This window comes from Microcoleus sp. AT8-A3, from assembly GCF_036705675.1.
Lineage (GTDB): Bacteria > Cyanobacteriota > Cyanobacteriia > Cyanobacteriales > Microcoleaceae > Microcoleus.
This window is the reverse complement of the sequence record NZ_JAUBVD010000009.1, coordinates 54,247-111,917: the sequence shown is the minus strand read 5'-3', so window position 1 is coordinate 111,917 and position 57,671 is coordinate 54,247. Positions and strand designations below refer to the sequence as shown.

At 45.6% G+C, this 57,671-nt stretch carries 47 protein-coding genes (1 of these 47 running past the window's edge); 26 read left to right on the top strand and 21 right to left on the bottom strand.

Annotation, left to right across the window (positions count from 1 at the left end; all coding sequences use genetic code 11):
- Nucleotides 1-5,290, bottom strand: partial view of an AAA family ATPase gene (locus tag QUB51_RS07800; protein WP_333056089.1) — the 5' portion only. The gene continues 641 nt to the left of window position 1, outside the view; only the first 5,290 of its 5,931 coding nucleotides appear in the window; its start codon is at nucleotides 5,288-5,290; its stop codon lies beyond the left edge, outside the window.
- A gap of 500 nt (nucleotides 5,291-5,790) precedes the next feature.
- Here QUB51_RS07800 and QUB51_RS07795 point away from each other — a divergent pair, with 500 nt between their 5' ends.
- The 3 genes from QUB51_RS07795 (at nucleotide 5,791) to QUB51_RS07785 (ending at nucleotide 8,768) form a co-directional block, all read left to right on the top strand.
- Nucleotides 5,791-6,537 (top strand): hypothetical protein, encoded by a 747-nt coding sequence (locus QUB51_RS07795; protein WP_333056090.1) that lies wholly within the window; start codon nucleotides 5,791-5,793, stop codon nucleotides 6,535-6,537.
- A gap of 84 nt (nucleotides 6,538-6,621) precedes the next feature.
- Complete coding sequence (locus QUB51_RS07790; RefSeq protein ID WP_333056091.1) at nucleotides 6,622-6,813, top strand: hypothetical protein; 192 nt, start codon at nucleotides 6,622-6,624, stop codon at nucleotides 6,811-6,813.
- A 251-nt stretch (nucleotides 6,814-7,064) separates the two neighbouring features.
- Nucleotides 7,065-8,768, top strand: a complete 1,704-nt coding sequence (locus tag QUB51_RS07785; protein WP_333056092.1) for an NAD(P)/FAD-dependent oxidoreductase — start codon at nucleotides 7,065-7,067, stop codon at nucleotides 8,766-8,768.
- A gap of 572 nt (nucleotides 8,769-9,340) precedes the next feature.
- Here QUB51_RS07785 and QUB51_RS07780 read toward each other — a convergent pair.
- The 4 genes from QUB51_RS07780 to QUB51_RS07765 form a co-directional block, all read right to left on the bottom strand.
- Nucleotides 9,341-9,895 carry an NYN domain-containing protein gene (locus QUB51_RS07780; protein WP_006635267.1) on the bottom strand — a complete coding sequence of 185 codons (555 nt, stop codon included), beginning with the start codon at nucleotides 9,893-9,895 and terminating at the stop codon, nucleotides 9,341-9,343.
- 180 nt (nucleotides 9,896-10,075) lie between these two features.
- Nucleotides 10,076-10,936 carry a glutamate racemase gene (murI, locus tag QUB51_RS07775; protein WP_333260508.1) on the bottom strand — a complete coding sequence of 287 codons (861 nt, stop codon included), beginning with the start codon at nucleotides 10,934-10,936 and terminating at the stop codon, nucleotides 10,076-10,078.
- A 112-nt stretch (nucleotides 10,937-11,048) separates the two neighbouring features.
- On the bottom strand, nucleotides 11,049-12,842 hold the full coding sequence (locus QUB51_RS07770) for an N-acetylmuramoyl-L-alanine amidase (protein WP_333056094.1): 1,794 nt from the start codon (nucleotides 12,840-12,842) through the stop codon (nucleotides 11,049-11,051).
- 618 nt (nucleotides 12,843-13,460) lie between these two features.
- A complete protein-coding gene (locus tag QUB51_RS07765; RefSeq protein WP_333056095.1) occupies nucleotides 13,461-13,790 on the bottom strand; it encodes a hypothetical protein in 330 nt (109 codons plus the stop codon).
- Between the two features lie 49 nt (nucleotides 13,791-13,839).
- Here QUB51_RS07765 and QUB51_RS07760 point away from each other — a divergent pair, with 49 nt between their 5' ends.
- Nucleotides 13,840-14,043, top strand: coding sequence for a hypothetical protein (locus QUB51_RS07760; protein WP_333056096.1), 204 nt, complete (start codon nucleotides 13,840-13,842; stop codon nucleotides 14,041-14,043).
- Nucleotides 14,044-14,074: 31 nt separating this feature from the next.
- On the opposite strand, the gene iscB is transcribed toward QUB51_RS07760, so the two are convergent.
- Together iscB and QUB51_RS07750 are read right to left on the bottom strand one after the other, a co-directional pair.
- Nucleotides 14,075-15,352 (bottom strand): RNA-guided endonuclease IscB, encoded by a 1,278-nt coding sequence (iscB, locus tag QUB51_RS07755; RefSeq protein ID WP_333056097.1) that lies wholly within the window; start codon nucleotides 15,350-15,352, stop codon nucleotides 14,075-14,077.
- Nucleotides 15,353-15,607: 255 nt separating this feature from the next.
- On the bottom strand, nucleotides 15,608-16,630 hold the full coding sequence (locus tag QUB51_RS07750) for an alpha/beta fold hydrolase (RefSeq protein ID WP_333260504.1): 1,023 nt from the start codon (nucleotides 16,628-16,630) through the stop codon (nucleotides 15,608-15,610).
- Between the two features lie 417 nt (nucleotides 16,631-17,047).
- Between QUB51_RS07750 and infC the strand changes: the two genes are divergently transcribed.
- The 3 genes from infC (at nucleotide 17,048) to QUB51_RS07735 (ending at nucleotide 21,337) form a co-directional block, all read left to right on the top strand.
- The gene (gene infC / locus QUB51_RS07745) at nucleotides 17,048-17,584 is read left to right on the top strand and encodes a translation initiation factor IF-3 (protein ID WP_006635262.1); all 537 of its coding nucleotides are present in this window, start codon (nucleotides 17,048-17,050) and stop codon (nucleotides 17,582-17,584) included.
- A gap of 107 nt (nucleotides 17,585-17,691) precedes the next feature.
- Entirely contained in the window at nucleotides 17,692-20,739 is a 3,048-nt protein-coding gene (locus tag QUB51_RS07740) for a HEAT repeat domain-containing protein (RefSeq protein WP_333209509.1), read from the top strand.
- A 121-nt stretch (nucleotides 20,740-20,860) separates the two neighbouring features.
- Nucleotides 20,861-21,337, top strand: a complete 477-nt coding sequence (locus tag QUB51_RS07735; RefSeq protein WP_190660410.1) for a Crp/Fnr family transcriptional regulator — start codon at nucleotides 20,861-20,863, stop codon at nucleotides 21,335-21,337.
- 248 nt (nucleotides 21,338-21,585) lie between these two features.
- On the opposite strand, the gene QUB51_RS07730 is transcribed toward QUB51_RS07735, so the two are convergent.
- A complete protein-coding gene (locus tag QUB51_RS07730; protein ID WP_333056101.1) occupies nucleotides 21,586-21,999 on the bottom strand; it encodes a peptide chain release factor 1 in 414 nt (137 codons plus the stop codon).
- A gap of 165 nt (nucleotides 22,000-22,164) precedes the next feature.
- Between QUB51_RS07730 and QUB51_RS07725 the strand changes: the two genes are divergently transcribed.
- Entirely contained in the window at nucleotides 22,165-22,371 is a 207-nt protein-coding gene (locus QUB51_RS07725) for a hypothetical protein (protein WP_333056102.1), read from the top strand.
- Between the two features lie 238 nt (nucleotides 22,372-22,609).
- Nucleotides 22,610-23,029 (top strand): DUF6335 family protein, encoded by a 420-nt coding sequence (locus QUB51_RS07720; RefSeq protein WP_333056103.1) that lies wholly within the window; start codon nucleotides 22,610-22,612, stop codon nucleotides 23,027-23,029.
- A gap of 93 nt (nucleotides 23,030-23,122) precedes the next feature.
- On the opposite strand, the gene QUB51_RS07715 is transcribed toward QUB51_RS07720, so the two are convergent.
- The 3 genes from QUB51_RS07715 to QUB51_RS07705 form a co-directional block, all read right to left on the bottom strand.
- Nucleotides 23,123-23,803, bottom strand: coding sequence for a response regulator transcription factor (locus tag QUB51_RS07715; RefSeq protein ID WP_333056104.1), 681 nt, complete (start codon nucleotides 23,801-23,803; stop codon nucleotides 23,123-23,125).
- Nucleotides 23,800-25,254 (bottom strand): HAMP domain-containing sensor histidine kinase, encoded by a 1,455-nt coding sequence (locus tag QUB51_RS07710; RefSeq protein ID WP_333260501.1) that lies wholly within the window; start codon nucleotides 25,252-25,254, stop codon nucleotides 23,800-23,802. Before QUB51_RS07710 ends, QUB51_RS07715 begins: the two co-directional genes overlap by 4 nt.
- A 203-nt stretch (nucleotides 25,255-25,457) precedes the next feature.
- Nucleotides 25,458-26,069: a cupin gene (locus QUB51_RS07705; protein ID WP_333056107.1), complete on the bottom strand. Its 612-nt coding sequence runs from the start codon at nucleotides 26,067-26,069 to the stop codon at nucleotides 25,458-25,460.
- 407 nt (nucleotides 26,070-26,476) lie between these two features.
- On the opposite strand from QUB51_RS07705, the gene QUB51_RS07700 reads away from it, so the two are divergent.
- Both QUB51_RS07700 and QUB51_RS07695 read left to right on the top strand, forming a co-directional pair.
- Nucleotides 26,477-27,124 (top strand): YHS domain-containing (seleno)protein, encoded by a 648-nt coding sequence (locus tag QUB51_RS07700; RefSeq protein WP_333232092.1) that lies wholly within the window; start codon nucleotides 26,477-26,479, stop codon nucleotides 27,122-27,124.
- Between the two features lie 355 nt (nucleotides 27,125-27,479).
- Nucleotides 27,480-28,181, top strand: coding sequence for a DUF4079 domain-containing protein (locus QUB51_RS07695; RefSeq protein ID WP_333260498.1), 702 nt, complete (start codon nucleotides 27,480-27,482; stop codon nucleotides 28,179-28,181).
- 198 nt (nucleotides 28,182-28,379) lie between these two features.
- On the opposite strand, the gene QUB51_RS07690 is transcribed toward QUB51_RS07695, so the two are convergent.
- From QUB51_RS07690 to QUB51_RS07680, 3 genes are all read right to left on the bottom strand, one after another.
- Nucleotides 28,380-29,258 (bottom strand): sugar ABC transporter permease, encoded by an 879-nt coding sequence (locus QUB51_RS07690; protein ID WP_333260495.1) that lies wholly within the window; start codon nucleotides 29,256-29,258, stop codon nucleotides 28,380-28,382.
- 132 nt (nucleotides 29,259-29,390) lie between these two features.
- A complete protein-coding gene (locus QUB51_RS07685; protein ID WP_333057409.1) occupies nucleotides 29,391-30,854 on the bottom strand; it encodes a CIA30 family protein in 1,464 nt (487 codons plus the stop codon).
- Between the two features lie 123 nt (nucleotides 30,855-30,977).
- Nucleotides 30,978-33,500 carry an ATP-binding protein gene (locus QUB51_RS07680; protein WP_333260492.1) on the bottom strand — a complete coding sequence of 841 codons (2,523 nt, stop codon included), beginning with the start codon at nucleotides 33,498-33,500 and terminating at the stop codon, nucleotides 30,978-30,980.
- Nucleotides 33,501-34,000: 500 nt separating this feature from the next.
- On the opposite strand from QUB51_RS07680, the gene QUB51_RS07675 reads away from it, so the two are divergent.
- Nucleotides 34,001-34,375, top strand: a complete 375-nt coding sequence (locus QUB51_RS07675) for a hypothetical protein (RefSeq protein WP_333057411.1) — start codon at nucleotides 34,001-34,003, stop codon at nucleotides 34,373-34,375.
- A gap of 111 nt (nucleotides 34,376-34,486) precedes the next feature.
- Here the strand turns inward: QUB51_RS07675 and QUB51_RS07670 are convergent, their stop codons facing one another.
- Both QUB51_RS07670 and QUB51_RS07665 read right to left on the bottom strand, forming a co-directional pair.
- A complete protein-coding gene (locus QUB51_RS07670; RefSeq protein ID WP_333260488.1) occupies nucleotides 34,487-35,344 on the bottom strand; it encodes an Hpt domain-containing protein in 858 nt (285 codons plus the stop codon).
- A 163-nt stretch (nucleotides 35,345-35,507) separates the two neighbouring features.
- A complete protein-coding gene (locus QUB51_RS07665; protein WP_333260485.1) occupies nucleotides 35,508-36,434 on the bottom strand; it encodes a DMT family transporter in 927 nt (308 codons plus the stop codon).
- 501 nt (nucleotides 36,435-36,935) lie between these two features.
- Between QUB51_RS07665 and QUB51_RS07660 the strand changes: the two genes are divergently transcribed.
- Entirely contained in the window at nucleotides 36,936-37,739 is an 804-nt protein-coding gene (locus tag QUB51_RS07660) for an SDR family oxidoreductase (RefSeq protein ID WP_333057414.1), read from the top strand.
- Between the two features lie 112 nt (nucleotides 37,740-37,851).
- Here the strand turns inward: QUB51_RS07660 and QUB51_RS07655 are convergent, their stop codons facing one another.
- The gene (locus QUB51_RS07655; protein WP_333057415.1) at nucleotides 37,852-38,034 is read right to left on the bottom strand and encodes a hypothetical protein; all 183 of its coding nucleotides are present in this window, start codon (nucleotides 38,032-38,034) and stop codon (nucleotides 37,852-37,854) included.
- A gap of 15 nt (nucleotides 38,035-38,049) precedes the next feature.
- On the opposite strand from QUB51_RS07655, the gene QUB51_RS07650 reads away from it, so the two are divergent.
- On the top strand, nucleotides 38,050-39,057 hold the full coding sequence (locus tag QUB51_RS07650; protein WP_333057417.1) for an NAD(P)-dependent alcohol dehydrogenase: 1,008 nt from the start codon (nucleotides 38,050-38,052) through the stop codon (nucleotides 39,055-39,057).
- 61 nt (nucleotides 39,058-39,118) lie between these two features.
- On the opposite strand, the gene QUB51_RS07645 is transcribed toward QUB51_RS07650, so the two are convergent.
- Entirely contained in the window at nucleotides 39,119-39,928 is an 810-nt protein-coding gene (locus tag QUB51_RS07645) for a calcium-binding protein (protein WP_333057419.1), read from the bottom strand.
- A gap of 198 nt (nucleotides 39,929-40,126) precedes the next feature.
- On the opposite strand from QUB51_RS07645, the gene QUB51_RS07640 reads away from it, so the two are divergent.
- On the top strand, nucleotides 40,127-41,107 hold the full coding sequence (locus tag QUB51_RS07640; protein WP_333057420.1) for an ATP-binding cassette domain-containing protein: 981 nt from the start codon (nucleotides 40,127-40,129) through the stop codon (nucleotides 41,105-41,107).
- Here the strand turns inward: QUB51_RS07640 and QUB51_RS07635 are convergent.
- Nucleotides 41,049-41,360 (bottom strand): hypothetical protein, encoded by a 312-nt coding sequence (locus tag QUB51_RS07635; RefSeq protein WP_333232104.1) that lies wholly within the window; start codon nucleotides 41,358-41,360, stop codon nucleotides 41,049-41,051. The two genes, QUB51_RS07640 and QUB51_RS07635, sit on opposite strands and share 59 nt — an antisense overlap.
- Nucleotides 41,361-41,402: 42 nt before the next feature.
- Here QUB51_RS07635 and QUB51_RS07630 point away from each other — a divergent pair, with 42 nt between their 5' ends.
- From QUB51_RS07630 to QUB51_RS07595, 8 genes are all read left to right on the top strand, one after another.
- Nucleotides 41,403-42,191: an ABC-2 family transporter protein gene (locus QUB51_RS07630; protein ID WP_333057421.1), complete on the top strand. Its 789-nt coding sequence runs from the start codon at nucleotides 41,403-41,405 to the stop codon at nucleotides 42,189-42,191.
- A gap of 339 nt (nucleotides 42,192-42,530) precedes the next feature.
- Entirely contained in the window at nucleotides 42,531-45,095 is a 2,565-nt protein-coding gene (gene nirB / locus QUB51_RS07625) for a nitrite reductase large subunit NirB (protein ID WP_333260480.1), read from the top strand.
- Between the two features lie 261 nt (nucleotides 45,096-45,356).
- Nucleotides 45,357-45,716: a nitrite reductase small subunit NirD gene (gene nirD, locus QUB51_RS07620; protein ID WP_333057424.1), complete on the top strand. Its 360-nt coding sequence runs from the start codon at nucleotides 45,357-45,359 to the stop codon at nucleotides 45,714-45,716.
- A gap of 217 nt (nucleotides 45,717-45,933) precedes the next feature.
- Nucleotides 45,934-48,027: a HEAT repeat domain-containing protein gene (locus tag QUB51_RS07615; RefSeq protein ID WP_333260476.1), complete on the top strand. Its 2,094-nt coding sequence runs from the start codon at nucleotides 45,934-45,936 to the stop codon at nucleotides 48,025-48,027.
- Between the two features lie 33 nt (nucleotides 48,028-48,060).
- Nucleotides 48,061-49,305: a hypothetical protein gene (locus QUB51_RS07610; RefSeq protein ID WP_333260473.1), complete on the top strand. Its 1,245-nt coding sequence runs from the start codon at nucleotides 48,061-48,063 to the stop codon at nucleotides 49,303-49,305.
- 785 nt (nucleotides 49,306-50,090) lie between these two features.
- Entirely contained in the window at nucleotides 50,091-50,621 is a 531-nt protein-coding gene (locus tag QUB51_RS07605; RefSeq protein ID WP_333260470.1) for a peptidoglycan-binding protein, read from the top strand.
- Nucleotides 50,622-50,979: 358 nt separating this feature from the next.
- Nucleotides 50,980-52,062: a patatin-like phospholipase family protein gene (locus QUB51_RS07600; protein ID WP_333260467.1), complete on the top strand. Its 1,083-nt coding sequence runs from the start codon at nucleotides 50,980-50,982 to the stop codon at nucleotides 52,060-52,062.
- 52 nt (nucleotides 52,063-52,114) lie between these two features.
- Nucleotides 52,115-52,306 (top strand): hypothetical protein, encoded by a 192-nt coding sequence (locus QUB51_RS07595; RefSeq protein ID WP_333278521.1) that lies wholly within the window; start codon nucleotides 52,115-52,117, stop codon nucleotides 52,304-52,306.
- A gap of 17 nt (nucleotides 52,307-52,323) precedes the next feature.
- On the opposite strand, the gene QUB51_RS07590 is transcribed toward QUB51_RS07595, so the two are convergent.
- Together QUB51_RS07590 and QUB51_RS07585 are read right to left on the bottom strand one after the other, a co-directional pair.
- Nucleotides 52,324-54,024: a pentapeptide repeat-containing protein gene (locus QUB51_RS07590; RefSeq protein WP_333057429.1), complete on the bottom strand. Its 1,701-nt coding sequence runs from the start codon at nucleotides 54,022-54,024 to the stop codon at nucleotides 52,324-52,326.
- Nucleotides 54,025-54,595: 571 nt separating this feature from the next.
- Nucleotides 54,596-55,012, bottom strand: a complete 417-nt coding sequence (locus QUB51_RS07585) for a hypothetical protein (protein WP_333057452.1) — start codon at nucleotides 55,010-55,012, stop codon at nucleotides 54,596-54,598.
- 255 nt (nucleotides 55,013-55,267) lie between these two features.
- On the opposite strand from QUB51_RS07585, the gene QUB51_RS07580 reads away from it, so the two are divergent.
- The 3 genes from QUB51_RS07580 to QUB51_RS07570 all read left to right on the top strand — a co-directional run.
- Nucleotides 55,268-57,037 carry a S8 family peptidase gene (locus QUB51_RS07580; RefSeq protein WP_333232134.1) on the top strand — a complete coding sequence of 590 codons (1,770 nt, stop codon included), beginning with the start codon at nucleotides 55,268-55,270 and terminating at the stop codon, nucleotides 57,035-57,037.
- Nucleotides 57,034-57,255: a hypothetical protein gene (locus QUB51_RS07575; RefSeq protein WP_333057430.1), complete on the top strand. Its 222-nt coding sequence runs from the start codon at nucleotides 57,034-57,036 to the stop codon at nucleotides 57,253-57,255. The genes QUB51_RS07580 and QUB51_RS07575 overlap by 4 nt, the downstream gene beginning before the upstream one ends.
- A 187-nt stretch (nucleotides 57,256-57,442) precedes the next feature.
- A partial coding sequence (locus QUB51_RS07570; RefSeq protein ID WP_333260464.1) for a hypothetical protein occupies nucleotides 57,443-57,671 on the top strand: 229 nt, incomplete at its 3' end.

Below are 57,671 nucleotides of genomic sequence, written 5' to 3'. Positions count from 1 at the left end.
CAATATCTTCTGTTCTAGCAACAATCTCAGGATTAGCATTCGGGTAAGACTCCTGGTACAGCTCAATCAATCCCAGCAGCTCCGAGCTATAATCGCTAGCATGGAGAACATTGCCATAAATGAAATTAATCGGATTATTAATTTCGTGAGCAACCCCCGCCACCAACTGTCCCAAAGAAGACATTTTTTCAGTTTGAATTAGTTGAGTCTGCGTCGAGCGTAATTGGGACAAAGTAACTTCTAATTGTGTCGCTTTTTCTCTCAATTGCCCCTCAGACAGTCGCAAAGCATCCTCCGCTAACTTGCGATCCGTAATGTCCTGTATCGTCCCAAATAACTTAATCACCTTACCGCCATCAAAAATAGCTTGCGCCTTAAGATAAATATATCTGACAGCTCCATCAGCGCGCAAAATTCTCATCTCATAATCGCAAGGATTTCCTAATAGACTAATCTGCTCTACTGCCTCTAACCACAACTTTAGGTCATCTGGATGAATTTGCTTCCTCTGTTCTAAAATAGTCGGTTCTGGTAGTTTAGGGTCAAGGCCAAAAATTCGGAATACTTCCTCCGACCAAGTTAATTTATCCCCCTCCAAATCAAATTCCCAGTTGCCTAGGTGCGCCAGTTTTTGAGCTTCTTGCAGCTTAGCTTCTTTAGTCTTTAATTCCTGCGTGCGCTCTTCCACTCTCACCTCCAGCGTCCGGGAATAATCCTCCAACTGTTCCTTAGCCTCCGACAAATTAGCAACAAGTACCGCATTTTCTAGAGAGATGGCAGCTTGGGAAGAAAGTATTTTCAAAACTTCCAACCTAGTTGGAGAAAACGCTTCAGTAGCTAAATTATTTTCCAGATAAAGGAGACCTACGAGTTTGCTTTGATTCAGAATAGGAGTACAAAGCGCAGATTTCACTTGCTGCCTTTTAATATAGGGATCGTCTGTAAATAGACCTTCTCTAGCAGCCTGACTTAAAACTACATCTAAGTGCGTTTTTTCAACATAATTAATCACGGTTATTGGCAAAACATCTGCAGGAGATACTCTAGGGCATTGTTCAACTGCAACATCGGAAGACTCCACCGATGCCGCTGCTTGAATCAGCAATTTGCCTGCCTTGGGCATCAACAGAAAACCTTTTTGTGCCCCAGCATTCTCGATCGCCATTTTCATTAATTTTTCTAACAACTTGTCTAACACAATTTCACTAGCTAGTGCTTGAGATGCTTTAACAACAGTTGTCAAATCCAATAAACTGCTGTGACTGCTGCTCGTGCTATAATTAGTGCTAGTAATAGTTCGATCTCCGCTGGCTCTTCCTGCCGATACAGGGGGTAAAGAAATCGGATATTCTGACTCCAAATGTTTGACCTTGGCGGTTGCTCCCCAATGAATATAGCCGTAGTAAGCATCTATTAGATAACTCTGAGCCACTTTGTTTCGACCGCGAGCCAGATAAAATTCTGCCGCGCGTTCGTTGGCTAGCGCTTCTTCGTGGATGTATTCATTTTCCGAAGCTCCTTTCACTGCTCGATCGTAATACAGAGCAGCTTTTTCATATTGTCCCAATACTCGCGCTTTCTCTGCCTCTACCAAGTCATATTTATGCTGATAATTCCTCGGAGATTTCACAGCCCAATGCTTCATTTTTTTCTGAAGCGAAGCAACTTTTTTTAAGTATTTTTTCTGTTCAAATTTTGAAGCTGTGGGATACAAAGCTAAGAGTGCTAGGGAATAGTAAAAATTGTGGAGGGGAACATACATCATGCCCATCACAGCCTCAGAATAATTTGATGCCATAATGGCATTTTCAGCAGATATTGCATAATCTTTAAATAGGTAATTTAGCCATAACTTAGACAAATGTACTAGAAATATTACCAGATTATTTTGACCATCTCTTAATCTTGGTAGCATAGTTTCTTCATTAAAATTGTCGCCAGTCAATAGGCAAGGATTGGCTGTTTTACCTTGTAAGTTTAAGACAACTTGTGATCCAACTCTGGCTTGATAAATCATAAATTCATTCTTATAATTCACCAACATTTGAATATAGTGACTCTGCTTAGTCTCCACCGACTCCAGAGGTTCCCCACTCAAAAATATATAATTGCTGTAAAAACTAGCACAATAACAAGCATTGTTGACATCTCCCGTTTCCAGTCCACTCTGAATACCCTCAAGTAAACCGCTAAGACTTTCCGTGACGTGTTCAGACCAGTGACGGATAAAACCATTAAAAATTAGTGAAATTTGAGAGTTGTACAAGTTGGTGTGGAATCGTTCTAAAAGTGCCTGAGCCATTTGACCGTATCGGTATCCAGAATCCATATCGCCTAACACCCCACACTGGAGCGAAGCATAGTTTGAATACCCAACACTAGATAGTGGCGTATTCCCGTACTTAAGAGAAAGAGTAACAATTTTAAAAGCGATCAGTGGGAACATATCGGGTAATGCTATAAAAGCAGCCGGAACCATATTCGTTAAAATCCGTATAGCCGCAATTTTATTAGGGTCAGTCATTGGTGGCAGTTGTAATAAATCCTCAATCTGCTTATTTCTTAAAGCTAGTTTTGTGCGAAATAGCTCCATTAAAATATTGAGTCTTTGTGGATTTTTAGGTATGTACACTCCCAGCATTTTCAAAGCTTCTAGAGCTATATCTATCGAAGCTTGGGCTTGATTTTGATTGAAGTGAAAAATAACTTTTAGCTCATAAACGGGGAGTTTGTCTAGCAATTTTTTGGCGCGGGACATAATAACATTTGATAGGTAAAATGAGCGCTCAAAATCGGTATTTATATAGGAAGCTTCCAGTGCTTCGGAATGGATTTCCATGATTAAATCGTAGTGACTCTGCCAAACCCCATCGGGTAGAAGTTCTAGACCTGCATTAAAATATTTTAGCGCTGCTTGATAGGCGGCACAAGCCTTAGCTTTCTTACCTGCTATGAGATTCAATTTAGCTAGTTCAATTCGCTGTTCCTGATTTGTGATGAATTCCACCCCGATATTGAGTTGGTTGACAATATCAAAGATATTTTCTGCTATCTCCGATGCCGTAGGGGCGGTGCCCCCGTGCCGGCCGTGCAATAGCATGAAGCCGATTTTTAAGTGAGTTTGTTTTTTCTCGGAGTCAGGGATGAGAGAATAGGCGGCTTGCTGTACGCGATCGTGCAAAAACCTGTAATCAATTGAGCGTTGCATAATTGCGGGATGATTTTGATTGTTTTGTGGGATGGGCGTCCCGCCCCTTCGGTGTGTTTTCACGATTTCCTCATCAAACATCGGAATTTTGTAAGCATCGCTCATTGGCAGAATTAAACCAGCTTGAAGTGCATCCCATAAATCTGCCGCCGTTTCCGAGCCTGATTTTTCCCGAACAATTGCCAAATTTTCTAAATTAAAATGGTTGCCCATACAAGCAGCTAATTTTAATACTTGCTGCGTCTCCCCCGGCAGTTGTTGCAGATTCCGAGCAACTAATTCAACGACACTGTAATCTGCAATACCAGCGACTTCAATTTCCGTGATGTCCCACTGCCATGCACCAATAGTGAAATCAAAAACTAATAGTTGTTCAGAGTGAATAGTTGAAATAAGTTGAGTCAGAAAAAATGGATTTCCGCCAGTTTTATTAAAAATTAACTCCGTCAAAGACTTTAAGTTTTCAGTTTGATTACCCAAAGTATCGCATACTAGCTCATTGACGCTGCTCAAATCTAAACATGGGAGGATAATTTGATGCACTGCAGCACCAGTCTGTTGAATATTTTCGACAGTTTGAACTAACGGATGAGTCGAATTCACTTCGTTATCTCGATAGGCTCCTATCAGTAAAAAATATCGGCTATCCAGGTCAGTAACTAATTCCTGAATCAATTTTAAGGAAGCTAAATCTGCCCACTGCAAATCATCCAAAAATAGAACTAATGGATGTTCGGATCGGGCAAACATATTCATGAATTCTTTGAACAATCGATTAAAGCGATTTTGAGATTCTGTCGGCCCCAATTTGGGAACAGAAGGCTGCGAACCAATGATTATTTCGACTGAAGGAACAACATCAATAATAATTGCACCGTTATTACCCAGCCGTGACAAAAGCTTTTCTTTCCAAATTACCAAATCTTCTGAGCTTTTTGTGAATAACTGCTGCATCAATGACTCAAACGCTTGAGTTATTGCAGCATAAGGAATATCCCGCTTAAATTGGTCAAATTTCCCAGCAATAAAATAACCCCGCTGCCTGACAATTGGTTTGTGGATTTCACTGACAACTGATGTTTTACCGATGCCTGAGTAACCGCTTACCAACACCATCTCTGTATTCCCAAAGCTGACTCGCTCGAATGATGCCATCAAATCAGCGACTTCTTGTGTGCGACCGTAGAGTTTTTGGGGAATCAAAAATTGACCAGATTTGTCAAGTGTCCCTGGAATGAAATTTTCAATTTTGCCAGTAGTTTGTAGCTGAGTTAGACAATTTTCCAGGTCTGCTTTTACTCCAAAGGCACTTTGATATCTGTCTTCGGCATTTTTAGCTAGTAGTTTCATGACAAGGGATGAAATTATCTGCGGGACTTGATTGTTTAGTTGATGGGGAGGAACTGGCGTCACCGCAATGTGGCTGTGAATTAATTCTAAGGGGTCGGTTGAATTAAAAGGCAACTCTCCTGTTAGCATTTCATAAAAGGTGATGCCTAGAGAGTACAAGTCAGTCCGGTAGTCGAGGTCTCGGTTCATCCGACCAGTTTGCTCTGGGGATATATAGCCTAGAGTGCCTTCTAGCACCATAGTATTGCTATTTTGGTGGACTTCTCTCGATAGGCGCGTCGCCATGCTAAAGTCGGTAATTTTTACTTGTTTGAAATCTGGTGTTATGATAATATTTGAGGGTTTTATATCTTTATGAATAATCTGATTTTGATGCACTTCTCCGAGAGTTTGAGCCACTTGAATAGCTAGTGGCAAAAATTTCTGAAGTTTAATGCTTTTACCCGCTTGATGGTGCTTGAGAGATTGACCGCCACAATCTTCTAAGATCAGAGCGAAACTGTTGTTATATTTTTCTAAGCTATGGGGTTTGACAATCCCTTCGAGTTTGAGATTCGAGCTAATTTTGTATTCATGTCTCAAACGGGTAATTTCTTCTATTGTAGGGTACTCGGTATTGAGTGTTTTAATAATGACTGACGCTCGATCAGATTCCCTGACAGCGCGATAAATGATGGACTTCACACCAAGTTGAACAACTTCTGTGATTTTGTAACCGGGAAGTGTATTCATGGCTTTTATTCTGTGACGAAATTTTTAGTAAACATTGCGCTTGATATCGATCGAATCTCTGGCGAACTATACCTAAGTATTTTTTGTAAATTTGGTAACTGGGGATACCTTACAACCTAAGTAATTACTCAGGGATTTTTTAGATAGCGAGATGCCTAAACTTTGAAAGTGTCTGGACGGGCGGACAGCCAAACATCTGGTTTGAACTCCGACTTAATCATGTACGGTCTGACACCTCACCCAGTTAATTGCCATATTGTAACAAATTCTGTGATGCCGATCGCACACATGACAGACAAATTTTTATATACTCAAGGTTTTGCTCAACGTTTGAGTCCGCTAACCAACAACGAAGGGGACGCCCGGAGGACGAAAACGCAGGTTTAGGCGATCGAGAACATAATTAAACGTGATGTCAAACACAACAATTATTGATTTAAATCACATTTGCGTCGTGATTAAGTTACTAGCCTATAGATTCATTAATCAGGTGCATCACAATGGAAGAAGTCCTAGAATTGATTGAAAAGAAGAAGCAAGAATTTGCTAAAGCAGAGCTATTTGAGTTTATGCGAGACAAAAGCATAGACCCAAGACAACGCCTAGCTTTCGCTCCCTGCATTGCTCACTTTGCAATGAGTTTTGGTGAATTGAACCAGTCTATTTTCCGAGAAGAACCAACCAACGATCCTCTTCAGGCAATGATCAACAATCATACTTACGAAGACGATCATCACTGGTTGTGGTTTTTGGCCGACATGGAAACACTGGGTATTAATAACAAATCCTTGAAGTTCAGCGATGCTTTGAATTTTGTCTGGAGCGAACAACTAAAAGCTTCACGGTTGGTAACATATCAAATTTTTCGATACGCTTTTGGAGCCAGTCCAATCACTAAGCTAGCAATCCTGGAAGTGGTAGAAGCATCGGGTAACGTGTTCTTGTCAGCGACAGCATCAATTGCCGAAGAACTCCAATCAATTACTAAAAAGGAGCTTATCTATTTTGGCTATTTTCATTTGGATGTGGAAACAGGTCATACTACAGGGACGCCGGATGTTGAGCAATCGATCAAAAACATACCACTGACTATTGAGAGCCGTCAAGAGATTTTTGAGATAGTTGAAAATTTGTTTGAAATTTTCACGAAACAGATCGATCAACTTCTGGTTTATGCAAAAACCCATAGTTTTGACCAACCTTTTACCGAACCCCGCGAGATTTTGCAACCTTTAAAAGCTGCGTAGCTTACGAGATGTAAACTTTGGTACTTTTAGAACCAGATCGATCTTAGAATTAGACAAAGTCTATTACTTACAAGGAGACCTATCATGTCACAACTTAACAGCACTTCTTCTACGATAATGAATGAACTAGAACCGAATTTGATCCACACTTGGACTGAGAATCTGGATATTGCTCACACTTGGACTGAGAATCTGGATATTGCTCACACTTGGACTGAGAATTTGGAGATTTCTCACACTTCTCCCATAGCTGAAGATGAGAAAGTAGTGGGATAAAATCTGTTGGAAACTGAAAGGTTGCACTAATGTTAATTGGGGCTTTTTCGTGGGTGGGGGCGGGTTTACTTAACCTGTTTGTACCATTTAACGCGGTTGGTGAACCCGCCCCTACAAGTTCTTGGGAATGGTGGAACATCTCAAATAAAACCTGTTGAAAATAACTATTTAGCCTCGCTCATTTGGAGGCTGAATAGTTAGAAATTTTTCTCGTAAATACCCAAATTCAGCATCTACTATCTCTCTGTGATATGAGCCATTACGACGTTGTAATTGTGGGCGGCGGCCCCGCTGGGAGCACTGCTGGCACTCTGATCAAGAAATACAATCCCAATCTGAGCGTGCTAATCCTAGAGAAAGAAAAATTCCCTCGCGATCACGTTGGGGAAAGTCAATTGCCTCAAATTAGTGATGTGCTTCAAGAAATGGGATGTTGGGACAAAGTAGAAGCAGCCGACTTCCCAATTAAAATCGGTGCTACCTATCGCTGGGGAACAGATCCAAATCCTTGGGATTTTAATTTTATCAAGCCTGAACAGTTTAAAGATGAACAGCGTCCTGCTAAATTTGAGGGACAGAGACGGCAAACTGCTTTCCAAGTCGATCGAGCAAAATATGACGAAATTTTGCTGCGTCACGCGGAAGAAATGGGATGTTTAGTAAGAGAAGAAACCCCCGTTGTTAAAGTAGATACAGAGGGCGATCGCATTACCACCCTGCACCTGCGGCAAGAACAAATAACTGCCCGCTACTACATCGACGCCTCCGGCCACATCGGCGTGCTGCGGCGAGTTTTAGGAATTGAAACACACTGCCCGACGCGGTTGCAAAATATCGCTATCTGGGACTACTGGACAAACGCTGAATGGGCCGATAAAATTGGCGTTGGTGGCACCCGCGTACAGGTAATGAGTTTGAGTCACGGGTGGATTTGGTTTATTCCCTTGGGCCCCACTCGCACCAGTATCGGCTTTATTTGCCCTGCGGAACATTACAAGCAGATGAAACAGCGGCCAGAGGAGATATATTCTCAAGCACTCAACAGCGAACCCCGCATCAGCAAGTTAATCGCTAATGCTACCAGTACCGGAAAGATTGAAACTACAAAAGATTGGTCATTTTTGGCTGATAGAACAGTAGGAGAAAACTGGTTTTTGGTCGGAGAAGCTGCTGGTTTTGCCGATCCAATTTTAGCTGCTGGCATGACTTTAGCTCACACAGGTGCCCGTGAAGTCGCTTACACAATTTTGGAACTAGAGCAGCAGAAGCACGAGGCTAACTGGCTGAAAACTCAATACGATCACAATCAGCGCAGCCGAGTTAAAAAGCACATTCGGTTCGCGGATTACTGGTACGCTGCTAACGGTCAGTTCACTGATTTACAAGAGCATTCTAGGGAAATCGCGCGGGATTCTGGGTTGAATTTAAGCCCGGAAAAAGCTTTTCAGTGGTTGGCTCAAGGCGGATTCACGAATGATATTTTGGGTCAAGCTGTGATTGCTGGATTTGATTTGGGTTCTATGAAACAGGTGATGCAACGCTTCTCGCAGCAGGAGGTTCCGTGGCTACTTTCGGCATACAATGTGTTTCAGTTAGATTTATTGGATGCGGAAGTCGAGTTTGTAGCTGTTTATGATGCTGGTCAAATTAGCAAGATCAAGTGTTATGTGAAGAACGGTCAGCGCTTGCCTGTTACAGGTTTATATGGTTTGCTGATTGACATTTTGGGCCGCACTCAGTACATTGAACAAATTTATCGGCAGTTGGTACTGCTGTTTAAGGAACGTTTTTCTGTGCAACACGCACGAGTAGCTCTTCATCAAGCCCTTGGTTGTTTGGAGGTGATGGTGAGTTCTGGTATTGTCAAGGCGATATTAAACCCGGAGTTGTCTAAGTTGAATATTTCCATACCTATGGAAGGTGAGTTAATTCACACTCACAGGGATGTGAATTAAGGCGCTACCAGAAAGCTTGACCCCAAACCATCTCAAGTCTTAAAAACAAAAAGTCTGAAGCTGGAAAATTCCAACTTCAGACTTTTACTAACTCCCCGGGTAGGATTTGAACCTACGACCAATCGGTTACACTTATCCCAACGTTTCCGAAGGGGGCGGACTATTTCATCATCCCTACAAATCATGTTTGTGATTTGTCGTCGGATGTCGGGCGCTATGAGATTTATTGGTTAGGCTCCTCATCTCTAGTCTCTGCACCTTTCCGGCTACTTGCGATCGTAACCGCTGCCTTTCGCCAGACTTGGCTCAAGATTGCCGCCACCCGAAGTGCTGCGGTTTCCTTGAATTCACCCGATTTTTCAGTATCCGTTACCGGATAGAGCTGCTATGTCACTAGGGCTTTTGGTTGATACCAAAGGCTTGCATTCATTACAGCCGACCGCTCTGCCACTGAGCTACCGAGGATTGGGGGTTTTTGTTACCCACATTTACTAACAATAGCTGAACTTCCTCGATTTGGCAAGGCCTTTGAGAAACTTTTTTTTTGTCAGACAGGGAGCGGGTTTCAGCAGCTAATGCAGCCCCATTCTCAACTTGGCGAGGCGCTGCTGGGATTCTGGATCGAGGGAACTGGCGAGAAAGCGACTGGAATTTTGTTTGCGGGATTTGTGTCGGCGCTCGCTGCGGCGGGCGGTGGATTCTACGTCAGCCGCTAGTTGTTCGGCGGACATCCATTCGGCACCGTAGCCGACTACGGTCAATTGCTGCGCTCGGTCTGAGGTGGCGACAATCATGCGGCCTTTGCCTTTGACCGATCGCAACTCGTAGCGCAAACTAGCACAAGATTTTTCAATATAAGTATCTGCTGTCTGACCGAAGTCAGTGTAGTGCACTGATAAATTTTTAGTAATAATTTCTTTAACGCCGGGAGTATCTCGATAGTGGGCGTCAAACACCAGCCTGGCCTCAAAATCTTGAACGGCGCTGTAGTTAACTAAAACCTCAATCAACTCGCGGCGAGCTGTTTCGAGTTCGTCGCGATCGCGCTTCTCTCGGAGTCGAGGCCAAAGTCCAATTATGTTATAGCCGTCTACAAGTAAAACTGCTTGTGATACATAGGGTGACATGGTTCAAGGCTGAAGAGCTCCAGCACGTATAGGACATTATTTGCATTGTTCATCAAAGCTTTTGTTCAATAATATTACCTATTGATGTGTAATTGCTAGGTTACATCGCAATAATTAAACCCCCCAGAGCCAGCTTTACCTGAGTTTTGGGGGGTTAGATTCATCTATAAATTTTCCGGATTATTCGGCAGATTCCAGTGGGACGGGCGATGGCTTACGCCCCGCTTCGCTACGTACAACTGTCGGCAGGGATATTTTCTCAACAGCAGGAGTACAACCGAGCCACTGCACCGACAACTGGGCAAACTGCTGCGGGGGGCCGCTCACGCAAAAACGAGTCGGCAGCGCAGTACCAGCATTCCGCAGCCCCAAAAGCTCCAATTCTCTGGCTGCTGCAGCCACCACCCGTACCGCAGGATCGATCGAAGTCACCCCAGCAGGCAAAAGCGATCGCAGCACCGGAGCCAACAGCGGATAATGAGTGCAGCCGTAAATCAGCGTATCGATGCGCTGCTGAATCAAAGGAGCCAAATATTCCCTAGCCACCTCACAAGTATAAGGATCGTGAATCCGGTTTTGCTCCACCAGCGGCACAAAAGCCGGACAGCTAACCTGCCACACCAGGCAAGAATCGTCCATCTCCAAAATCGCATTTCGATAAGCATTGCTAGCAGCAGTAGCAGGAGTTGCGATGACTCCGATCCGCTTGCCTTGCTGCACCGCAGCCTGCGCCCCCGGCAGAATTACTCCCAGCACCGGGATATCAAACTCAGCCTGCACCATCTCCATCGCCAAAGCAGAACTGGTGTTGCAGGCCATAATGACCATTTTCACATCCTGTTCCACCAACCAGGCCATAATTTCGCGGACAAACTCCACAATTTCTGACGGCGTGCGAGTGCCGTAAGGCAGCCTCGCCGTATCTCCAAAATAAAGTATCGATTCGTTGGGCAATTGTTGGTACAACTGGGTCAAAACAGTCAAACCGCCCACGCCGCTGTCAAAAATACCGATTCTTTGTTGTCCAGAGTCTGTTGTCATTTGTCAATAGTTAGTTGTCAGTTGGCAGTTGGCAGTTGTTAGTTGGCAGTTGGCAGTTGGCATTAGTCAACAGTTAACCGTCAACCGTCAACCGTCAACCGTCAACAGCCCATTATCTTTGTTGAAGATAAAGCAAAATGCCGCGAGCGATCGAAGCCGCCATTTGACTGCGGTAAGCTGGGTCAGAAAGCCTAGCAGCATCTTCAGCACCCGTCACAAAACCTACCTCCAGCAAAACAGAAGGCATAGAAGTCTTCCTCAAAACATAAAATCGCGCCTGCCGCACTCGGCGGTCATTCGCCCCCGTCCCCTCCAAAATACTGGCGTGAATCACCCTGGCCAAATCTTGGCCGTTATTGAAATAATAAGTCTCAATCCCATTGATATCCGGCCGACTCATATTAATCGCATTAGCGTGAATGCTGACAAACAAAGTAGCATTCACCCGTTCCGCCAAAGAAACTCTGGGATCCAGGTCGATTTCCCTGTCGTCAGTCCGAGTCATCACCGCCTGCACCCCTTGCTGTTCCAGCAGCCTCGCCACCTGAAGCGAGATATCCAAAACAATCTCCTTTTCCAGAATGCCCTGAATCCCGACTGCCCCCGGATCGCGGCCACCGTGACCGGGATCGATTACTATTACGGCGCGGCGGTTAGAAGCTTGGGGCAAATCATCGGTTCCGAAAGTCCTTCTCGGCAAAGGCTGCAAATTGGGAGTGCGAGTCAAAGGCTGCGCGCTAGCATTCGACGATCGCAACTGCAAAGACAGCAACTGCGGACTCGGCCTCGTCACCCTGCCTACCTCTACCCCCGATCGCGGCTGCACCCAAATCACCACAGTCTCCGCATCTTCTTGGCTGGCACTAAACGATACAGGACTGTTGGCATCGAGCTGAGGAATTTCCCCCGCCAGGGAACTAGAGGCGATCCTGATCCAGTAAGCTCTCGACCCCTGAGCCCACCCGCTGCTATAGGAGACTTGGCGGTCAGTTCTCACCACCAGTTGGGTGCCGTTACTGGCTAAATCAATTGACTGAACTCTCGCTAAATTTCCTTGAGCTTGTCTAGCCGGAGGGTCTACAGTCAGGCGGCGGGGAACCGAGGGCTGTCGTACTACACTTCCAGGCAATAGCACAACCCCGCCCAAATTGCTCACAGACGCCCGCCACTGAGTATTAGGACTCTTCATCCGCAAAGTCACGCGGGTAACGGGCGGGTCTGTTGGCAGTTGCCGGACTTCAATCTTGTCAACCCCGTGCTGACCGTTCGTTTGAGGCTGTTGGCTGCTTAGGGCCGGAGCTAAAGTAGCTCCTTCAATATCGAGGGTAGCGATGTCCCCAGCGCGACTTTGTTCAAAATTAATTTGGGGGCGACGGCCCTGGGTGCGGACTAAAAAACCGTCCGCCGTCACCTGAACGTTTTGAACTACAGTCGCCTGGGCTGACTCGGCTTGGGATGCTGAAGGTTCAACCGATAACCTTTCTCCCCCTGGCTCTGAAATCGGATTTTGAGTTTCTGCCCGCACCGGCGTTGGCAAATCCACTGTCCATTCGCTCGAAGAAATACCCCGGAATTTTACTTGCTGAGGGTCTATGGTAAACCCGTCTCTGATCTCGACGACAATTCTGGTCGTATCGTTGTCAAACTGCCCTACCCGCACCGATTCGATCGCTCCTGAGAGCGGTCTGCTGACCGAGGGACGACCCAGACTCGTTCCCGGCAAGTCGATTACCAACCGCATCGGGTTGAAGATCAGTTGAGCCTTGGGTTGTACTCCCCCGTCTGTTGTAATGTAAAGCCGGTTCTCTGAAGCATCAAACCGCCAAGATTGCAGTCTAGCTGCTTCGGCGGCTCCGGCGAGCAAAAATACACTTAAGAAACTCGGTAGTAGCCAGTGGAATTTCACGACAGTTTTTTCCTCGTTTGCGTTACTGCCAAAAGCTGGAAGGGCGCTGCTTGCCCTCAGAGGCTTTCAGCAGTTAGCCGCCAGCAGACCGGGGGCACGGGGGCCGTCAGTTGTTGGCTAAATTGACTTTTTTATGCGTTAACAGGCTCCAAAATGCCAGATACCGGCATTTTTGAACTTTCCCGTATACTTGGGGGCGATCGGTTATAAGCAGACTGAAAGATTGTGGACACAAGGGAAGGTATTTATTTTTAGGAGCAAGAGACAAGGTGTTTCTTGAAGTTAGAAGGTACAAGTTAGAAGGTAGAATTTTACCTTTCTTCCAGGGAGGGGTTTCATAGCTCTTTAATGTTGGCGAATATCGTTACGGCTAGGGTTATAATCCGCTTTACACTTGCGTTTTGTTCTAACTTTTCCTAAACTACCTCAATAACTTAACAACTTACCTCGACAACAATCCGGATTTCCAAGATTTAGGTAACTTTTCAATACCGGCAAATGTTAGTCCCAGACAAACTAACATTTTTTTTGGAAAAAGCTTTTTTGCTAACTTTTTTGCTAACACATTGACAGTTAAATACAACTACATATCGCCCCTACTCTTTTTTTTCTGATTTTTTAAATCAGGGATTTTCGGTGCTGCTTGAAACTTAGTGGGGCGATCGCGATCGCGCCCGCCAATTTAACACTATGATAGCTAGTCCATGTTTTCAGCAGTAACGGGAGAGTTTTGTGTGTTACTTGGGCCGGCAATGCTTTGTACTTTAGACTCTTTTTGAGTGTTCGATCGACAGCCAGAGCATTGGTTGGTTGACCTGAGAAAAAGTTTTGACCGTAGATATAGTAGTTATCGCAGTTGTAAAGTTTGTTGGACAGCAAAGACAATCGATCGGCTTCTGGGTAAAACCTGTGATTTGGTTTAATGACTTGCCTTTCGACTAACTGCATAACTTGGATCTGTACTACCAGTTAGAGAAGATACACTATCTTGGTGATTGTGTCAATCTCTGAGCTTCTCAAAGAAGCAACCATCAATAACAGTAGATACATGACATCACAGAAAGACGGAGACTTACTTTGCTCCATGAGTCGTCCACCTAAAATGCGACAAGGGGGCGGACGCTATAACCGAGGCGGATATATCGAGCTCCGCGAGTACCGCCAACGGATTAGCGTCTGGGAAATTGTCGCCAATAAATAAGTTGCCCGACAGGGCATCCTTGTTTTTAGGACTAATATTCATAGCCATCAGCCTTATGAATAGTTGTCAGATGTTTTGGATGCACGTCAAAACATTTGTCTCTTGCGGTTAGCTTAAAACTTGGTCTAAACCGAATTGCAATTCTGCCTGTGTAGCTTCCTGCATATTTTCCAGTGAGGACGTTAGCTTTCACCAAGTCCCCAGTTTGAAAACCCATGAATAACTTTTGCGCCGGTGCATGACGAATGGGGAACCCAAATCTGTCGGTTCCGCAGCGCTGTCTTCTTCCGTGTCCCTTAGCCTTAATTAGCAAAGGTTTCACGCTATTTAGCAGTAGTCTTTCGGGAGTTGATTCCCCGACACAAGCTGCATCAGTCCAATGCTGTTTTTCTATTCCCCTGGTTTGGCGGTTGAATTTTGTTCGTCCCCCTGAACCCAATTCCACGGGCAGTCCGGTTAACTGTAGTCTTCTGTATAGCTCCCAACGAGTAGCATTGACGGCTGCTGCATCCAGTAGAGGTGTCTTGGCTTGGGCTAGTATCCGCTGAAGGATTTCAAGTTTTTTCTTGAGAAATTCTTCAACGGGTTTACTTCCCTTGGCTTGGTTGCAGGAATGGCAACTAAGACACAGATTGCTGACCCGATTACTTCCTCCCTTAGACTTGGCGAGAATATGCTCAACCTCGAAAGGAACATTTGTCGCACCGCAATAAGCGCACTTCCTATTCCATTTTTGCAGTAAATATTCCTTAATTTCAAAACCGAATAATTCGCCCCTTTGATATTCGATTCCAGAAATTTCAGGATTCTGGAACTGTTGTAAATCGAAACGCACCAATTCTTGAGAAATGGCGGTAACGGGACAGACCTTTCTGATTCGCCTAACCCAGGTTTCAATATTGGCAACACGGCTATCAAGAGATGGTGGCAACCATCCTGTTTTACGGGTTCTGTTTAAAAAACGGGGTTGGCGGTAACGGGTCTTTCTGTTGCGACGCCATCTTCTGAGCGAGCTGCGAGATTCGAGAGCCTCTTTAATTTGTTGCCCTCGGTGAGCAATTTCTAATGCGTTCGTGACGCGACCAGTTTGCTCTTGAACCACGGCAATACCCGTAGTTTTGCTACCTGGGTCAATTTTGATTCGGTGACAGTGAGTTACCGAATCTTCGAGAATCCTATCCTGTAAAACAATGGTAAACGGATAGCGTTTAAAAACCTTAGCCCTCCCTTTTTTCAATAGTTCTCTTGCCCGTGCCCGGTGGCATGGGTCAAGAGGTTTCAAGTTTTTATCTAGGACAAATGTACGCATTACTGCATCACTCAATTTCTTGGTTAAGTTTGCCTCGACGATGTTAAGACTCGGTACTATCTGAGCAACACTGGCTTTCCCTTAATCACCTGTTTAATTGCTCGGTTGTAGAGCTTGAAACTGGCACGCATTTCAAGGTACGAAGTTTAACGCTTGGTCTTAACGCCTGCTAGTCAAGAACTAGCCGTCTGGTCAACAGGCTTTTTCAAGCCCACACCAGACCCTTCGGGTTGGTGTGCGGTAGTTGACGTCTAATCAACAGTGCTGCAATTCGCTCTCGCCCATAGGTGCAAAATTCCGGCTCATCCAGTTCAAAATGGCTTGATTTACTTGTTCCGGGCATTCATCCTGGGGACAGTGGCCCGCATTGTCTAATTCAACTAGCTCTAAATAATTGGGGTTGCATTCGACAAATTGGTGGGGTCGGGCGAACCGAGGGGGAATCATCCGGTCTTGTTTGCCCCAAATTAACAGCATGGGGATTGTTAAATTTCGCATCACAATCTTGACACTGGGGCAAAATTGTGTACTCCCTACAGCTTTAAATAAAGCGCAGAAGGCGCGGGCTGCTCCCCGATCGCCCGCTGGCCCTGCTAGAATTTCAACTAATTCGTCGGTGACAGCTTCGGGGTTGGAGTAGGCAAAGCCAACCCAGCGGCGGACAAAGGAAGGCTTGCGGGCCAAATAAAACAGAGGCCTGAGTACGATCGGAGAAACAAACAAACTTTCAACCGTTTCGATCGCCGGAAGCAGCCATCCAGGCACCGCCTCGGCTCGCACAGAGGGGTCTGGGAGGCTAATCATCACCGTGCCGGCCACCATGTCCGGGTGAGCCGCCGCTACGGCCAGACAAATTAGTGAGCCGATCGAGTTTCCTGCCAATATTACTGGCTCTCTGATAAAAGTTAGCCAAAAATCATAAACTTGATCGACCCACAAAGAGACAGAGTAGTCGATCGGAGCTTTTTGGGAAGCGCCAAACCCTAACAAATCCAAGGCGTAAACCGTTTGGTTTTCGGCGAGTTGGGCGAGATTTTGTCGCCAGTGTCCGATCGAAGCTCCAAACCCGTGCAGTAAAATAATCGGCGTTCCCGATGCGCGCGGGGCCATTGGTTTGGCCCCAGAATCTTGAAATTCCAGCGCGCCTTGATTTCGTACCCTATCGGGCCGCAAATAAGTGTAGCGAGTTTGCCAGCCCCGCCACATCCAGTCTCGTTGAGTTCCCACCCGTTGGTGCCACAGCAGAGAATTTGTCAATTTTGCCTCAGCTCGCAACATAAATTTACACTTGGTTATACCTATTCTACAAGGCAAATCAGGCGACTTGGGGGAGTTGCCAGACCGGGGGAGATGGGCTAGCAAAAGCGGTTGTACCTCATCCTTCAACTTTTACCCTGAATTTTTGACGGTTTTGTCATCGATCGGGCCTGGGAGCGGGCGATCGTGTGTGAAGTTAAAATAAAACTAGGCAGAAACTCAGCCAGACTGAGTAGAATAGCAAGTATTGTAAGAATTCATTTACGATCGTCCAAATATTCCCCAAGGCTTTAGCGGAGGGGGCACAGGGCGCGGTAGTACGTCCGGTAAGGGTAACACCTTATAAAACAGTTCGATCGTCAATCGTGAAAAATTGACCGCTCAAACCTGTAACTATCAAGAAGCTTCGCTATTAAACTACTGCTTGTAAAACCATTCATGCCTGTGATTGAAAGAAGACAAAATCGCAACCTACCCCAGATCAACGAAAATATTCGATACCCCAAAATCCGGGTAATCGATACCGACGGCGCGCAACTAGGGATATTGACACCTGCAGAAGCGCTGCGCCTCGCCGAAGAAAAAGAACTCGATCTCGTACTTGTCAGCGACAAAGCTGACCCGCCCGTATGCCGGGTAATGGACTATGGGAAGTACAAATTCGAGCAGGAAAAGAAAGCGCGAGAAGCAAAGCGGAAGCAGCACACTGCCGATGTTAAAGAAGTGAAGATGCGCTACAAAATTGAAGAACACGACTACCAAGTGCGCCTCAAACTAGCAGACCGCTTTATCAAATCTGGGGACAAAGTAAAAGCCACGATCATGTTCAGAGGTCGGGAAATCCAACACAGCAACCTAGCAGAGGACTTGCTTAAGCGCATGGCCACAGATTTGCAGGAAATCGCAGAAGTGCAGCAAGCCCCCAAAAAAGAAGGACGCAGTATGATGATGCTGCTGTCGCCAAAGAAAGTATAAATAGATAGTCATTAGTGAGCAGTCATCAGTCATAAACTGGTGACTGATAGCTGATGACTTCGGAAGTTAGTCAGGAATAAGCTACCACACAGGGAAATCAACGCTGCATGGAAAATTTTCAAATCAGCGGTTCGGCGGGAGTAAGACAAGGAGTGCTGCGATCGCTCAACCTGCGATCGGAAGAAGTAGAGCGAACCGTACTGATGTTCCTCGTCTACACTCTAACCTCCGTCGGGCTGATCTGGCTGGAACTCAGCACAGTAGGTCTTTTTCTAGATGAATTTGGTGCAGACAAAATGCCCTGGATTTATATAGCCAGCGCGTTTATAGGTTCTGGCTTGGGATTTGTCTACTCGTGGCTGCAAAAAATCCTGCCGCTAAGGCGCACCGTAGTGGTTGTTCTGGCAATGATGTCGATACCGCTATTTTTATTTCGATTCGGGATCGGCTACGAAAATACTAAGATAGCTGGCGTCAGCATCGCTTTTATTACTATTTTTTTGATGTGGCTGTGGGTAGAAGCTTGCTATGTCCTCAACGACCTTAATACTTCTATCACTTCCAACCAACTGTTTAATATTAGAGAAATCAAGCGCACCTATCCGCTAGTCAGTAGCGGCTATCTAGTAGCTGGAGTAGTCAGCGGATTTTCTCTGCCTGTTTTGCTGTACGTAGTCGGACTCAAAAACGTTACCCTCATATCGGGGTTGATGGTGGCGATCGGCTCGGTGTTGCTGTACTACCTCACGGAAAAATACAGCCAAGCATTCCCGGAAACGGCTCACTGGACGGATGATGATGATGAAGACGACGACCAAGAAGAATTTACCGCCCGCAAAGTTACAGGCCCACTTCAAAAATACGCCGTACCTCTAGTCAGTTTTTTCATCCTCGCAGAAGTCGTCTACGTGCTGGTAGATTTCCAATTCTACAGCCAGCTAGAATACCAAAACCCGGGGGACGGAGCTAGCTGGATCGCTAGCTTCCTGGGCATTTATGAAGGCATACAAGGCCTGTTTCAAGTGGCGACTCAATGGTTCGCTTCGAGCCGGTTGGTGGAAAGAATCGGTGTATTCGTGACGGCGATGATTTTGCCGGCGGGTATCGCTATACTCGGGGTGCTGACCCTAGGAGCATCGCTCGGCCAGCTAGTATCTGTGTTCATCGGGCTAATATTGCTGAGATTTTTAGACGAACTGCTGCACTACACCCTGTTGGAAACCGTTAGCCCGGTTTTATTTCAACCGATTCCCGACAATATTCGATCGGGCATTCAAACTCTGGTCAACGGTGTGGGCGAACCTTTGTCCTGCGGAGCTACAGGAGTAGGCATCCTGATTATGCTGTGGGTGACAGGCAAGATACTCCCCCAGCAAGACGAAAATGTATTTCACGACCAGCAAAGCTTGATATTTATTGGCGTGATCGTCATATTGGCACTGTTGTGGGTGTTTGTCGTATGGTTGATCCGCTCTCAATACGTGGGTTTGTTGGTCAAAAGTGCGGAGCGGGGGCGCTTGGGCGTCACAGACGTTGACCTCAAAGCTCTCAAGCGCGCAGTGGTGGAAACTCTACAAAAGCCGGGGGGCGAAGATGAAAAGCGCTCTTGCATAGAACTCCTGACGCAAATTGACCCCAAAAATGTCGGAGAAGTTCTGGCTCCCCTCCTCGATTCGCTGTCCCCTGGTTTGCAGCGCCAGAGCTTGGAAACGATGCTGCAACACCCGAACCCCGCCTATTTAGAATCAGTCCGCGCACTCTCGCAGCAATCCTTGCCGCCGGAGGTTCTGGCCTTGGCTTTGCGCTACATCTGGCTGACGGAAGCTGAACCGAATATTGAGAGCTTGCGGCCTTACTTGCAGCCGACGGTCGATCCGGTGGTGCGGGGGACTGCTGCTGCTTTAATTATGAGAAGGGGCGATCGCCTGCAAAAGGCAGAGGCTACTAATACGCTGCGCCAAATGCTGACGCACAAACAAGAGCGGGAACGTGTTATGGGGACGCGGGCTCTGGGAGAAGCTGATTATTTGCAAGGACTGCGGCTGCATATCCCCAATCTGTTGCAAGATGAATCTCTGCGAGTGCGCTGCGCTCTGTTAGACGTGATTTCGTCTACTCATTCGGAAGAATATTATCCTTCGCTGTTGCGCGGACTTGGTTACAAATCGACTAGGGAAGCGGCTTTGCAGGCTATAGTCAAACTTCACAACGATGCCATTCCTTTGCTCGTTTATTTGGCTGAGGATATCCACAAGTCGGATTTGGTCAGGTTGCAAGCTTGGACGGCTCTGGGTCAAATTGGGACAAATGAGGCGATCGACATTTTGGTGAGCAATTTGATGACGGCTTGGGGAACGACGAGGCGCAATATCCTCCGCATCCTGTTGAAAATGCCTTCGGAAGCGGGGATAGAAGGGGTTCTAGACCGCATCGGCCGTAGCGGCTTGGAAACTCTTATCGAACAGGAGTTAATGTTTATCGGTCAAATTTATGCAGCTCTAGTAGATTTTTCTGGGGTAACAACCTACGGCAATTTCTCGGATCGGGAAGCCAACAGCACCGGAGCACCTGGGAACGATACGGCTCAATTGTTGCAGCGGGCTCTGGCGGGATTGGAAGCTGATGCTAGGGAGCGGTGTTTTTTGCTGATGAAGTTTCTTTATCCGCTGGACACGGTACAAGCCGCTGCTTTCAACATCGCTTCTGGCCAACCTTCTTTGGTTGCGAGGGGATTGGAAATTCTCGATAATACTGTGGATATAGCTAGGAAGCGATCGCTCATCAATTTGTTAGACCAACACTCGGAAAGAGAAAAATTGAGCAACCTCTCGGAATTGATGGTTTACAAACCTCTAGCGCCTAGCGATCGTTTGCGCCGCTTGCTAGAATTGCGCCACTTCCTTTCCGATTGGGCCTTGGCCTGCTGCTTTCACTTGGCGAGACAAGCGCGCTGGAGTCTTACGGCTCAACAAACTCTTGTCTGTCTGCAGCACCCGACGGGTTTTGTCCGCGAAGCAGTGTTAGCCTATTTGAAAATAGCCTCGCCGCGGGCTTTGGTCGAATTGTTGCCCAGGCTGCAAAATGACCCCGATAATTTGGTATCCGCTCAAGTTGAAGAAATGATGGCAGAGTTGGGTGCTGGGGGGAAAAGGTAAAGAAGGAAGAAGGAAGAGGGATGAGGGAACAAAAAGAAACTATGCCCAATGCCCAATGCCCAATGCCCAATGCCTCTTCCTCTTCCTTTGTTTAAGTTTAAATTAATCATTGCATCTCATTATGTTAACAAGCGTCGAACGCCTATTGTTTGTGAGGGAGGTTCCGATTTTTAAGGAACTGCGGGATGATTTTCTCGTGCGTCTAGCATCGGTAATGGATGAACTTTCATTTCCTTCTAAGCACAGGATTTTTACGGAAGGACAAGAAGGTCGATCTCTCTATATTTTGGTATCGGGAACGGTGCGGGTGCATATAGGCGATCGGGATTTGGCACAGTTGAAAGCGGGGGCTTGTTTCGGGGAAATGTCGCTGTTTGATGCAGAACCTCGATCAGCTTCTATTTCTACTCTCGAACAATCCGAGTGTTTGATGCTGACTCAAATGCAGCTATACGATGCGATTGATGAAACGCCGGGAATTGCGGTGAATATTATTCGCTTGCTGTCGCGCCGGATTCGGGAGTTGAATCAAAAGTTGAATGCTAAAGAAGCGATGATGCCTCCTACAGAGACTGTGAGAGTTCCTGAAATGCGATGAAATTGGGGAATTGAGAATTGTGTTTTTAGTCGATCGGTAATTCTGCACAATTTATCTTCTGTAAGGTGCCAATAGCGCACAATTTTTCTGGCTAGTGTCCGCTATTTGCACCTCATACTATATTTACAAAAAAAATGTAACTATAGACAACCCCCAAACCCGAATATTCATCAGTCATAGCCAATCTAAAATCTAAAAACTAAAATCTAAAAACTAAAATCTAAAAACTAAAATCTAAAATGGCATGACTATCGCCAATAAGGTCGGCCCTTCCAAAAAACTCCCACCGTAACTCCGATGAGTGCAGCTTCCGATAAACTTGCTAATAAAGGAGGGATGGGTAGGAATGACTTTAACACCAAACCCAAGAGCACGCAGAAAACTAAAACCCACAAACTAATTCGGTTGAGCAAAAATTGTTGTTGCCAATACTCTAAAAAGTACACTGCTAAAGCTCCCATTCCCAGTGCAGCAACGAAAGGTATCAATGTCCCGAGGGAGGAGCCGTAAAGAAGCGTCACGACGTTGCGGATTGGCCGCGATTGCGTGAAACCCCAGGCTAAAAATAGCTCCACTCCAATCACGATTGAGTTGACGAGGGCGGAAATTTGCAGCATTTCTCGCCAAGGTAAAAGTTTTAAGCGCCGCAGAAAATTGTTCACGATCGGCAGATTAGGTAGGTTGCTTTGATTTTATAACAGTTTTGCCCTGGCGATCGACCTTTGATGACAATTTGTGAAGTAAAATAAAGATATAGAGCAGTCTCTTGACAAATTCACCCAGAGTACCTGCCTATTAATTGTTGGAACCGCGAAAGGAAAAAAGTTATGGTGGAGAACACTGTCGATTGTGCTGTAGCTTGCGTCAATGGCTGCATTCTGGGCGACAAGTGCCCGAAGCGGGAATACGCAGAAGCAACGTCCAACTTTATTGAAAATACTTCTCTGGATAAAATGCTAGAAATAGCAGAGGAAGCGGTGAGAAGGAAACGGACGGAACCCCCCAAATGGGTAATTCCTGATTTTCCCGAATAGAATTAACATCCCCATTAAAAAGCGATCGCCCTTATCAAACGGGCGATCGCTTTTTGTATTCCCAATGAAATAGCTGCTCAGAATCAATATATTTCCTGGGATAGAAGCTAAAAGCTTAAATAGCAATTACAATGTCATTTAATGATAGCCATTGGCAATTACTAAAAATAATTCAGCTCAAGCGAAATTCGGACATTTTTAATTTAATTGAGTTCAAAAACAAACAGGAGCAAGTCTCGTGGCACAGCAAAAGGAACGCAACGCAAAAACAACAAGAGATGGTGATAATTTGGGCGAATTGCCTCAAGAAATTACCGAATCTTACGGTACAGGCGTCATCGATCAACCGGGAGTGAGCCAAGACGACATAACAACTCTGCAGGACAGCAGTTCGGAATACTCTTCCACTTCCCAAATCGGCGGCGAGGACGGCGATCCGGCTGCGGAACAAGAAAGTGCCACGGGCGAGCAATCTGTGGGCGGAACCGCGCCTACTCCAGACCTGGATATGGTTGATGAACTCGGAGCCGCTGCGGGCATAGAGATGCCGGATGGGGCTATTTTGCACACAACAGATATGCTGGAACATCGAGATGAAAGCCGGTGGGAATTAGACCCGAGTTCTGCGGAAGATTATCAGGAACGACCGGATTTCTAGGTCGATTTTTTACAAAAAAATAGATAGTATAATAGGAGCGGGTTCACCAGTATCCATACTTCATATCCGAAGTATTTGTAAATCCGCCCCTCCTCACTTTTGCTCTCGCAACACATATCCAACTCCCCGAACCGTATGCAGCAGGCGTTTTGAGTTACTTGCTTCTAATTTAATCCGTAACGCACGGATATACACTTCAATAATGTTTGACTCTCCCATAAAATCGTAACCCCAAACTTTTTCTAAAATTCGGTCACGGGTAATGACTTGACGGGAATTTTGCAGCATAAATTCTAACAAATCAAACTCTTTGGCAGTGAGTTCAATTAGTTGACTGCCTCGATAAACTTCACGGGTTAAACCGTTCAATATTAGGTCTTCAAATTGTAAATTATCCGGGTCATTTGCTTGAGATCGGCGCAGACGTGCTTTAACTCTCGCGAGGAGTTCTTCCATACTGAAAGGCTTAGTAACATAATCATCGGCTCCAGCATTTAATCCCGTCACGCGATCGGGTACTTCATCTTTTGCTGTCAGCATAATTATTGGTACTTGAACACCAGTCGATCGCAACCTTAAACAGATGTCTAATCCAGAGATGCCGGGAAGCATCCAATCTAAAATTAATAAATCCGCTTGAGCATCACGAGCGATCGTTAATCCATCCAATCCGTTTGGGGCGACAGTGACGTGATATCCTTCAAGACTAAGTTCAGATTCGATGAACTTTGCCAGTTTAGGGTCATCTTCAACAAGGAGTATGCGATCGCTCATAGCTGCGGATTCCAGACAGGTAAGGTGATAGTAAAAATACTACCTTCTCCCGGTTTAGATCGGAGCGTAATACGTCCTTCCATGCCTTCGATCAGGCTTTTGGCGATCGCCAATCCCAGCCCTGTACCGTCTCTAGAGCGCGTCATTGACTCATCCACCCGGTAAAATCGCTCAAAAATCCGGTTTTGATGGGGGAGAGAAATACCAATTCCGCGATCGCCCACATGAATCATCACCTGCTGTTCCCTCTTTTCTAATACTAACTCAACTGGTTGTTCGGGAGCAGAATACTTGATTGCATTATCGACTAAGTTAATTAACACCTGTTGTAAACGATCCTGATCCGCACAGGCTACAACATCCTCATCATTTGACACGAAAATAATTTTTCGATTGCTAACTTTTTGACTCATCTGGGCAACCTCAGCCACCAGAGTATTCAGCATCACCGGATTCAAACGAAAGTGCAAGTTGCCACTATCAGCCCTTGCCAAATCCAGCAAATCTTCTAACATCCGAATCGTGCGTTCAGTTTCCCCAACGGCTGTTTCCAGTGCTTGTTGCTGATAGTCACTTAAGTTAGTGCTGCGTCGCAGCAAACTTTGTAAATAACCAACTACAACCGTCAGAGGAGTGCGTAATTCGTGGGAAACATTACCGACAAATTGGCGTTGTTGCTCCCAGGAACCAGATAAGCGAAACAACATCTCATTAAAGGTTTGTGCTAGTCCTAAAATCTCATCAGGAGCCTGATGCAGTTGGAGTTTTGCCGCCTGCAAATTATCAGCAGACAAAGTGCTAGCTACCTGACTCATATGTTCCAAAGGATGGAGAGCATGACGAATGCGACTGGCGATGGCCAACATTAACACTAAGATTACCACAACACTGACAACAATTAGACTGCGAATCCCATCATTTAATTGACGTTGCTCATCAGTGATATCTTGAGAGAAATATACCGTACCCAGTAACTCATTTTTAATCCTCAGAGTTCTGCTACAGATCACCAAGTAGCGATCGCCTACCTGAACAAAAGTCGGCTCAGCAGGTACTTCCGTCAACGAGATCATCTTTGTAATCTTAGAAGATTGCAGATCCATATCAGGTGAATTCACCAAAAGCATCCCATCATTTCGCTTCACCCACACCATGATTCCTCCTGTGGAAGCTTTATGCACGCTTCGGGTTAAGCCAATTTCTAGTGAACCCATTTCACTATAAAGCTCAACCTGTTCTGGAAAGCGTATTCCAATGTATTCCAGGGTTTTTTTATGGGCACCGACTAGATTTTGCGACCTTTGCCAGCCGGCCCAAAATGCCACACTGCTAAGTCCTAAAATCGAGAGTACCAGCAATTCCAGCGTCAGGCGAAACTGAAGCGAAGAGGTGGAAATTCGCTTGCCCGTGAGATGGTTGATAGCGGCTCTAACTTGGCTAATTAGCTTCATTATATCGTCAGGTAGCGAGGAGACTTAAGCATTAAAATTAGGAAAAATTCCAACTAGATTGTTCCTGGACGCACTGTACAGTCAGAAACCGGGTTTTTTTACGAAAATCCTTCGTTATAGCCAGGAGATTCGCTAAAAAACCCGGTTTCTTTGGTATGAGTGCGTCCAGGACTATCGATCAAAAAATTCATCAAGCTGCTATCTTAAAAGTTTTCCGCAGTGCCTTTAATCTGGTTAAACTCAAATCGCCGATCGTAATCTGTTACACCATAAAGATTAAAACTAATGGTTGGTTGATCTCCCAGTGCTTCCACATGATGAATCGCATCTGGCATTAAGCACAAAACGTCACCAGGGGCAAGCAAAATATCGCCCACTGTTGTGATTTTATCGGGAAACTTGCGAGTTGGCGATCGCTGCCAAAAAGTATTTTTCTCCTGTCCATCAAGTAGCGCCACCAGTCCCCAACTGGCATGATTGTGAATCGGAGAAACAGCACCCGGAGCCCAAGCCACCAACTGCACCGTCAGAGGAAAAAATGGTTCATCATACAGTGTTTGTACGGCCCAGCCTGTCTCAGAGTCAGGCTCAAGGAGAGCAATTTGAAACCAGGAAGAACTATCTAACAACCTGCGGACAAGGGGACAAATTGCCTGGAGTCGTAAATAATCATCACTAATTTGCTCTAATACATCTTCCAAGTCAGTTAAAAAGCGGTAAAGTCGGTAGGGATGAGTCAAATCTTCAATTTGACTTGTAGCCTCAAAAATACTGCACTGTCCATCATCAGTCACTAACCAGTCTTTTCCTGTCATAATTTCTCAACTCGCGATTAAATTACTGCACTACTAAGTTTCTCATCAGCAATCTTGGGTTGAGAAACCAGATATCTAGCAAGAAACCCGGTTGCTAAGCCAAGAGTGTATCAAGGACTCTTAAGGATAGTCAGGGTTAATCTCCACTCTATAAGAAATTCCGGGTAACTAGATGATGCGTTCCTAATTTCCCGATGAATTTTTGCTGAATAAAGGGACGTATAAAGTATTCAGAGTTTTATCTCTCATCCATCTCTTCCTCATCTAGCACTCATTTTCTTGAGCATTAATGTAAATAACCTCAAAGCTTGAGGACAACAACAAGCCAGCATAATTCCCAGAGAGCAAGAACTCTCAAGCAAACATCTGGCGTGGAATTACTAACAATTTATCTGGAAATTAGACACATGAAAGTAAAATACATTACTACGATCGCCATTGCCGCCATTCTCGGTTTGGTAACAACTAATGTTAGCTACGGCAACTTCAAGGCATCAACAAACTCAAACTCTACAACGGTTTCATCCAAGGTTGCACAATCCAATCCTTGTGCGGGTAAAGCCAATCCTTGTGCTGGTAAAGCCAATCCTTGTGCGGGTAAAGCCAATCCTTGTGCGGGTAAAGCCAATCCTTGTGCGGGCAAAAGCAGCACAGCAACCGTTCATCCTGAATTTTACACCGAAAAAGGTGTGGCTCTTGATGGTCAGGATGTTGTAGCCTATTTCACCCAAAGCAAATTAGTTATGGGAGTTAGCCAATTTAAACATAATTGGGGTGGAACAACTTGGATGTTTGCTAATGCAGCAAACCGTGATATGTTTGCTAAAAATCCTGAAAAGTATGCTCCTCAATACGGTGGATATTGCGCCCAGGGAACCAGTGAAGGGCATCTTGTTGTCACTCAGCCTGACGCCTGGAAAATCGTTAATGGGAAGCTTTATCTCAACTACGACAAGAAAGTACAAGCACAGTGGATGGGGGATATTCCTGGTCACATTGCTTCAGGAAACAAAAATTGGCCTGCTATTCTGAATAACAAAGAACTGTTCCGCTAAGGAATGAGAATTAAATAACTTCCACAAGTTTGTGGGATGGGCGTCCCGTCCGTCCGTTTTGGACGGGCGGGACGCCCATCCCACTTTCAAGAGTGGAAGTTATTTAGTTCTCATTCCTTAACAAGCTGTACCTCACACAATTGACAACTGCTATATTTTCTGAGCGAGCAAAATATTGGGTGACTTATCCTTCATAAAGCGTGTTGGTAGTCAGGACTTCAGTTGTATCTATGCCGATGAACAATTACTATTAGTCCTGACTACCAAATTCCTGTGCTTAGATCGCCGGATATGATATTATGTATCGCAAAAACCGGGTTAATGAAGCCAACTCTCCTCAAGAAAAAGGTGATCTATGGAATTTAAAGATTTTCTGGGTTTGCTGCATCCTATTTTAGCTGTAGCGATTGTTTTTCCTATGCTTGGTGTTGTTCTCAATATGGCGTGGCAAACTATGCAGCGTCGCAAGCAAATTGCGATCGACACCAAGAGCAAAATTCCACCTGTAGTCGGTTCAGAACACGTCAAAGCAGGTCGAATTCTGTCAGGTTCTGTGGTAGGAGTGACGTTGGTGGGTCTAGCCTACCCGATTTTTGAGCATATTTTGAGCAAGGATGTTTGGAGCAAAAACTCGTTTCAGGTCATTTTCATTGTGCTGATGTTTGTTGCAACTGTCGCCTCTTTGGTGATGCTATATCGAGCTACACCCGCTTTATGGCGCGGCATATTTGCGACCCTAACAGGTACTGGTTTGGTGATTCTTGGCACTCAAGATGGCGTTTATCGGCGAACCAATGAATGGTACTGGTCTCACTACTACATTGGCATCGCCGCTGCGCTAATTATGGTTTTCTCCCTTGCCATCATTCAAGACATTTACAAAGACCGGTCAAATCGCTGGCGCACTATCCATGTGATATTAAACTCGATCGCCGTGCTGCTCTTTCTGGGACAGGGAATGACCGGAACCAGGGATTTATTAGAAATTCCTCTTAACTGGCAGAAACCCTATATTTATACCTGTGATTTCACCAATAAGACCTGCCCAAAACCGTGAGCGATCGCATTACTTTGAGATTCAAGTCTAAAATTAGTATAAATTAGAAGGGCGGGACACCCCACAAGAAATTTCATGTATTGTGAAACAGGCATCTTGCCTGTTTTTAAGATGTGATGTATTGTGGAACAGGCATCTTGCCTGTTCTTGAGATCAGAATGTTGCAATATCTCACTCACTACCAATCAGTCACCAATCTTAATCATTGCGAGTCAAACCCTGAAGACTAACTTGCAAAATCGACAAACCCAAAATTAGCAAAAACAAAACCAGCCCGATCGTACAAGCATAGCCAATTTCCAAATCCTTAAAAGCCCGTTCGTAAAGATAATAAACAACAGTCTTAGAATTATTGCGAGGGCCGCCCTGAGTCATAATATAAACTTCTTCAAAAACCTTAGTAGCAGAAATCGCCGAAATTACCGCAACCAAAACTAAATACGGCTTCATCAGCGGCACAGTAATATCCCAGTGCTTTCCCAAACCATCAGAACCATCAATAGCAGCCGCCTCATAAAGTTCTGCCGGAATAGCTTGCAGCCCTGCCAAATAAATTACCATGTAATAGCCCAATCCTTTCCAGATAGTAACTGCCATGACGCTAAAGATTGCTAACTTCGGATTAGCCAGCCAAGAAACAGGAGGTAAACCCAACAATTCCCCCAACTGATTCAGCAGTCCAGTCTCAGCAAACAGCCACTTCCAAGCAATCCCGGCGACAACCATTGAAATCACCGCCGGCGTGTAGTATGCGGCTCGAAACCAGTTCATCCCCTTAAGTTTTTGGTTGCACAAAATCGCCATTCCCAACGGTAGAACAACCAATACAGGCACAACGCAGGTGAGATACAGCAGCGTATTCGTCAAAGTTTGCCAAAATGTGCGATCGCCCCACAACCTCTCAAAATTCTTTAAACCCACCCACTGCGGCATTTGAGTTAAATCATATTCGTAGTTGGTAAAACTCAAATAAAAAGCTTGTACCGCAGGCCACAAAACAGTCAAACTCAAAATAAATAAAGCAGGTAGCAAAAACAAATAAGGAGTCAGGTTTCGTCGCAAAAAAGTCAAAGGCATAAATTAGTTATTAGTTATTAGTTATTACTCGTTCCCAGGCCGAGCCTGGGAACCAGTTATCTCTTAGTCTGCGGAGGCAGACTTCGTTTGTGTAGACGCGGTTTCAACCGCCGAGTAATAAGGGATTAACACTTATTTAACTCCAGAAAACAAACCCTGCCAGTCTCCGGGAGAACTGCCATTTTCCCCCTCTTTCACCTCAAAAGTAACGTTGCAAGCTTGCGGTTGTTCCAAAGCCTCCACGCACAATTCTGCAATATCTTCCCGACTGACTTTGCCCCTAATATTGTCTCCTTGCTCAAATATTAAAGCTTTGCCTCCCGCTTCTTCTGTCAAAGCGCAAGGTCTGACAACAGTATAAGGTATGCCGCTCGATCGCACGCAATCCTCCCCTTTCAACTTCCAAGTCAAAATCCCCCCCAACATATCATTCATCCTGACAGCAGGCGGTTCTTCTTCCAAGTTAATTCCCGGTCGGCCAGGGCGGGTAACTCCTGCCGAACTCACCATCACAAATCGCGGCAAAGTCTGTCCCCCATCAGCTTTAATAGATTCTAACTCCAGTTGAAAAATACCCGGTGTAAATTTCGGGTTGAGCGCGCCATCATATTCAAACTTGCTCAACATTAACTGAAAAGAAAAAATAGTGCTGGCATCAAATTTAGAGCCATCTTTGACAGTTTTGGCGCGGAATACTGGGATTAACTCATCAAAGGGAACAGTGATAGTAATCCAGATATTGTAAACAGTATCAAACGAATAGCAATAGCCAATTCCATCCCATTTAGCTTCGCTGCGAACAATCAATTTGTAGCGCTTGCCGTCTCCTTTGACACGTAGTTGGAGACCGCTAAATCCTGCGAGATTGAGGGGAGGATCGAAGTTGCGGGTACGCACCGAAGCAAAGCCGCCCGAGTTGGCAGTAGAAACATTGCCTGTGAAGATAGCTGTATTGTCTGTAAGTACGATCGAACTTTCGCTAGTGCCGCCCATCACGATATCGTCTAGCGCACCCCAAGTTTCTTTTAAATCTTGGCTGGGTTTTGTGAAGTCAAAAATTATTTTTTCGCCTGCTTTAATTAGCTGGCGGCGAACAGCTTGCACCAAATTATTGAGGCCTTTGTATTCGACTATTTCGGGAACATCCACAACTTCCGGCATATAAAATTTGATGCCTTGATAATATTTTTCCCGCGTTGGAGTGTCTCCTTCTACTGGTTGAACTTTGGTGCCAGTACAGCAGATAACTGCTTCTATGCCCTCGGTTACTAGCGGTGTTAGGGTTTCTGGGAGAGTGATATCTCCTTCGACTAATTCGACATTTTTGCCGAGAATTTCTGTTGCTCTTTTAGCATCTCTGACGAGGGCTCGCACTCTATATCCCCGCTGTTGCAGCCGCTTGACAACTCGCTTCCCGACGCCGCCGGTAGCACCGGCTACCAGTATCAGTTTGGGTTGGTCTTTTTTAGTTTTGCTGCTGCTTCCAAAGAGTTGTTGCAGCCAGCTAATGCTGCCAATGAAGGGAATGACGCCGAAATAAGCCAAGGTTTTGAGAAACCGGCCGGCATCCCATTGGGCGGTTTTTTTTTCAGTCATACTAGCTTCCTCTGAATTGGCTCAAATCTACTTAGCTGCTTTTGTATTTTAATCTAATTTTCGATTTTTGAATTGGGGCGATTTCCTAGCCTTTGGGATAGATTCGCTAGCGCGGACTTTTTTTCACTTGACAATGGGTGTGGGGTGAGTTTGGCTCAAGGGAATCTCAATAATCAACTCGGTACCCTCTCCGGGGGCAGAAATGCAAGTCAATTTGCCACCGTGTTGTTCTAGCACAATTTCGTGGCTAATCGCCAAACCTATCCCCGCACCTTTGCCCACCTGTTTTGTGGTAAAAAACGGCTCAAAAATTTTCTGGCGCACTTTTTCTTCCATGCCCCAACCGTTGTCCTCGATCCGAACTGCTACGGCTTTTTTCCCCGGACAAAGTTCAGTCACAATCCGAATTTGTCCGTACTTAACTGGCTCTTCTTTGTCCCCGCCGTGCGACGATAAGTTATTGTTGACAAAGGCATCTTCGAGAGCATCAATGGCATTTGCCAGTACATTCATAAATACTTGGTTGATTTGAACTGGGTAACACTCAACAAAAGGCAGAGAACCATATTCTTTGATGAGATGAATTGCGGGGCGATCGGGCTTCGGTTTTAGTCGATTACTCAAAATCAACAAAGCGCTATCCAATCCGTCGTGAATGTCAACTGGTTTAATCTCTGCTTCGTCAATTCTAGAGAAGTTTCGCAGCGACTGAACTATCTCGCGGATGCGGTTAGCTCCTACTTTCATTGAACCCAGCAATTTCGGTAAGTCTTCAACTATGAACTCTAATTCTACTGCTTCTATTTGTGCTTCAATTTCTGGCGAAGGCGACGGATAGTGCTGGTTGTAAAGCTGCAATAAATTGATCATTTTTTGACTGTATTCATTAGCATAGCTAAGATTGCCGTAGATGAAGTTAATCGGGTTAGTGACTTCATAAGCTACTGCCGCCACCAACTGTCCCAAGCTTGACATTCTTTCGCTTTGCACCAATTGAGTCTGCGCCCGCTTCAGCTCGGACATCGCTGTTTTTAAATGAGCAGTTTTTTCCCGTTCTCTGGCGACTGATGCTTCTAGTGCTGTATTTAATTTTTCGAGTTTATCGACTTGACACAGCACTATATTAATCATTGCTTTTTTCAGTTCCAATGCAGCTTCTATTTCGCATTGTTTCCAAGGCAACGATTTGTACCTCACATTTTCTTTCCACAGCTCGAAGGATTTCCGAGGAGACAGTCGAGGGTTGCCATCTTCATCGGTTTCCACTGGTTTGTTGGGGTTGCCCGCCCAATTTACGGTCTTAATTACTTCCGGGCGAAACCACAAAACGTATATTTTCTGAGTCGGAGATATTGCTATGGCCAAACACCCGCTGGCTGTGTCTTTAAATTCCTCAGCTTCTGGATAGCATTTGGTGAGCGAGTCCGTATAAAAAATTTCTTGTTTGAGGTTATTTTGCACCCAATTAGTTAAGTATTTGAGCGCTTCTCCTTGAGGTGTTTGCCCTACTTGATAGCACTTGTCTCCAAATACTATTGCGGCTCCCTGGGCGTTGACTGCTTCTAGCAAATTCTGCTGACATTTAACTAACACTTCTGACAAGTTGTCGGACGTGGATATGTCTTCAAAAATCTTGGTTTGAATGGATTTTAAGTGTAGTTTGTAGTCGTAGTCTTCGTTTCCTTCTTTTGATTGCAGTTCTAAGGACATTACTTGCCCGATAAATTCGCAGGCGGCGCGCAATTCATAGTTGAGGTATTTTGGTGTATAGTTGTGGCAAGCAATCAATCCCCACAGTTTTTTGTCTTTGATTAACGAGATTGACATCGAAGCTGCAACGCCCATATTTTGCAGGTATTCTATGTGAATGGGAGAAACGCTTCTCAATACGCTGAAACTCAGGTCTCGCGGCTGGGTCGTGAGAGCATTATTTCCTGAAACAAGGGGGACTGGTTGATAATTAATATCTGGGATTAACCTCAGCCAATTTAACGCATACAGTTGTCGGGCTTGTTTGGGAATATCTGAACTTGGGTAGTTTAATCCTAAGAAAGGACTCAGCATTTCTGCTTTGTCTTCAGCGATTACAGCGCCGTTGCCTTCGTGGTCAAATTGATAGACCATAACTCTATCAAAACCCGATATTTTTCTGACTTCTTCTACAGTTATTTGAGATAATTCTTTGAGATTTTTGGCGCTTTGAATTTTGCTGATAGTAGATCTCACTGAATGATAAAAACTAAAAACTGAAAGATTTTCTGGGCTGGTGGCCAATTCCAACTCGACCATCAATACTTCTTCTACTCGGTGGAGGATGCAGTCAAATTCTAAATATTTACCTTTGTTTATGACAGAGAGTTTAATGGGATTAACGGTTTTTAAGTTTTCATTACACAAACAAAGCTTGAGTTTTTTGAGTTGAACTCTATTGAAGAATAAGCTCAAATTTCGACCGATCGCACTTTCGGGCTCTACTCCTAACAAATCTTGCGTATTTTCACTGACTTGCAGTATTTCTAGTTCAGGTTCTCGTACAACAAGTAGCACCCCGTGTGGCTGAATCAGCCCCGATATGTGAATCTGTTCTCTGTCGCAGTTTGTCAAGTCAACTTCTTCGAGTGCGGGAATTGTGATTTGTAGATCCATTTTCTTTGTCTTCCGCTGTAAAATGTCGAGAGGGTTCTAATGATTTGAGATTTGAGAGCCAAGTGGCTTTTCTATGATAATCTCATATTGTTCGATCGCATAACTGATCGATCCCTGGACGGACACTGAGAATCAATCAAGAATCAATCATCCGATCATCAGCGAATCAAAAAAGATTTAGTCGAAAATCAGCCGGCAGTATTTGTTGCTGTGAGACCAGCCTCAGCTTTCTATAAATTTTACCGACTTGGCTCCTATATACTATCGCTTCCCGATGTTAATTATCATAGCAATTGTTGCGATTCTTCAAGTATGTTTAATAATTTTCCAAAACTTTAATATTTGTGGTAAAATTTTCCCTGCAAGAAAAGGGGGAGAGAAATGCGTCTCCAGAGCGGCCTACTTACTGAAATATTAAGTTAAGGTAAGGGTGACAAGATATGAAAGTCAAGTCACGCTAAGCTCTTTAAGTATACCCAACAGGCCAGACATTTAGACTGATGCTCGACTTCAATACAGTTACTGAATTTTCTCATACCTACTGCATAGCTATCTGTGCCTTTTTAGTTCCGGCAAACTTGCTGACTACTTTGCAGACAGCGATTTTGACAGGACTAAACCGACCTCGAATGCAAATTTGGGCGTCTGTGGTTGTCGCCAGCCTTTGGGCTACAGCAATGATATTTCACGTTTTTACCTGGTTCGCGATCGGGGTAGTAATGCCTCCGACATACATCTTGCTAGTTATGGCAATCACTTGTCTGACAATCAATGTCTGGGCGATCGCTCATCCTGCAAGCATGATGCAATTAATTCGAGTTGCGGTATCAGTTGTTAGGGGATATTTCCGAAGGAAGAAGGATGTAGTTGTCTAAAAACTTAAAAAAAATGGCAGGGGGTAATGTGAAAAAAATCAGGGAAAATATGGGTTTCCGAAGATTTTTTCGAGAGGCAAATCGTGCTTCCGAGGGCTGAGTTTTCAGCGGTTATTCCGGTTCGCGATCGCGACAATCATCTGTTTCCGGGCCGCGGGGATGGATCGTGCAGTTGAGCAGGTAGCCCCCGTCGCTTCTGCCGTAATAGTAGCGGCATCCGATGCAAATTGCGGGAGGTTCGATCGCACTTTGGTAAAGCGGATAATCTCCAGTCGCCAGCAGCGAAAAGTCGCGCTGCGTCTGAACATTCCCGATAATAGCGCCGGAGAGTTCGACAGCTTGGCGGATGTTTTCGATCCTGGTGTAAGGCGGCAGGTAAATGTCAATACAAAGGCGTATCCCCTGGCTATCCTGATCGTGGCGGGTAATAGTGCCTCCGAGCAAACCGACGCGCGAAGCAATAGTCGAGGAAAATTCGCTCAGGGAGGTGCAGTAACCGGAGAAAACGTGAATATGTTCGTCCGTAGTAGCTCTCACCGTCAGGCGAGTGGGAATTCGCAATCTCAGGTAAGCGTCGAGTTCGTCAAAAACTGGTTCGGCGATGGATAGCATTTGGTTTGCGTCTTCGTGCTTGAGCCCAAAACCCTTAGAAACCTTGGACACGAGGGCGGCTAAAATATCAAAAACTTCGGTTAAGAGCGATTGTAGCCTGCTATCAATGGCGATCGGACATTCTCTCAGCAGCTTTAAATAATCCTCCAACCGATGAGCCATGCGCTGAATGCTGCTAAATCCGAGCATAGCTGCTCCCGCTTTAATCGAGTGCGAGGCTCGGATGAGCTGGTGTATTCTTTGGGGATCTGCCAGGGTGTTTTGGATATCTTGCAAGCCTGGTTCGATAATTTGGATCTGTTCTGTGGCTTCTTCGATAAAGTAGCCGATGATCCGCTGTAGTTGTTCTGGCAGCATAATTTTATTCTCCTAAAGGCAACCGAGTATTATTAGTCATTAGTCAGACATTTGATAGTTTGGAACTGATATTTAACTGACGAGTTATTTTTGTTTTTAAGCCCTGATTTGTTTTATTCTGACTCACGGCAACTGTAGTGGCAATGTCGAAAACTTTTAACTCTTAAGTGTTGACAGTAATTTTTTTGGCTCCGACGGTAGCGGTTGCTACACCCAACAACAGCACCGCAGCACCTGCGAGTACCGCCGGCGCCGGCATTTCCCCAAACAGCAAATAACCCAACCAACTCGCCGCCACCGGTTCAAACAAGATGGCAAGAGTTACCAGAGTTGGGGAAATCTGCATTACAGCCCAGTTCAAAATGGTGTGGCCGACTAACTGAGGCAAAGCTGCCGTTAACAAAATATAAAAATATACAATGTCGGGGTAATTAGTATAAGTAGTGCCGAAGGCGAAGGGGAGAGGCAGCAGGACGATCGCAGCAATAGTATAGGCGATCGCGATATAGCCACCAATTCCCAGTCCCCGGCGCTGAGCTTCCCGCCCCAGCAGCAAATACAAGCTGACAGCCCAGGAACCAGCCAGAGCAAGGAAATCGCCCAGCAGTTGGCTGCTGCCAGCATTAGCTGCGCCCGCACTTCCAAGGGCGATCGCCATTCCCCCAGTCAGGGCTATAGTAATACCAGCGATCGACATTTTGCTGAGTTTTTCGCCGAACCAGAAACGCGACAAAAGCGCTACCCAGACAGGATTAGTGGTGACAAGGGCTGTCGAGGCGGCGATCGAAGTATAAGAAAGTGAGGTAATCCAGAGGGCAAAATGCAGGGCGAGACACAAACCCGCAGCCGCAGCATAGCGCCGAGCTCCCGGTTGCAGGGTGTTCCACTGAATTTTTCGCCAAGCCGGAAGCAGAATTAAAGCAGATAAAGTCAGACGAGAGGCCGCGAGCACCAGACTGAAACCCAAACCGCCCGCCCCTGCTGAAAAGTTAGCCAGCCGAATTAAGATTGATGAAGTTGAGACGGCTAAAACGCCGATAATTAACACTAGGGCGATCGACCAATTAGGCGTTTGTTTCGGAAGATTCATTTTTTAGGCATTGGGCATTGGCTAAACAGGGCATTGGGAAAATTTACAAAGCAATTTTCGCACAAATTATGAATAATTTCTCTTCTCTTCTTCTCCTCTCCTCTTCTCTCTTCCTTCGCGTCTTAGCGCTAACGCGCCGCATCGCTAACGCGCCTTCGCGGTTCGTTAAAAAAGCCCGATCGCCAAATGAAAAATTGCTATACTCAAGAAATATTAACCTAGAGCGCGCCTAAAATTACCTGACCTCTGTTATAGTTTCAATATCGCAGTATGGGCAGGGCGGGTTTATGAGATTGTAGATTATGGGCAATTATTGTTGGCGAACCCGCCCCTACAAAAATTAACATCACACAAGTCCGAATCATCTCGTTTCCGGTTGCATCGGTATTGTTCAAATGTCCAAACAGTTAACTGTTAACAGTCAACAGTCAACAGCTAACAGTCAACAGTCAACTGTCATTCCGGTTGAACCGGAATTGATATTACAATTTATAACTATCTATGGCTCCTACAGTTTTGATTACAGGCGCTTCTCAAGGAAGCGGCAAAGCAACAGCAATTTTATTTGCAAGTAAAGGTTACGATGTAGTTATGGTAGCTCGCCAGCCAGAGAGATTGGCAGCAGCAGCGGCTCAAGTGCAGCGAGAAGGCACTTCCGCTGTTGCTATTCCGGGGGATGTTGGCGACATTCATCAAGTGCGGGCGATCGTCCAAAAAGCCCTAGATACCTGCGGCAACATCGATGTTTTAGTTAACAATGCTGGCATTTGTCTCACGGGGGCGATCGAGCACACTACCTCCGAAGACTGGCAGCAATTAATGAATACCAATTTTTGGGGATGCGTTAACACAATTCAAGAAATGTTGCCACATTTTTTGGAACGAAAAACCGGGACAATCGTCAATGTTGGTTCAATTGGTGGCAAAATGCCTTTGCCTCAAATGACTGCTTATTGTGCCAGCAAATATGCAGTAACAGGTTTAACAGAAACTTTGCGATTGGAATTAGCGCCTCAAGGTATTCACGTTTGCGCCGTGCATCCGGGCCTGATTAACAGCGATTTTTTAGAAAGAGCTCAATTTCGCGATCGAGACGAACCCGCAGTCGAATCGCGCCGCCAGCAAATGAGCAAAATGCTGAAATCTGAGTGGGCAACTCAGCCAGAAGATATTGCTAAAGCTATCTGGGATGCTTTGAAAAATCAGCGTGCAGAAGTTACCGTCGGCCCTGCTTTTTTGGCATCGGAAGCTTATCGGTTATTTCCCGGTTTGATGCAGTGGGCAATGGGAAATGGCAAGCTGTGAGACTAATTGGTAATTGCTATAGCAATCCTAAATGATTTGTGTAATTCTTGTAGGGGCAACCCCCCCGTGGTTGCCCCGATGCAGGCTGGGGTAGGCACTATTAGCACTACCCCTAAATATTTTTACAACTGATGCGAGGATTGCTATAATTGGTAATTGCTAATTGGTAAGGTGCGCCACAAGCACCCGACAAATTATTAGTAACGCGCATCATTTCTAGGGGTATGTTCACCTGAATATATACAACTAAAGAAAGAGACTGTGAAAGTCGATCGAGCACTATAATGGCAAACAAACCAGGAAATACACCATGCAAATCAAAGCACTTGCAGTTACAAAAACAGGCGGATTGCTTGAAGAATACAAATTCGATGTCGAACCTCCAAAAGTACATGAATGTATTATCAAAGTTTTAGCCTGCGGCATTTGTCACTCTGACTTGCACATGATTGACAATGACTGGGGTCAATCAAAATATCCCCTCGTTCCGGGCCACGAAGTTATCGGAGAAGTGGCAGAAATAGGGCCGCAAGTGACTCATTTAAAAGTGGGCGATCGCGTTGGTGTCGGCTGGCAAAGGTCGTCTTGTTTGCAGTGCCACGACTGCTTGCGCGGTAACGAAAATCTCTGCGATGAAAACCAGGGATTAATTGTTACAGGGCCGGGCGGTTTTGCCGATTATTTGATGGTAGATTCCCGCTTTGCTTTTCCTATTCCCAAAGGCATCGATTCCAACGTAGCGGGGCCGCTGTTGTGCGGCGGAATTACGGTTTACGCCGGTTTGCGAAATGCGGGGATGAGTTCTGGGCAAGAAATTGGCATTCTTGGCATCGGCGGTTTGGGACACATGGCGGTGCAATTTGCCAAAAAATTAGGCAACCGAGTTACAGTTTTTACTACTTCCCAAGATAAGGCAGAATTTGCACATAAAATGGGGGCGGACGAAGCTATTGTAGTAGGAAAAGGCGAAGTTCCTCAAGCCCCCAGCAGCAAATTAGATATTTTGTTGAGCACTGTTCCTGCTTCTTTAGATTGGGTTCCGTACATTGATTTTCTCGATTCTAACGGTGCGCTTGCTTTTGTGGGAGTTCCCGACGAACCTTTGAGCATTCCGTTATTTTCGCTGCTGGTAAAGCAACGCCGAATTGTGAGTTCTCTCATCGGCGGTCGCGCTATGATTAATGAAATGCTGGCAATTGCAGAGAAGTTTGAGATTGAGCCAATTGTTGAAGTTTTTGCGATCGCACAAGCGAATGAAGCAATGCAGAAAGTCCGGGACAATCAAGTGCGCTATCGCGCAGTTTTGACGATGAGTTAGATAATGGGTAATGGGTAAGGTGCGCCCGGTCGCACCCTACTAGAGATATATAAGCAACGAATTAAAGCAAAGAATTAGCATTAATAAAACGATCGTTTAAATCGGCTGGGGTCACATTCAAAACAGTACCCAACAACGCATTAGTAAAACCAAATCTAATATTAGTAGCTTCCACACGGCCGTTGCCATCGGGATCGAGACTTCGCTGGGAAATGCCACCCTTGGCTAACAAACTCGTTCCCCCCGCTATAGTTGCAGGATTGATCAGCAGCAGTCTCGGATCGTTCAAGCTATAGCTTACCTCTTCCAATGATATATTGCTGCTGGTAAATGCCACACTAATGCCAATCGAATCGCTAGACTTATCAAAATCCACAATTACCGCGTCAGGAACTTCAATTCCAACTACTCGGATTCCCGCTTGATCGACTCTAAAAACAAATACATCATTCCCTGCACCACCTTGGTAAATATCCACATCTCTGTCGCCAATTAAAGTATCATTACCGTCTCCGCCCACTAACAAATCAACACCTTGTCCTCCGCGCAACAAATCATTTCCCGCACCCCCATCAAGGAAATCGCTATTTCTATCTCCTGTCAAGAAATCGTCGCCAGTTTCTCCCAAAACATCGTCATCATCTTTGCCGGCGTAAATAGAATCATTGCCGACACCGCCTAACAGACTGTCTTTACCATCGTTGCCGAAAATCCGTTCTGCATCTGACGATCCCCTGACAGTATCATTGCCGCCCACCATCCAAAGTCCCCCAGGAAAACTAGCAAGTTGTCCTGGTGCAAGTGTAATATTTTCAGGAGAATTGTCTCCTACCAAACGAGAGATGCCTGAATTATCTGGGGTGAGTACCATAGTTGTAAACTTTGTGCGATGTGATTATGGATATTTTGCAATATTCTACAGTTTATTAGGGTGCGCCAGAACACAGTTACTTCCTGACTCGCGATCGAGCAATGGCTGGCGCACCCTACTAGATAGCTCGATCGCTCCATCTTGACACAAGCCTGATGGAAATACCCTAGATTAAAATAAAAGTTAAAATTTGAGCCGATGCCAATTATCTTAGTTGAAGACTTGAGCAAAGTTTATCCAGTAGCGATTAAAGAACCGGGACTTAAAGGAACAGTGCGACACTTTTTTAGTCGCACTTACCGCAATATCAAAGCAGTTGAGGGCGTCTCTTTCAGTATTGAACCGGGGGAATTCGTGGGGTTTCTCGGCGCTAACGGTGCGGGCAAAACTACTACGCTGAAAATGCTGACGGGTTTGATTTATCCGTCTGCGGGTACGGTGAGTGTGTGCGATCGTACTCCTTTCCGTCGCGAAGCCGATTTTCTGCAAAAAATCACCTTAGTGATGGGGCAGAAACAGCAGTTAATTTGGGATTTACCTGTGCTTGACTCTCTGCGAATCAATGCCGCTGTCTACGGCATTCCCGATGCAGATTATCGACGGCGAGTCGGAGAATTAACAGAGATGCTGTCACTAGAAGGCAAGTTAAATCAGCCTGTACGAAAGCTTTCTTTAGGCGAACGCATGAAAGCTGAATTGATGGCGGCGCTGCTGCACCAGCCGGAGGTATTATTTTTAGATGAACCGACTTTAGGTTTGGATATAAACGCACAGTTTAGCGTCAGGCAATTTCTGCGAGAATATAACGAGCGCTATCAAGCAACGGTGCTGTTGACGAGTCATTACATGGCTGACATTACGGCTTTGTGCAAGCGCGTTTTGTTAATCCATGAAGGGCAATTAGTTTATGATGGCAGTTTAGACGGATTGCTCGACAGGTTTGCACCTTATCGGGAAGTTCAGGTAAAATTAGCTAAGCCGCTGGAAAAAGATAGTGCTTTTGCTTACGGCGAGGTAGAATCTATTGAGGGACAATCGGTACGATTTTTGGTGAAAAGGGAAGAGCTGACGGTGAGCGTGGCGAAGATTTTGGCGGAGTTAGAAGTGATAGATTTGACTGTTACCGATCCGCCAATTGAAGAGGTAATTGGTAGAGTTTTTCGCACGGGAAAAGTGTAATGTTTTTGGCTGGGTTGATTCTCCATAGCAGGCAAGATATCTGTTCCACTAGATTTTCAATGTTTTGTGGAACGGGCATCTTGCCCGTTGCTAAAACAGAAAAATTGAACAGGCAAGATGCCTGTTCCACTAGATTTTCAATATTTTGTGGAACGGGCATCTTGCCCGTTGCTAAAACCGTTGCTAAAACAGAAAAATTGAACAGGCAAGATGCCTGTTCCACAAGAGTTTCAATATTTTGTGGAACGGGCATCTTGCCCGTTGCTAAAACAGAAAAATTAAATCTAGAATTGATATGAACAGAATTGTGAGAATTGCTAAAACTTTGCTAGTTACCTACTACGCTTATATGCTCGAATACCGGGCGGAGTTGTTTTTGTGGGCGCTGTCGGGAGCTTTGCCGTTTATCTTGATGGGTGTCTGGATGCAGGCGGCCGAAACTGGTCAATTTGGGCTGAATTCGATCGACTTTGCTCGTTATTTTCTAGCGGCTTTCATTGTCAGGCAAACAAATGTAGTTTGGGTGATTTGGGAGTTTGAAAAGGAAGTAGTCCAAGGCAGGCTATCTAATAAATTGTTGCAGCCTCTCGATCCCGTATGGCACCACTTCGTATCTCACATTTCCGAAAGGTTTGCGAGGCTGCCGTTTGTATTGGGATTAGTGCTGCTGTTTTTTGCACTTTACCCGCAGGCTTTTTGGCTGCCAAGTTTTGGCAGGTTTTTGCTGTTTTTGCTGGTTATCGTCTTGGCTTTTTGCTTGCGGTTTATTATACAGTATACCTTTGCGCTGTTTGCTTTTTGGCTGGAAAGGGCAAGTGCGATCGAGCAATTCTGGTTTCTAATTTACCTGTTTTTATCGGGACTTATCGCGCCACTAGAAGTGTTTCCCGCACCCGTGCGCGAAGTAGTTTTGTGGACGCCGTTTCCTTATTTGATTCATTTTCCCGCTTCTATCTTGATAGGATTACCCGTAGATTTAGGCCGCGGTTTGTTGGTAATGTTGGGTTGGAGTGCGGTGTTTTTTGTGTGGAATCGCTGGCTATGGCGGCAGGGTTTGAAGCAGTATTCGGGCATGGGCGCTTAAATAATAATTAAGAATTAGAAAACTGTAAGGTGCGTCACAGTAAAAATATTAATCGTTTTGTCAAAAAGACTTACTTGACGCACCCTACTTAACTGTGGAGTAAATCTAAAATCTAAAATCTAAAATCGACTAACGCACCCCACTTAACTGTGGAGTAAATCTAAAATCTAAAATCTAAAATCTAAAATCGGTCGATCGCACATATCATGCAAAAATGCAATCGGAAGTATTCGACAATTGCATAAATCTCCATTTTTTGTATCTATAAGTACAAAAGTTTATAATAAATTCTTATATTAATTAACCCAACGACTGATAAACGGGATAAAATAGATTCTCATGACAGCCAAAAAAAACCTCATTGTAATCGGCAATGGCATGGTAGGTCACAAGTTCCTGGAGTTAATGGTGAGCTCGGATGCTGCCAAACACTGGAATTTAATTACTTTTTGTGAAGAACCGCGCGTTGCTTACGATCGCGTAAACCTCAGCGGATTTTTCTCTGGCAAAACAGCGGGAGATTTATCTTTAGTTGCACCGGGATTTTATCAACAAAACGGCATCCAGATTCACATTGGCGACAAAGCAGTCGCCATTAATCGGGAACAAAAAACAGTCTCTTCAGCCAACGGTTTAGAAGTTCCCTACGACAAAATTGTTCTCGCGACCGGTTCCTATCCATTTGTGCCATCAATTCAAGGCAAAGACGCTACAGGAACTTTTGTTTACCGGACAATTGACGACCTGGAAGCGATGTCCGATTACGCTAAAAATTGCAAAACAGGTGTAGTAATTGGCGGCGGTTTGTTAGGTCTAGAATGTGCTAATGCTCTGCAAAATATGGGCTTGAAAACTCACGTTGTTGAGTTTGCCTCGCGGCTGATGCCCGTGCAAGTTGACGAAATTGGCGGGGCAATTCTCCGCAGCAAAATAGAAGATTTGGGGGTTTCGGTTCATATCAGCAAATCTACCACAGAAATTGTCAGTGAAGATGGCAAAGTTACTAAAATGCTGTTTGCTGACGGTTCGGAATTAGCAACAGATATGATTGTGTTTTCTGCTGGCATTCGGCCCCGCGACGAAATTGCCAGAAGTTGCGGTATAGAAGTAGGTGAACGCGGCGGCATTTTGATTAATGATAGCTGCCAAACCTCCGATCCTGACATTTATGCGATCGGAGAATGCGCCCTGTATCAAAATCGCATCTACGGCTTAGTTGCGCCTGGGTATACAATGGCAAGCGTAGCAGCAGATATTTTGAGCCGTGTAGCGGATGACGGACAAGATGCCCGTCCCACAAGCACTTTTACAGGTGCGGATATGTCCACTAAACTCAAATTATTGGGAGTGGATGTCGCTAGTTTTGGAGAGCCTTTTCCCAAGTCGGGCGATGCTAAAGAAATTGTTGTCACTGACACATTCCAAGGCATTTACAAAAAATTAGTTTTAAATCAAGACGGCAGCCGAATTTTAGGCGGAATTCTCGTGGGAGATGCTTCGGCTTACGGCACTTTGCTGCAATTCATGCAAAATGAAATTGCTCTGCCGCCGCATCCCGAAGATTTATTAATGCCACCGCGAGAAGGGGGAGTACCGGCGGGTTTTGGAGTTGACAGTTTGCCGGATTCGGCTCAAATTTGTTCTTGCAATAATGTTACCAAAGGGCAGATTTGTGCAGCGATTCGCGAGCATAATTTAACCGATGTTGCCAGCGTCAAAAAATGCACTCAAGCTGGGACGGGCTGCGGCGGGTGCGTGCCTTTGGTGACGGATATCTTCAAGGCGGAGATGAAGAAAGCTGGGTTTGCAGTCAAAAATAATCTCTGCGAACACTTTGAATATTCTCGTCAAGAATTGTACCATTTAGTCCGTTCTCAAGAGATTAAAACCTTTGAGGAGTTGATTGAAAGACACGGCAAAGGTAAGGGTTGCGAAATTTGCAAGCCTGCTGTTGGTTCGATGCTGGCTTCTACTTGGAATGACCACATTTTAGAGAAGTCTCACGTCGCTTTGCAAGATACGAACGATTACTTTTTGGCCAACATTCAGCGCGACGGTACTTATTCGGTAGTGCCGCGAATACCGGGGGGAGAAATCACTCCCGATAAGTTGATTGTTTTGGGAGAAGTTGCCAGGGATTTTGGGCTTTATACTAAGATTACTGGCGGGCAACGGATTGATTTGTTTGGGGCTCGCGTGGATCAATTGCCGCATATTTGGCGGCGGTTGATTGATGCGGGATTTGAGTCGGGACACGCTTACGGTAAGGCTCTGCGTACTGTAAAATCTTGTGTTGGTAGCACTTGGTGCCGCTTTGGGGTGCAGGATTCAACGAGTTTGGCGATCGAAGTTGAATTGCGGTATCGTGGTTTGCGATCGCCCCACAAGCTCAAATCTGCTGTCTCTGGTTGCACTCGCGAATGCGCGGAAGCTCAAAGCAAGGACTTTGGGATAATTGCGACAGAGAATGGTTGGAATTTGTATGTGTGTGGCAACGGCGGTATTAAGCCACAGCACGCGGTTTTGCTGGCGACGGATATCGATAAGGAAACGCTGATTAAGTATATCGATCGATTCTTGGTTTTCTACATCCGCACCGCCGACAGATTGGAACGCACTGCTACTTGGTTGAACAAACTTGAGGGCGGAATTGAATATTTGAAACAGGTAATAATTGAGGATTCTCTGGGCATTTGTGCTGAATTAGAAGCGCAGATGGAACATTTAGTGAATACTTATCAATGTGAGTGGAAAACGACGATTGAAGACCCACAAAAGGTGCAGCGATTCCAGCATTTTGTGAATTCCGATTTGCCCGATCCGAGTATTGTTCGTGTTGCGGAACGGGGACAAACGCGGCCGGCTAACGAACATGAAAAGGCTCTGGCTGGAGTTTCGGAATAACCCATATAATCGGGTTTCCAAGCAGAGCCTAGGAAACCCGGAGATCCCCCCTAGCCCCCCTTAATAAGGGGGGAACAAGAACACTAGATTGAAGTAAATTAATCTCGTTCCCAGGCAGAGCCTGGGAATGAAGTCCCGGAGGCTCTGCCTCCTCTAACCGTAAGCCAGAGCCTCCTTCCGCGAGGCGAGGCAGAGCCTCGAAACCTACGTTCCCAGCCGGAGACTGGGAACGAGATTGAAGTAAAATAACAGGAAAAGAAAATGGTTCAATCATTACAAGTTTCGGATACTGTGACTACTTGGGTAGATGTGTGTTCTCTGGATGCGATCGCCCCTTATACTGGAGTTTGCGCTTTAGTTAAAGGCGAACAAGTGGCGATTTTCCGAGTGGGAAACGGGGATGAAGTTTATGCGCTTAGCAATTATGACCCGTTTAGCAAAGCTTTTGTTTTGTCGCGGGGAATTGTGGGCGATCGCAACGGCACTCTCAAAGTTGCTTCTCCCATTTACAAACAAAACTTTAGTCTGACTACCGGGCAATGTCTGGATGATGAAACGGTAAAGATTCCTACTTTTGCGGTTCGGGTTGTAGCCGATCGCGTCCAAGTAGCTGTTAGTTAGATTCAGCGGCTTAATTGTTCGATCGCCATCCGCCACCACCTAACATTTCTGTGGGTGCTGGCGGATTTTGCATTAGGGCCCTCCCGACTCAGTATTTTTCGTATAAAATAGAGTCGATTGGCTCCATACTCCACGCTCGCTCAAAAAAATCTCAATTAATATCCGAGCTGATGCGAGGATGGTCAATGCAAACAAACTTAAGGGGCAGGGTATCGGTATGTTGTTAAAAAAACTTGTTTCCGAAAATAATCCCCAGATTGTAGCAGAGTTAATCCATGCCCAACTCCAAATCGGTCAACTGACTTGGGGCGAACTCAACATACAAGTTTTCGGCCAGCACTGGCGGGACGAATCTTTGCACGAAGTCCTCAGAGAAATTGCAGCTAAGCTCGACAAAGAAACAGCGAGCCAAATTATAGAATATCTCACAGATCAGAACGGTCAACAAGAAAAATTTATTAATTTGTTTTTAGCAGCGCAATGCTTGTTAAAAGTTGAAAATGATATTAATAAAAAAACTGCCAAAAAACTGTTAAACGCTTTAAAAAAGTTATCGCAATACGGTACGGGTTTCCTGATTCTTTATCAAAGCGCTCAAGAATTGCAGGAAACTTATCAAATTCGCAATCGATCGATCGCCGCGATCGCCCAAACTTGGAAAAACGACCCGCAAACCCTGCCCTGGCTGAAAATACTCGCTCACTCCACCGACTGTGGCGAAGTCCGATCCACAGCAGTCGAAGCAATAGCCCGTGGTTGGCCAGATCAGCCAGAAATTTACCTGATGCTCAAAAACCTCGCCAAATCAGATCCAAGCTGGGCAGTGCGATCGACCTGTGCGCGAGAAATGGCTTGTGGTTGGCCCGACACGAGCGATACCTTGCCGCTGCTGAGTGCCCTGGCTATGTCAGATCAAAGTCCCGCAGTCCGCACCGCAGCACTCGAACAGTTGGCCTCTAATTGGCCCGATCGCACAGATACCTTGCTGCTGCTGAGAACCGCCGCCGAATCCGACGAAAATTTGGGAGTGCGAGTCTGTGCGTGGCAAGAAATAGCCAGAGGTTGGCACAGCCTTTTAGGCACGGCCTCCCTGCTCAAAAACCTTGCCCAGACAGGAAGTTCTATCCTGCGAACCGTAGCGGTGCGGGAGTTGGCAGCGGGCTGGCCCGCCGCAGCCGACGTTTGCCTGCTGCTGAAAACCCTAGCCGAATCTGACAGCAGTAAAGAAGTGCGGACAGCAGCCTTAGAAGAATTGGCCTCGCACTGGCCCGACGAACCAGACATTTACCCGCTGCTGAAGACTAAAGCCGAGTCCGACGCGAGTTCCAGCGTCCGGCGCTCAGCAGTGCAAGCAATAGCCTCTGGCTGGCCAGGGAACCCCGAAACTCTGACTTTTTTGAAAAATATAGCATTGGGCGATCGCGACGCCGACCTGCGAGAAATAGCCCTACAACAGATAGCCGCAGGTTGGCCCGATCACCCAGAAACCCTGCCCCTGCTGCAAAAAATAGCTGATTCCGAGGATTACTGGACTGTGCGGCAAGTAGTAGTGGAGGCTGTCGCCGCACTGGCATCAGGCAGTCTCGAAATCTTTGGCTGGTTGCAAAATCTCGCCGCGTCTGACAGACACCTGAACGTCCGAGAAACTGCGGTGGCAGAGATCGCAAAACGCTGGTCTCATCGGGGCGAGACGCTGCCTTTCCTCAAAAGCCGGGTCGAGTATGAGCATGATTCTCACCTGCTGAGCGTGCTGGTGCGATCGATCGTGCGGGGGTGGCCCGACGCCCCGGAAACCTTGTCTTGGCTGAAAATTCAGCTCGATTCTGGGGAAGCGCTAGTGCGGGAAGCGGCGGTGCTTGAACTCGCTTACAACTGGCCAGACAATCCTGAAACTTGGATGCTGCTGGAGGCTAAAGCAGAGGGCGATGAGAGTCCCGCTGTCAGGCAAATCGCTTTGCAAAAGTTAGCGCGCGGGTGGACAAATCAGTCTCAAACTTTCGAGTGGCTGAAAATTAGAGCTCAAAAAGATCAAGATTCGCAGGTGCGGGCGATCGCCCTGGTAGAGTTAATGCGGGGATGGAAAGATGAGCCGGGAATGTTTGAGTTTTTGCGCGATCGAACTTTGAGCGATCCTGACAATCAAAACGGTTCTTTTCCTTACAATCCCAGATTTACAGCACTCGAAGCTATTATCGAACATTATCCCGAAAATCCGGGAGTTGTGCCCTTGTTGCGATCGCTTGCAGTTTCCGACGCAGAAGAGCAAGTGCGGGCCTTAGCGGGTCGCCGGCTACGCAGCCAAGACTGGTAAGTGGAAACAATCCTTTAGACCTTTCCGAAAATTATGGTTATTCAGCGTTGGACAGTTAGTTGCGGAACCTGCAAAACAAACCATACTCTACGCATCTCACTGGGAACTGATCGTTATCAAGAGCATACCTTCCCTTGCGTAAATTGTGGTGAGGATATGTCTGTTCGCTTGGACATTGATTTTGATGACTGGCGTAGGTTTGATAATTTGCCAGGCTTCAAGGCTCCACAAACTAAGTTTTCTACAGTTAGCAACTGTGAAGTTTGTCAAACTGAAGGAACCGTTATAAATTTAGACCCCAATTTCCTTGTTGCCGAAAAATATTTGCATAATGAATATTACTTTTCTTCGATTCATCAAGCTGAGCGATTGGGTGCTTTTGAAAGAATTGAAAAAACAAAAGATTACTTCTCAGGAAAGCAAATACTAGATATTTTTTCATTGGTAGGAGGCTTGAGAAATTTAAGAGAGAAGCTGGAATTTTTGATTAAAGCTTGGTCTCTTCACAACAGAGGCAAAGAGAATCTTGCACTTGAATACTTAGATAAACTTGCCGAGGATTTATTTGATAAATCTTATCCTTTGCACGAATCAATTCTAATGTTTAGTGCTTTGTTTATTGGTGAAGACCGGAGCGAAGAAATGAAAACTATATTGAATGAAATTAAGGAAGCCAAAAGCCAAAATTCCTTACAATATTACAATCTTCGCTCATACTATTTGAAGGAACACGTAGAAGATTGCCTAGAGCGCCATTTAGAAAGTTTTAATGATTACTTGAAAAATTATGACGACCTACTTCAGCTCTATCTGTATGCAAAGCAGAAACAGAAAATTCCAGAGGATATATCACTGTCCTCCAATAAATTTAGAAACCTAAAGATGTTTTATGGAAATATCTACGAACACATAACTTCAAGTCTTTTCATTTTGGCAGGTATAAATAACATATTAAGTGGTCGTAATTTTGATATTTTTGAAGAGATGGATCTGAAGAAATATATGACTATAAATAAGGCTAATAGAGCTAACCCCTTTAAAAATAGACACAGCTTTGCTCCTGTCGTTCAGTGTTTAGATAGTACGCTAAGGAATGCATCGCATCATGGTGCGATGAAACTGCAAATAAACTCAAACATTATTCAGTATCGTTCAGGAGGGACGGGAGCATTAAATACCATTAGTTACACTGAATATTTGCATAAATGTAATGAAATGATGTTCTCTTCTTGTATGCTTTTGATTGTCGAATTGATGATTATAAAAAATTTGATATAGTTCGTTTCTTGGGGGACAGGCATCCAGCCCTCCCTGGGCTGGCTTTTGACTTCTATATCTATTCATTCCCACAAAAGACCGAGCGCAAACCGCACCGCTTCCCCCATCATCGAACAACCAACACGATCCGAACCTGTTTTCTCCCACCTGATCAACTGTTCGCGAAAAGCTTGGTCTTGCTTGGCAGTAATGCACGATCGCTTGCAGTTTCCGACGCAGAAGAGCAAGTGAAGGTATGAGCCACTCTCCGGCTTCAAGTGTTAACAATTAACTGTTAATAATTGATCAAGAGGGTAATTGCAAACCGCACCGCTTCCCTCATCATCGAACAACGATCGCGCTCCGAAGCCGTTTTCTCCGACCTGAGCAACTGTTCCGGAAAAGCCGGGTCTTGCTTAGCCCGCTACACGAGGCTTGCAGTTTCCGACGCAGAAGAGCAAATCCGGGCTTTAGCGGGTCGCCGGCTACGCAGCCAAGACTGGTAAGTAGAAACAATCCTTTAGACACCTCCGAAAATTAATCATGCCTGGTCTTCTTTCTGGAGTTTGAGGAAGCTCCAACTTTAGACGTTTAAGCATAACTTATCTTCCTTGCACTCTTAACATTCTTTCTGTATATCATTCGGGCGCAGCCGGAAGTGATATTAACAGTTAACACTGGGACTAACTCAAACGAGTGACACTCAAATGAGTGACACTCGAAAAAGTGACTGTGCATCCACAAATTCCACCAGTTATACCTGAAATATCAAACACCAAAACTTAAATGTTGAGAGGAAGCACATTATGTACACCGAAGAAAGAAGCTTGAACAATGAAACTATGGCTCTCGTCGCCGATACTACTGCTCAATCAACTATTGCATTTGCTGAAACCACGGGAGTAAACAAACCCACTTTACAAATGGGTTCAACAGGTCAAGCTGTCAAGGAACTACAACAGCTTCTATATCATTGGGGTTATTATTTTGGCCCGATTGACGGTATCTTCGGTGTCCAAGTTCAAAACGCGGTCAAAGGCTATCAACACCGCGTCTTTTTAAAAGAAGATGGGATTGTCGGCCCTATCACTTGGGAAGCACTATACTCTGGTGCACCTGTGAATATGCCGGTCGTCATGAAGGGCAGTTCTGGTAATGCTGTTAAAATTGTTCAGAATGTCTTGAAAATCAATGGATACTATTTCGGATTCATTGACGGATTCTTCGGGCCGATGACAGATGTAGCCGTGCGACAATTGCAACTGATCAAGGCTTTACCGCAAGATGGAATTGTCGGCTATAGAACTTGGCACGCCCTCAGCAAGTTACCGCACTAATAACGGGTTGGATTCATATCAATTCCGGTTGCACTCCTTATGATTGTTGACTGTTGACTGTTTAGTCGGAAGCCAAAAACTCAATGTTTGAGTGTTAACTATTGACTCGATTTTCTTATTTCGAGGCAACCGCAAACTATAAGATGACGTTGGTTATTGGTATTTTGATCCTGTATGAGGAATGAGAATTAAATAACTTCCACTCTTGAAAGTGGGATGGGCGGGACGCCCATTCTTTTTGGACGGGCGGGACGCCCATCCCACAATAACAATTAAAATTGTAAGTTATTTAATTCGCGATCCTGAGTTTGTTTCATTTATCTTGACAACTTAAGCAATATCTAAAGGAGTAAATGTGATGGCTACTAAATTCAAGAGAAGAATTCTCTCAATTGATGGTGGCGGTATCCGAGGTATTATTCCTGCGATCGTTCTCAACTACATTGAAGAGCGCACAGGAAAACGCATAGCAACAATGTTTGATTTTATTGCAGGCACTTCAACAGGAGGAATTTTAGCACTGGGTTTAACTAGAAAGAACTCAGACTCTAGCATCAATCGTGAGCCAGAGTATACCGCTGCCGAACTTGTAAATTTCTATCGCAAGTATGGACAAAAGGTTTTTAATCAGAATATTCCAATGTCTTTTGACGAGTTGCTACAACCCAAGCACAACCCAAAAGGTAAGCAACAAGTTTTAAAGGATCTTCTAGGTGAAGCTAAGGTTGAAGATGCCTTACGAGAAATTTTCATCCCCAGCTATGATATCGAACTGAGAGCACCAGTTTTTTTTACAAGCAATCCGGACGCAGAGGAATGCGACAGTATTCATAGCCGCAAACTATGTAGTGGATTCAAAATGTGGGAGGCAGCCATGGCAACTTCTGCTGCACCGACATTCTTTCCACCCTACGAACTCGAAACGGCACATACTACCGATGAGGGACATTACGCTTTGGTAGACGGTGGAGTTTTTGCAAATAATCCTGCTTCAATTGCAATGATGGAGGCAATGATTTCTTACAAGAAAAAGACTGATGAAGAACTACACCGTAAGGATACCCTTGTTGTTTCTTTGGGTACTGGCTCAGTCACCAGGAGGTATAAGTATAGAGATGCCAAAAATTGGGGACAAATCAAATGGGCGCTTCCCTTACTTAACGTTGTTTTAGATGGTCAAAGCGAATCTGTTGCGTTTCAGCTTCAGCAGCTAATGGTGAGTAAAGGAGACAAAGATAATAACCGAAACTACTATCGTTTTCAACTTCAATTGAGTAGCGATAATAGTCAAGACCAAATGGACAACGCAAGTCCCAGTAATATCGATCACCTTGAGGAGCGAGGTGAAAAACTGATTGAACACAGTAAGAAAGATTTGAATGAGTTGTGTAATCTTTTGAAGGAGGAAACTGAACTATATTCTAATCAACCGGACAGTTAAATCGAGATCCGGTTGGAGGATTTTTAATGGGGGTAAGATTTTGTGTGTATTCATGCCCACAAAAGGGCATCCCAAACCGCACGGCTTCCCCCATTACCGAAGAGCGATCGCACTCCGAAGCCGTTTTCTCCCACCTGAGCAAATGTTCCCGAAAAACTTGGTATTGCTTGGCAGTAATGCACGATCGCTGGCAGTTTCCGACACCGACGAGCAAGTGCGGGTATTAGTCGCTCTCCGGCTTTAAGTGTTCACAATTAACTGTTAATAATTGAGCAAAAGAGCGATCGCAAACCGCACCGCTTCCCCCATCATCGAACCGCGAACGCGATCGGACGCCGTTTTCTCCCACGCGAGCAACTGTTCGCGAAAAACTGGGTCTTGCTTGGCGCGCTGCACGATCGCCTGACTGATGACTTTCTTTTGAATCTGCTCTGTCGGGATACCTTGCTGCTTCAAATAATCCAACAGCCGCTGCACGCTTTCGGAGAATTTATCCGGCGTCTGAGACATCAAAATAAACGAAATTTGGCGCACCATTCGCTGGTAGATTTCCTGTCTTCTGAGCAAAGCCTCCTTGTGACTCGCCTCCGCATTGTTACTAGGAACAGCCAAGTCGAGCAAACTCAAAATTTCAGCACCTTTGGCTAAAACCTTTTCCAACATATCTGGATAAAGCTCCAAAATGCGATCGCCCAAAATCTTGCCGTTTACCAAACGGTTCGCGCTCAGCCGCAGTAAACTTTGTTCTCCCGCAGAATCAAAAAATTGAACGTTGAATTTGAGTTCGTGGCTTTCCAACTCCACCCGACGCAGCGTAAAAACCAAAGCCTCCCAATTAGGAGATTCATCAAAACACACCTTGACAATAGAACTGTCCTCTTGATGCTGCCGCCCCAATTCCCCCGACTCAAAATCGCGATCGACCGGAAAGCGATTGGCCGCAACTTTGGCAGTATAATCAAACTCAGTAAAAACATAGCTGCAGTCAACTCTCGACAGATCGACATCTTGAACTTGCCAATTTTGAATGCAGCAACCCGTAAGCTGCGCCCCCTCCAAATTCGTCCGAATCAAACGGCACTCAATCAAACAAGCTTCTCTTAAATCCGCCTCACTCAACATCGCATCCATCAAATAAGCGCCACTCAAATCAGCTTTCCGCAAATCAGCACTTCGCAAATTAGCTTCGCTCAAATCAGCTCGCAGTAAATACACTCCTTGCAGGTTAGCTCGCAGCAAAAGCGCCTTCTTAAAACTCGCTTTCAATAAATAAGAACCCGCCAGATTAGCTCGACTCAAATCAGCGTTATCCAGCACCGCCTCAGTCAAATCCGCCCCCGCCAGCACAGCTCGGTGCAAGTCAGCGCCCGTCAGATTTGCCGATCGCATTTGAGCGCCATTCAAGTCAGCTTCAATCAAATTTACACCGCTCAAAATTGCCGATCGCAAATTCGCTTCCACCAAATGCGCTTCCCGCAAATTAGCACCCGTTAAATTAGCACCAACAAGACTGGCGCGGTTGAGATTCGCCTCCATCAATTCCGCCTCCATCAACTTCGCGCCGTCGAGTTTAGCCCCAGCCAAATTAATTTGGTCAGATTTAACTCCTTGAAGATTAGCACCGCCCAAATCCGCTTCCGGAAACGCGGCCCAATTGAGTTCTGCGGCTTCCAAACAAGCAAGGCGCAAATCCGCTTTAGCAAGATTTGCCCCGCTCAAATTTGCCCCGCTCAGATTCGCCCCAGCCAGCCCCACACTGCGGAGATCCGCGCGCCGCAAACAAGCCCCTATCAACTTGGCATTGCTCAAAAAAGACCAGCTCAAATTAGCACCGGTCAAGTTAGCACCAGTGAGGTCTATTTCTCGCAGGTTAACACCGCTTAAACTAGCGCCGCTAAGGTCAATGTGACCAAAGTTGCGCTCTCCCTGTTGATAGCGCTGTAAAAATTCTTGTGTTTGCATTCCGCAGATTGGGGGGCTGGCAATTTAGCTGTTTTAGGACGCGCGGGTCAATCGATTTTAGATTTTAGATTTTAGATTTTAGATTAAAGCATTGACCCCACAGATAAATACGTTCGCCAATTTTCATCGGATACAGGTTTTTTATTTCTGGACGGATGAATCACGTGGCGGGTATCCTGGATGCGAGGGGGTCAATAACTTGAACTGTAAGGTACGCACGGAACACGAGCGGGCTAAGCACGGGAACACTACTCCTACTACTTACTGTAATAACTCATGTCCTCCGGGCGATCAGTGCGTACTTTACCCCTATAGATGGCAGTTCAAAGGATTTGGTGCGTAACTTCTATTTCTACTACCAGTTTTACAGACTTTTGTAACTTCAAGTAGCCGAGTTCATATCTAATACGCTGGGAGCATCTTATATTTGGAAAAATACTTCTTCTGGCTCCTTCCTTCTTCCTGTTTTCTTCTGCCTCCTGCCTCCAAACTCCTGCCTCCAAACTCCAATTTTGGGCTTGGTTGCTTTCATTGAGATGCTCCCCATACACTGCCCCGCCGGAGAGTGTTTTTACCTAAAGCGCTGCAATTCTTGCTGTAAGTGTTTTCCCCATTTAGTCGCTAGAGGAATTTCTGTAAAAGGAACCTGCACCGCAGCAGCATCTTTCAACAAAAATTCGAGGGCGATTGGACTTCCCGAATTCGGCGGCGACTCTAAATCAACTGCCTGAGAGTTGACTAACAACCGCAGCGACTGCACGTCTTTTAAAGAAAAAGTTTGCAAATTTACAGGCCCGCTGCGAGTAGGTTTTCCCCAAGTTAAACAGTCTTCTTGCTGACCGAGTACAGCATAAATATCGTACTTGGCTTTAGCGAATTGTTCTGCCCAGACGCGATACGCTTCCAGCTTTTGATACTCGTTCCACCCTGCCCAAGCCAGCCCGATAAAGATTGCCAGCAGGGGCAGCCACATTAAACCTCTTTCCATGCAATACCCTTGTTGAAAATACTCGCTTGTTCTGTTTCTCATCTTCTCTAATGATACAATTAATTGAACTCCTAAAACTTGCTCTGCAATTTAAACTAGAAATTAGAGCAATTTTTGATCGAGCAACAGCCACAGCCGAAAAATACCAAACGCCCGCGTGCGAGATATCCACAAGCCACAGCAAGGAAAACTGGCGCGGGCAGTGAAAATTGGGTTATTGTGGTGAACACGCCTTCCCTAAACGGACGATCGGCAATGAAAAAGTTTTTCCTTCTGTGCTTATTTTTAATCGGGCTCGGCTGGGCGATTTCTAATTTCCCAGGACTTGCTACTCAAGGCACTTACGACTCGATTGTGCTGGATTTCCGCGAAGATTTGGGTGCTGCTGAGATTGCGAAAGAAGTAAATGCGATCGCCCAACAGTACCAAGTCGCACCGCAACTCAACAGCGAATTCTCAGCGGCAGACAATGTATATGTAGTTAAGGGCGATCGCACTTTGCTAAACGCCCTGAGAAAATCAAATTTGGCTAAAGATACCGAATACATTGAACCGAACTACGTCTACAGCGCTTTCGAGATTCCCAACGACCCCATGTATACCAAGCAGTGGAATCTCCGCAGTATCAATGTAGAATCTGCCTGGAACGAAACCAAAGGCAGCGGCACAACAGTAGCGATAATTGACACGGGTATTACTCCAGTCGCTGACTTAAAAGAAACCAAATTTGTACCGGGCTACGACTTTGTAAACGATCGCGCCGAAGCCTACGATGACAACGGCCACGGTACTCACGTCGCAGGTACTGTCGCCCAATCAACTAACAACAATTACGGCGTTGCGGGCATCGCCTACGAAGCAGCTTTAATGCCGCTAAAAGTGTTAAGCGGCAGCGGTGGCGGCACGGTTTCCGACATCGCCGAAGCAATTAAATTTGCTGCTGACAACGGCGCAGATGTCATCAACATGAGTCTCGGTGGCGGCGGTGAAAGTCAGTTAATGTCCGAGGCGATCGACTACGCCCACTCTAAAGGCGTTGTCATCATCGCAGCCGCCGGCAACTCCGGCGACAGTTCCGCTTCCTATCCCGCCCGCTATCCCCACGTCATCGGCGTTTCCGCCCTCGGCCCCGACGACGAAAAAGCCTCTTACTCCAATTTCGGCGCAGGGGTTGACATTGCAGCCCCCGGCGGTTCTGAAATGGGCAAGATCCTGCAAAGTACGATCGACCCGGAAACCGGCGCCGAAGTCTTTGAAGGCTACCAAGGCACTAGCATGGCTTCTCCCCACGTTGCAGCCGTTGCAGCCCTTGTCAAGGCTTCCGGTATCACAGAACCAGACGCAATTCGCAGCGTACTCTTGCAGTCGTCGCGAACTGTCACTGAAGATCCCTTAAACCATTTTGGTTCAGGACACCTAGACGCAGCCGCAGCAGTTCAGCTAGCCCAGCGCGGACAAATCAACTTCCGCGATTTTTTCCGCTGGCTGCGCGATAACGGCTATCTCAACCCCCGCTTTTGGATTGACGGCGGCGCAGTCGCCCTGTTGCCTAAAATTGCAATGGTGCTCGGTTCTTACCTGCTGGCTTTCTTGATGCGGAATTATTTCCCCTTCGCCTGGACTTGGGGCTTTTCCGGTGGCTTGATTGCTGGTAGTTCTGGGTTCTTTTTCCTGCGGAACTTGTTTGTATTTGACTTGCCGCAGTGGCCGATGCGGGTGATGGGCAGTTCTATTCCCGAACTCGGCGGTGCAATTACTGGCAGCAGTATGCTGAATCCCTTTTTTGCTAGCGTTTTGATTCCTGGGATTTTGATTGCTTTGCTGTTGGGACATCAACAGTGGAAGTGGATCGCGATCGCCATTTCGATCGGCTTTGCTAGCAGTTTAGCGGTGAATGCTTTTGTGTCTCCCGCAGTCTGGGGATTGGGCACAGGTTTATTATCACAAACATTCTTGATTGTCAATGCTTTTCTGTGTTTCGGACTGGCGCGTTTAGCAATTAAAACAGAGGTGCGATCGGCATGAGTATTACTGTCAAAGGCAAAATTGAACGCAAAGGATTAGGCCCGGGCACTTGGGCTTTGGTTGGCGAAGATGGGGAAACTTACGAACTTAAGAATGCTCCTTCTGAGTTGAAAAAAGCTGATTTGAAAGTCAGTGTCAAAGGTGAAGTCCGCAAGGATGTGATGACTTTTGCTATGATCGGCCCGGTGCTTGAGGTGCAGTCTTTTGATGTGTTGTAGGTCGATCGACTAATCCAGCTTTCGAGCAAAAAAAACCCCGGCCAAAATTGGCTGGGGTTTATTAATCAGGGTGCATCTTTATTTACTTTCCAGTGGCTAGGACGATGTTCGGGATCAATTTGATTTTTAACCGCCGATGTACGCAGATTAACGCGGATAATTATTGATTTATTGAAATTTTGTGGTTTTGACTGCAATACGAAAAAAAAACCCGGCCAAAATTGGTCGGGAGTTAATTAATCAGGGTGCATCTACTAATTTAGTCTCCGGTTCGAGGTGCACCTGTTCCGGACTGTTTGGGAAACTTTGGGAAAATTTGTGGTTTGGGGTGCGATCGCCCAAAAAAAACCCGGCCAAAATTGGTCGGGAGTTAATTAATCAGGGTGCATCTACTAATTTAGTCTCCGGTTCGAGGT

Bases quoted from the DNA above. Each gene is read 5' to 3' on its own strand.
- QUB51_RS07585 (WP_333057452.1), bottom strand. From the start codon at position 55,012: ATGGAAAGAGGTTTAATGTGGCTGCCCCTGCTGGCAATCTTTATCGGG.
- QUB51_RS07785 (WP_333056092.1), top strand. From the start codon at position 7,065: ATGAGCCATTACGACGTTGTAATTGTGGGCGGCGGCCCCGCTGGGAGC.
- QUB51_RS07685 (WP_333057409.1), bottom strand. From the start codon at position 30,854: ATGACTGAAAAAAAAACCGCCCAATGGGATGCCGGCCGGTTTCTCAAA.
- QUB51_RS07645 (WP_333057419.1), bottom strand. From the start codon at position 39,928: ATGGTACTCACCCCAGATAATTCAGGCATCTCTCGTTTGGTAGGAGAC.
- nirD (WP_333057424.1), top strand. From the start codon at position 45,357: ATGGTTCAATCATTACAAGTTTCGGATACTGTGACTACTTGGGTAGAT.
- QUB51_RS07740 (WP_333209509.1), top strand. From the start codon at position 17,692: ATGGAAAATTTTCAAATCAGCGGTTCGGCGGGAGTAAGACAAGGAGTG.
- QUB51_RS07700 (WP_333232092.1), top strand. From the start codon at position 26,477: ATGAAAGTAAAATACATTACTACGATCGCCATTGCCGCCATTCTCGGT.
- infC (WP_006635262.1), top strand. From the start codon at position 17,048: ATGCCTGTGATTGAAAGAAGACAAAATCGCAACCTACCCCAGATCAAC.
- QUB51_RS07635 (WP_333232104.1), bottom strand. From the start codon at position 41,360: ATGCCCGTTCCACAAAATATTGAAACTCTTGTGGAACAGGCATCTTGC.
- QUB51_RS07680 (WP_333260492.1), bottom strand. From the start codon at position 33,500: ATGGATCTACAAATCACAATTCCCGCACTCGAAGAAGTTGACTTGACA.
- QUB51_RS07665 (WP_333260485.1), bottom strand. From the start codon at position 36,434: ATGAATCTTCCGAAACAAACGCCTAATTGGTCGATCGCCCTAGTGTTA.
- QUB51_RS07690 (WP_333260495.1), bottom strand. From the start codon at position 29,258: ATGCCTTTGACTTTTTTGCGACGAAACCTGACTCCTTATTTGTTTTTG.
- QUB51_RS07650 (WP_333057417.1), top strand. From the start codon at position 38,050: ATGCAAATCAAAGCACTTGCAGTTACAAAAACAGGCGGATTGCTTGAA.
- QUB51_RS07630 (WP_333057421.1), top strand. From the start codon at position 41,403: ATGAACAGAATTGTGAGAATTGCTAAAACTTTGCTAGTTACCTACTAC.
- QUB51_RS07780 (WP_006635267.1), bottom strand. From the start codon at position 9,895: ATGTCACCCTATGTATCACAAGCAGTTTTACTTGTAGACGGCTATAAC.
- QUB51_RS07675 (WP_333057411.1), top strand. From the start codon at position 34,001: ATGCTCGACTTCAATACAGTTACTGAATTTTCTCATACCTACTGCATA.
- murI (WP_333260508.1), bottom strand. From the start codon at position 10,936: ATGACAACAGACTCTGGACAACAAAGAATCGGTATTTTTGACAGCGGC.
- QUB51_RS07705 (WP_333056107.1), bottom strand. From the start codon at position 26,069: ATGACAGGAAAAGACTGGTTAGTGACTGATGATGGACAGTGCAGTATT.
- QUB51_RS07750 (WP_333260504.1), bottom strand. From the start codon at position 16,630: ATGTTGCGAGCTGAGGCAAAATTGACAAATTCTCTGCTGTGGCACCAA.
- QUB51_RS07725 (WP_333056102.1), top strand. From the start codon at position 22,165: ATGGTGGAGAACACTGTCGATTGTGCTGTAGCTTGCGTCAATGGCTGC.
- QUB51_RS07600 (WP_333260467.1), top strand. From the start codon at position 50,980: ATGGCTACTAAATTCAAGAGAAGAATTCTCTCAATTGATGGTGGCGGT.
- QUB51_RS07795 (WP_333056090.1), top strand. From the start codon at position 5,791: ATGGAAGAAGTCCTAGAATTGATTGAAAAGAAGAAGCAAGAATTTGCT.
- QUB51_RS07595 (WP_333278521.1), top strand. From the start codon at position 52,115: ATGCCCACAAAAGGGCATCCCAAACCGCACGGCTTCCCCCATTACCGA.
- QUB51_RS07695 (WP_333260498.1), top strand. From the start codon at position 27,480: ATGGAATTTAAAGATTTTCTGGGTTTGCTGCATCCTATTTTAGCTGTA.
- QUB51_RS07715 (WP_333056104.1), bottom strand. From the start codon at position 23,803: ATGAGCGATCGCATACTCCTTGTTGAAGATGACCCTAAACTGGCAAAG.
- QUB51_RS07790 (WP_333056091.1), top strand. From the start codon at position 6,622: ATGTCACAACTTAACAGCACTTCTTCTACGATAATGAATGAACTAGAA.
- QUB51_RS07660 (WP_333057414.1), top strand. From the start codon at position 36,936: ATGGCTCCTACAGTTTTGATTACAGGCGCTTCTCAAGGAAGCGGCAAA.
- iscB (WP_333056097.1), bottom strand. From the start codon at position 15,352: ATGCGTACATTTGTCCTAGATAAAAACTTGAAACCTCTTGACCCATGC.
- QUB51_RS07765 (WP_333056095.1), bottom strand. From the start codon at position 13,790: ATGCAGTTAGTCGAAAGGCAAGTCATTAAACCAAATCACAGGTTTTAC.
- QUB51_RS07670 (WP_333260488.1), bottom strand. From the start codon at position 35,344: ATGCTGCCAGAACAACTACAGCGGATCATCGGCTACTTTATCGAAGAA.
- QUB51_RS07605 (WP_333260470.1), top strand. From the start codon at position 50,091: ATGTACACCGAAGAAAGAAGCTTGAACAATGAAACTATGGCTCTCGTC.
- QUB51_RS07615 (WP_333260476.1), top strand. From the start codon at position 45,934: ATGTTGTTAAAAAAACTTGTTTCCGAAAATAATCCCCAGATTGTAGCA.
- QUB51_RS07735 (WP_190660410.1), top strand. From the start codon at position 20,861: ATGTTAACAAGCGTCGAACGCCTATTGTTTGTGAGGGAGGTTCCGATT.
- nirB (WP_333260480.1), top strand. From the start codon at position 42,531: ATGACAGCCAAAAAAAACCTCATTGTAATCGGCAATGGCATGGTAGGT.
- QUB51_RS07710 (WP_333260501.1), bottom strand. From the start codon at position 25,254: ATGAAGCTAATTAGCCAAGTTAGAGCCGCTATCAACCATCTCACGGGC.
- QUB51_RS07575 (WP_333057430.1), top strand. From the start codon at position 57,034: ATGAGTATTACTGTCAAAGGCAAAATTGAACGCAAAGGATTAGGCCCG.
- QUB51_RS07610 (WP_333260473.1), top strand. From the start codon at position 48,061: ATGGTTATTCAGCGTTGGACAGTTAGTTGCGGAACCTGCAAAACAAAC.
- QUB51_RS07590 (WP_333057429.1), bottom strand. From the start codon at position 54,024: ATGCAAACACAAGAATTTTTACAGCGCTATCAACAGGGAGAGCGCAAC.
- QUB51_RS07640 (WP_333057420.1), top strand. From the start codon at position 40,127: ATGCCAATTATCTTAGTTGAAGACTTGAGCAAAGTTTATCCAGTAGCG.
- QUB51_RS07580 (WP_333232134.1), top strand. From the start codon at position 55,268: ATGAAAAAGTTTTTCCTTCTGTGCTTATTTTTAATCGGGCTCGGCTGG.